The organism is Chryseobacterium sp. L12 (genome assembly GCF_056133985.1).
Window position 1 is genome coordinate 1 of record NZ_JBVYOF010000016.1, and the last position, 57,250, is coordinate 57,250.

Sequence of the window (57,250 nt, forward strand, 5' to 3'; positions counted from 1 at the left end):
CCGAACTCACGTTAAAATAAGACGTGTCATTTTATCGATTGACACGTCTCATTTTTAAAAGAAAGACTAATGACTTTTTTTATTCTTCTAAAATCCCTTTTTAAACCTCAGAAAATTGATGTTATCCGTTGGTTTTATTTTGATTTTAAAAGATTGATTTCTTCTTTCAGCAATCTGTTCTCTTCTTTAAGGGAAGCAATCGTGTCATAAAGATTTTCCAGCATTTTTTCTGAAATATTGTAATTATTTGTTTGATTTTGAATCATATTGTTGCTGGAATTTTCATTCGCTGAATTTTCTTTATTGATCTGTGTATATCCTTCCTCCGGCTTCAAAATATCGTCCAGATTTACCTCCAAAGAATGGCAGATATTTTCGATATGGTTGATCCAAGAGTTGGTTTCACCGTTTTCTATCCTTTGATACGTAGACCGTGAAATGTGCAGTTTTTCTGCCAGTTCTTCCTGTGAGAAGCCTTTGTCTTCCCTGAACGTTCGTATTCTTTTTCCAATGGTTGTATTCATGATCTCTGTTTAGCTAAGGCAAATATAATTTTTTTATTAAAATAATGATGCATCAAAAACAGGGCATTGTTTTTCAGATGTTTTTTTTCATTTTTGTTTTCAGAATTTTTATATATTTAAACCTTTAAAAAACTACAAAACATGAAGAAAAAATTATTTCTCAGGCTCTGCCTGATTCTTGTGGTCGGTGTCTCGGCGTTCTCCTGCCGCACCGAAGACTTTCACAACGAAGAAGAAATGCACGGCAACACGGGCTTGCGATTGACTTCTCAAAGAATTTCTCTTAGCCAAGCCAAGCACAGAACCCAGCTTCTTCCCGATCTTGAAAAAGCAGAAACAGCAATAGAGAAAAAAGCACTCAAAGTGCAGGGTAAATCGGTAAACATCGGAAACGGAATTACCATTGATACCGATGAAGTTATTTACATAGAAAACGGTCCCGATTTTCACACCTACACCTTCAGCGTCATCCGTGACAACGCATCTGCCAATGCACCGGTAGAAAATATTCTTCTCACTCCCAATACAGACGGTAGCTACAGGGTGTTTCATATTGTCCTGAATCTTACCGAAGCAGACAAAGCCAAGATTGCCAATAAAGAATATGTAGATTTTAAAAACAAAGAACAGGTGACTGAGTTGGCGAGCATCAGTAATCTCTCATCTCTTTCGCAAAGAACGTCTTGTACACCGCAGTACTATTCTTATCCTGTACCATGCATCGGTCCTGAAAAGCATTTGCCGGGACAGCCGGGCTGTCCTTATACAGGGGATAATCGTGCTCATTGGGTAACAGGCGTTTTTTGGGACTGCCAATATGTGGCTGAACCTGTAGATCATGTGATTGCCCCTCCCGAAGCAGGACCAGGAGGAAACGATAACAATACTAATCCTGGAACTCCGCCCGATGACTGCAGCACAAATGCTACAAACCCATCGCAGGTAGGCTTGGTAAGTTCAACCGGATGTAATATCGGAGTTCCAACGGAGACAATTATCAGACCTTCGCAAACACCGTGCGGCAAGGTAAAACAGAAATTTGTTGACACAAGAATTAAAGACCAATTTAATTCGCTTAACAAGCAGGAAAACTTCCAAAAAAATCATGAAGTAGGATTTTATGAAAAAGCAACCATTGTGAACGGATCTATTACCCAAAGTTTTATCTCTGCAAGTGGACCACCATGTTCTCATCATGTAGATTTGCCAAGTGTTTCAACAGGAATTACAGGATTTGGTCATACACATAATGATTATACCTGTAAAGGTGAAGGGAATATTTTAGTTCCTTCACCTAAAGATATAATGGTTTTTTTATTCAAAATGGTAAAACAGGCGGGTAATGTATATGGTGATTATTCAAAAGCTTATTATTTTACCGTAACTTCGGGAGGTAGTTATATGCTGCAATATACGGGAAGCACAGCACCACAAGATTTGTCTTTCGATATTAAGAAATTAAATAAGATCTATGATAATATTTTTAAACGTATAACACAAAGTGATGGAACTATTTCACAGAATGACGCTGAAAAAACATTTGCCAGGTTTTTAAAACAAAATGTAAATATAGACGGTTTGGAAGTGTACAAAGTAACCGCAGATACAGCGGAGAAGATGGAATATGATCCGAACACAAAAACTTTAGTTAAAATACCTTGTCCTTAAATTTTAAAATTAACAATTATGAGAAATATATTTTTAGTATTGATGATCATGATGTCTTGTAAATCATTTCCTCAAACCAATTGCAGTCAATACACCATACTCCCTTTACGTACTTATACAGATATTCCGGAAGACCAATGTTATTATCTTAAAGATACCAATAATGAGCTTCAGGCTTTTGTAGGAACCTGGAAAGGAGTCTGGAATGGTAAAACTATTTTTATTTCATTTAAAAAAGTGGCAAATAAATATAAAGAAGGACTTAATTTTAATACAGATATTATTATCGGTAAATTTAAAACCGTAGACAGCAATGGAAATATCCTGTTTAACAATTTGCAGATCGCTGATGATGATGCAAAAATGGAGGGATTAGGATTTATAAATATGACAGATAAATATATTGTTACTTATTATGATGAGGATGTATGTGACATGAGTGGAACAATTTATCTTACCTTTGCCAATGCTGCAAAAACACAGCTGCATTTTTCTTTTAATCAGCGTAATGAGGTTTTAACAAGTGATTGTTATTTTCACGGCTGGCCTCATGCAGACAGACCAGAACCATTGCCAAATCCTGATATAATATTGACAAAACAATAGAACACCTACTAAGCTACTCTTAAGATATCTTTGCTAATTACAAATGATGAGAAATATATTTTTAGTGTTGATGATCATGATATATTGTAAATCATTTCCACAATCCAATTGTACACAATATACAATAGTGCCGTTACGCACCTATAACATTCCAGAAGACCAGTGCTATTACCGTAAAGATACCAATAATGAGCTTCAGGCTTTTGTAGGAACTTGGAAAGGAGTCTGGAATGGCAAAACTATTTTTATTACTTTCAATAAAAAGATCAATCAATATGATACAACATTAAATTACAACGCAGATATCATAATCGGTAAATTTAAAACCGTAGACAGCAGCGGAAATATATTGTTTAATAATTTACAGATTGCTGATGATAATGCAAAAATGCAGGGATTAGGATTTCAGAATATAACAGATAAATATATTATTACTTATTATGATAAGGATGTATGTGGGATGAGTGGAACAATTTTTCTTACATTTGCCAATACTGCAAAAACCCAGCTGCATTTTTCTTTTAATCAGCGTAATGAGGTTTTAACAAGTGATTGTTATTTTCACGGCTGGCCTCAGGCAGACAGACCGGAACCATTGCCAAATCCTGATATAATATTGACAAAACAATAGAACACCTACTAAGCTACTCTTAAGATATCTTTGCTAATTACAAATGATGAGAAATATAATTTTAGTGTTGATGATCATGATGTCTTGTAAATCATTTCCACAATCCAATTGCAGTCAATACACCATACTCCCTTTACGTACTTACACAGATATTCCGGAAGACCAATGTTATTATAGAAAAGATACTCAAAATGAACTTAATGATTATGTAGGAACATGGAAAGCAAGTTGGAATAATAAATCCACATTTATATATATAAAAAAAATTACGAATAAATATGATAATGTTTTTAAGTTTAATAAAGACTTTCTTATAATTAAGTTTAAAACTATAGATAGTAATGGAGCCATTCTTTTTGATAATACATTATTATTAGATGAACAAGCAAAAATAGAAGGATTAAACTTTAGAAAAGCAGATGATCGTTATGGGTTTATATACCAAGATCCAGATTTATGCTTAACATCAGGTGAAGTAAGGATAAATTTCATTAATCCTGCAAAAACGCAACTTCAATGGAATTATTTTCAGGATAAATATGAAATTGATTCAGACTGTTTTTTTTATAATTACCCCGAAGATCAACTACCCAGACCTTTACCGGGAAGTGCTATATTTATAAAGCAGTAAAGAGTTGAAAAGATTTTTAGTTATGCTGTATTTAGTACTATGCACTTTTGTTTTTTCCCAACAAAAGTGCTCAACATTTATAGAAGTTCCTCTAAGATCTGTAACAACGAGTGTACCCAGAAATGAATGCTATTATCTGAGAGACACTCAAAATGAACTCAATAATTATATAGGAATATGGAAAGCAATCTGGAATGATAGAACAACTTATGTGTATATTGCTAAGCGAGTAAAATATTACGATTGGGTTAGTCAATATTATTTAGATAACTTAGTAATTCGTTTTAAAACAATAGCCAATAACGGAACTGTGCTTTTTGATAACACTTCTTTACCTGATGATAAGGTGAAAATTGAGGGTTTAAGCTTTAGAAAAGCAGATGACAGATATTCTTTGCTATATATGGATCCAGATTTATGCTACACGACTGGAAATATCGTAATAAATTTCATTAACCCTGCAAAAACCCAACTTCAATGGGATTATTTTCAGAATAAATATGAAATTGATTCAGACTGTTTTTTTTATAATTACCCCGAAGATCAACTGCCCAGACCTTTACCGGGAAGTGCTATATTTATAAAGCAGTAGAAACAGTTATGAAAAATGTATTGATCTTATTTTTTGTATTCATTTTCTTTAGTATTTATGGGCAAAATGCTATATTATGGCGAATTTCTCTAGAAACTTCGCAATCAATTACTCCAAACTCTACTATTGAAGTCGAAATAATTAATACTGATACCGAAAAGAAAGACGCAGAAATAATAATGAAAGTGAAAGAATATTCGCAAGAAAGTAGGAAATATGAGACAAAGCAATTTTTTATAAAAAGAGAGGAGTATAATAAAATCTGTAGTAATCTTTTAAACATCAGAACTAATGATATATTGAGTGATAATCGCTTGTTTATAGATGGTGATTCAATATGGTTAAAATTTATGTCTAATAATTTTCAACAAATAGAATATTCTTTACATGGCTTTAATTTTGACGAAAAAACGACACCTTCTAAAGAACTCCTATTTGCTGTAAAATCTATATTAAAACTTGCTAATGTAGAAATATACGGTATTAATAAGTTTAAAGAAAATACAAAAGAATAATATTTTAGATACCAGTTGTTATTAGCTCGCTATATTTGGAACTATTCTAAATCCTGATATTATATTGACAAAACAATAGATTAAACTCTTAAAAAATACCCGTTTATAAGACAAATCCTCCCTAAATTTCAGGAGGATTTGTTTTATAATTTATATTTTATTAGGATTACATTCTATTCACTACAAGATTTTTTAAAACAGCTTCTGATTTCAGTTCTGTTTCGTTCCATTCTTTTTCCGGACTGCTTTCTGCGGTGATTCCGCCGCCTACGAATAGATGAACAGCATTTTTATACAGCTTGGCACAACGCAGATTGACAAAAAACTGAATATGATGTTCTGTTTCAATTTTGATATATCCTGCATACAGTTCGCGAGGAAATTTTTCGGTTCTTTTGATCTGATCTACGCAAAAATCTTTTGGAATACCGCAAACCGCCGGAGTAGGATGCAGTTCGCTGATGATTATGTCAAGATTATCAGGATTAATTTTCAGCTTAAAATCTGTCTTTAAATGTTTAATATTCCCTGAAATATGATCATAGGTTTCAGATTCTGTTAATGTATTTTCAAAATCGTACTGTTGTAGAATATTCCGGATGTAATCTGAAACCGGCTTTTGTTCTTCAATTTCTTTTTGTGACCAGTTTTCATGCACAGGAATGGTGCCAGCAAGACTCATCGTTTCAAATTCTTCAGTAGTTTTATTGAATTTTCCCAAAACTTCTGAGAAAGCCCCCATCCAGGAATCTTTTCCGTCAAAAAACACGTATTTAAAGGCATTTGGATAATTCAGGCAAAGATTTGAAAAACTTTTGGTAAGATTTAAGGAATTAAAATCACGGATAATTTTTCTTCTTGACAGAACAAGTTTCGGTAGTTTATTTTCTTTGATAATTTCGATTACTTCTTCCAGCTTTTTCAGGTATTCCTCTTTGTTTTCAGCTTTATATTTTACTTCTTCATCATCATGGAGAGTGGCAGAATTTATATTTAGTATATTAAATTCTTCCTTACTGATTTCCACTATTTTTCCTTTGAAATTTTTAATTTCCGCATTGTCAAATGAATGAAATTCTATGGGATATATCTCATATTTTTCATCGGTAGAATAAAATTTTTCGTCAAAAGGAAACTGAAAGTAAATCATAAAGTAGCGCTTTTCTGAATTATCTGATCTGGTAAGAAATTCCGAGTAAGAATTTTCTTTCAGCAAAGGTATTATTCGGTTTAAATATGTCAAAGTCAAATGCGGAATTTTTTAGAGAAAGATTCTTAATTCTGAATTGCTGATATTCAAAATCAATAAAAAAACGACTGAAAACCCGATACTGAAGACCTGCAGAAAATCCGAAATTGATTTGATTGCTTTTAAAATCATCCAATTTGTTCAACACATAGTTTTCAGGAGTCAAAAATTGCATTTTATAAACATTCTGGCTGGCTAAAATTCCAGCAAAAGGACGAATTTTTTTCCATTCGTATACTGCTTTTAGCTGCAAGATATACTCGAAATGTTTATTATTAAATCTTTGGAAGAGCAGAGGCTGATCGTCTTCAGAAAAATAAAATCCGTCAAGGTATGTTTCTTGTTTATTGGCGTCCAGATCAAAAGTAGAATTCCATTGATGAATATTAACGGAAAACATCAGAGAAAAATTAGGATTGATGATGCTTTTAGAAATCCATATTCCAAAATTTTGTCCGAACTGTTGATTCTTTTCTGACAGCATTTCAGCCCAGCTTGCTTTTTTGAAACCAATTCCTGCCTGAATTCCGTATTGAAAGCTTTTCGTTTTAATTTTTTTTATTTGTTCTTCATCAATGCTTCGACTGATTTCTTTAATTTCTTGTTCCTTAATTTCGAAAGAAGAAAACATAAGATTTGCAGGTTTTAATTGGATGGCTTTTTCAAGATAAATGGTATCATATACGATTACTTTTTCATAAATATAAATAGTGTCGGTTTTTTTTCTCTGAGCCTGAAAGCAAGTGTAAAACAGTATAAATAAAAAGAATATTAGTTTTTTCAAAAGCAGAATAGTTTAGTGTTCTATAAATATGGTATCTCTCTGGATGATTTTCTTAACTATAACGACAGGAGCAGTATTTTCTTCAGTCGGTCGAGAGATTGTTTTTGTAAGCGGTTTTTTTTCAGAATTACTTTGTGTTAAAATTATTTGTGCGACTTCTGATTTTGGTAAAGTCACTTCTGAATTTTCTTTTAAATCAGTATTAATAGTTGAAATTTTTATTTTTTCCTGCTGTGATGTATGATTTGCTTCAATTTTTATGTTTTGCTCTAAATGATTTTCAGATAAGCTTATATTATTTTTTGTTGCAGAAAGTGAAGGTATTGGTCTGAAGAAAAATGCAGGTCCTGTCATCAGGATTAAAAAAGTTGCAGCAGTTACAAGATTTTTTTTGAAATATTGATTGAAACCAGAATAATTCTGCAAGTCAGTACTTCCCGAAAATTCGGGTAGTTTTTGCGGCTGAATTTCAAAATCTGAAAATTTATTTTGAAAAGTCTGTGCCCATAAAAGTCCGCCGAAGCCAAGAAAAACAAGAATCTGAGCAGTTTTGTTTTTGGCATTTTGCCTGTTTCCAAAATTTTTCATCAAATAATCCTGAACTGATTTTTTCGCCCTTAATAAATGCGACTTTGAAGTGTTTACAGGGATTTGAAGCAGGTTTGAAATTTCTGAATGGGTGTAGTTTTCAATAAAATAGAGATTGAAAACAGATTTGTGATGAGAGGGAAGGCTGTCGATAGACTTCAACAGCTCTTCTCTCGTGAAATCATATATTAGGATGTGCTTTTTTTCGTCCATTGCGGGATGGGTATCGGTTATTTCGGCAATTTCTGATATTTCTGTGGTTGCAAAATTTTCTGCACTTGTTTTTCGGATGTATTGCAAGGCGTTGTTGATAACAATTTTTCTGAGCCATCCAAAAACAGCCTTTTCATCTTTCAACTGTTGGTTTTTCTCAATGGCTGTCATAAAACTGTCCTGAACAATATCTTCAGCAGCCTGAAGATCTGCTACATAACGCCGGCAAATCCCCAAGAGTTTTGGGGAATAGTTGAGGTAAATTTTTTGCCAGTTGAGTTTTTGCATTTACAATTAATCTATAAATATTGATAAAAGACCTCCTACATTCGGATCTGCTGTTGATGTTAATGTCTGAGCCATATTTTGAAATTCAATATCATTAATAAATACTTTAGCATAATCTCCAATATTTATCCCATCTTTATATCTAATTGTATATACTTGTTGGTTTTTTACTTTAAATCCGCGAATAATATTATATCCATTTGGGTCATTTAGTTGGATTAAAGTATTGTTTTTGTAGTAAAAATTATTTCCAATATAATATTTATCGTTATCTATCCAAAGTATATCCAAGATTTCTCCAGGAGGATTTGAAGGTAATTGCAAAATAGCGTTTGTATTTATATTTTTTAAATATTTCTCACCATTCATTACATTTTTAATTAGAGCGTATGTTCCTGAATTATCAACATGTAAGCTTTTAACATCAGAGTTGGTAGCTAAAGAAAAATATATGTTATTTTTAAAAAAACCCGTTTCCCAGGTAGGAGGATTATATTGATAATTTTTTCTTATACTATAATAAATTTCATTATTTATTAAATCATAAGATGAATGAAAAGCAACATCAGTATCATTTGAAATTAAAGTTTTAATTCCGTTTTTCCAAGAATAATAGCTTGTAATTGGAGATGCTGAAGAAGCATTATAAATTGTGATATAACCAGACAAATAAATATTACCATTTTCAACAATCATTTTAGAATTTATTCCGAAATGACTATTTGGTCCTGGATTTGGAACATCTTCTAAATATTCATCCAAATTGTATCTGTTTCCGTTTTTCCATAAATAATGATGTTTTGAGGGTAAATCCAGCATGTACTCACTAGTTTTTGAGCCCAAAACATAGATGTTGTTATTTTCAACAATAATCTGGTGAGCATACAGTCCAGTTCCGTTTTGTAAAATAACCTTTTGCCCATTTTTCCAATAACAAGCTTGATTGTTTTCTGCACCAGCAACATAAAGGTCTACAGAATTAACATTTTTTTCCAGATCTTCAGTTTCATTCTCCCTGCAATAAAATACAAAAGTTAACAACAAAATAAAAGGTAAAATTAAATTTCTCATGGTTATTATTTTCTATTAAGATAAAGAATTATAAAAAGGTTGCAGTGAGTTTTAATAAAATGTTACAGGTTTTGCAATTTTAGGTATTTTTACAATATGATAAGGCTGGGTGACGATTGACGTTACATTGCCCTGCAATAATTTCTCTACATTTATTTCCAGATTTGATGCTGTTTCATCTACTGCAATAATATCAATTGAATGCCCACCATTTAAGTAAGTCTGATCAAAAACCGCAATTACCATGTACTGGTTAAAATCAATATTCGTTTCGGTAAATCCTCCTGATACATTATTGTTCGCATCCAGAGTACTGAGAAGGGTAGTCCATTGTGCAGAATTGGTGATGACAAGATTTTGCTGTGTCAGGCTGTTTCCAATGAGTTCTCCTTTTCCGATTAACTGGAAATTAATTTGTGTTTTACTTTCAATATTTTCATCCTTATCATTACAGGAATAATTGATAAATAAAACTGAGATTAACAAAAAGAGTAGAAGTTTTTTCATGATCTATAAATTTAAGGGTTTCTGTATATATGATGAAAAAAAATCAAAAGGTTGCAGCAAAACATAAAAAAAAGACTCAAATTTTTATTGAGTCCTTAATATTTTTTAATGTGAAGTTATCGGTTGATGATATTGTTGGTCATCGTGGTATGATTGATAAGCTGATTTTTCTCGTCCCTTATTTCAATTTCTGAAACATGCATGGTTTTTCCTTTTCGGATGAATCTGGCAACTGCCGTCACTGTACCGTCTTTTTTACTTCTGAGATGATTGGAGTTAATATTAGTTCCCACACCGTAATATTTGCTGCCGTCAATAAATAGATTAGACAGGCTTGATCCCAATGTTTCTGCCAAAACACAGCTTGCACCACCATGCAAAATTCCGAACGGCTGGTGTACTTTAGGCTGTACAGGCATGGTTGCGGTAAGCATTTCTTTTTCAAGATCAATATCTGTAAATTTTATTTCCAGGGTTTTGGCTAAAGTAATTTCGCCGCCCCAGTTATTTAAAAATTCCAGAATCTCTTCTTTAGATTTATTTTGTATATACATTTTTATGAATGATAATTAATGGATGATGAATAGAAAATGATAAAAAGTAAAAGAGTAAAAAGTAATTTTGCTTCTAACTTCTAACTTCTAACTTCTGTTTCATTTCCCATAATATTAGGATTCCAGTTGGCAGGAACTTTTGGGACAATATCATTTTTAATGTAATAATCCTCAATTTCTTTCATAATTTCAGCAAAACTTGCAGATTCTAATCTTTCATAAGAAATCTGATAGCCCAAATAGATGATATTTCTTTTAAAATCTCCGGCTGCCAAAACTATTGGTACTTTTGCCGCCAATGCCATATGGTAAAAACCTTTTCTCCACTTCGGAACCCAGCTTCTTGTTCCTTCCGGTGTAATTACAAGACTGAAATCTTCTTTGGCAAATTGTCCGGCAACAAAATTAACAAGATCATTTTTCTGGCTTCTGTCAATTCCTATTCCTCCCAAACCCTTTACAATAGATCCATACCACGATTTGGTATGAGCATCTTTGATGATTATTTTTAATTTTTTTCCTAAAGACCAATAAGCAAGATTTCCTAACAGGTATTCCATATTGTGGGTGTGGGGAGCTACGACAAGGATGCAGCGGTCAAGATTATCAACGTTTCCTTGAAGTACAACTTTCCAGCCAAGAATTTTCAGCATCAGTTTGCCAATCAGTTTTCTCATTTTTTTTCGGTTTAAAACAAAAAAGTATAACCAAAAAATGGTTATACTCTACAAATATATTGAAATATTGTTGCTCTTAAAATAAACTGCTGATAAAATCTGCGATTTTTACTGCGATTTCTAAAACTACTTGTACCATGGGTTAATTTTTTTTGCGTTTATAATTTGTGATATTTTAAAGTACGAATATAAGAATTATTTCTGTAATAAAACACTTTAGATTGAAAATTATTTTAATTTTTTGAGAGAAGAAGAGTGTGAATTTCAAACGATTGCCTTCCATTCACACCTTCCGCACTCTCTAAAGTTTAATTATTTAGTTTTAATAGATAGTTCTTTTTTGCCGTCTTTTATTTTGATGTCAACATTTTCTAGTTCACCGATTTTTTTCTTCATCGTATCCATCACCTGCTTTGCTTCGCCTTTAGGGTATTTTTTGCCATTGATGATTACACTGTCTTTATCATCAGAATTATACTCTATAGTAGAACCATTTATCTTGATCACATTTTCGCTTTCTCCTTCATATTCATTCTCATCATTGTCATTGATGCCATTTCCGTCTGCATCACCATTTAGGTTGATGTCGTTATCTTTCAGTGAAATTACTATTGAAGTTTCCGGGATAACCAGTTCGTAGTCAATATGATAATCTCTGAAACGGTGGTCGTAAGGATATTTTACATAATTTGGAAGAATTACTTTATTGTTCATAATTTCTACGGGAACATGCACATTCAGCGGAACATTGTATCCTTTTGCATCTTTTTTTATGATAAGATAAGGGGTTTTAATATCCGGTTTTCTGGTAATGTCTACATGGATCCAGTCTTTTTTATAAACATAGCTTTTATCAGAGTACAGATCATCATCATAGCCTACAAAATTCTGAGGAATGGTAATTTGCTTTACATCTACATAAATGGTATCAGACTGAGTATTGATGGCGATCTCTTCGGTATCTTCCTTATGACCTGTAAAAAGCATTTCTCTTTTTGCCATGCTTACTCCGAAGTAAGTTCCTAAGCCGATCAAAGTAAGAAATAAAGCACCTAAAACCCATCCGATGTTTCTCAATTTTGTTTTTGGAGAGAAAATTTTGATGCTCAACAGGCTAAAAAGTATAGCTGGAATCAAAGATCCGATGATGATTAATGCAGCCAGAACATTATACAAACCATTGTCGTCAAAATAAAATTTCATTTCATTGGCACCAGGAAAATTAGAATCAATTCCAAAAAGTCCGAAAACCACAAATACTCCGATAATACTGCTTATTGCCATCATGGCGAAGAAAATTCCGATAACATATTTCAGAACATTCCAGATTCCACTTCCTGCTTTGTTAACGTAAGGTTTGTTTTCAATATATATTTCTCCTGCTCTTGTTGTGGTTTCATTGGCAAATTGTACAATTTTGCTGGATTCTTCCTTCAAATTATCAAAATTGAGCGGTTTGCCTTTCATTTTCAAGAAATCTGATGCAGTTTCCGCTTTTGGTAATACTGCCCAAAGAATGATATAAAGAATGATCACTAAGAAAGATGATCCTGGTGCGATCCATAACAGGATAAATGCTCCTACCCAGATTAATCTCATCCAGCTGATTTCCAGACCAAAATAAGCAGCCAAACCAGCACATACACCTGCTATTTTTTGTTTTTCAGGATCTCTGAACAGTTGCTTTTTATCGGTATAATAAGTTCCTGAGGTTTTTGCTTTAGAATTCTTTTCTGAGTAATATGCTTCTTCCTGCTCTTCAATTTTTTCAGGTGAGCCGATCTGTGCAATTACTTTTTCTACATCAGCGTCATTAATCACCTCGCGTCTTCCTAAAGAATCTTTGAAGATTTCAACCATTCTTATTTCTATGTCATGCATTACCTCATCTGCTTCCGAAACATCCAGAGAGCTTCTCAGAGCGTTCAAGTAATCACTGAGCTTTATATATGCGTGTTCTTCTATGGTAAAAGAAAAACCTGCGAGTCCTATTGAGAGTGTCTTGTTCATAGCTTTTTGTTTTTAATTTTTTTGAGTGATTTGGTTTACAGAATCTGTCAGTTCTTTCCATGTATTCTGAAGTTCGGTAAGAAAAGTTTTGCCTTTTTCAGTAATCTGATAATATTTTCTTGGTGGTCCACCCGTTGATTCTTCCCATCTGTAAGAAAGAAATTCTCCATTTTTCAATCTTGTTAAAAGAGGGTAGAGTGTTCCTTCCACTACATCCAGTTTTCCTTTTTTGAGCTCATCAATCAGATCAGAAACATACATTTCGCGATAATTGATAAGGCTTAAAATACAGAATTCCAGAATCCCTTTTCGCATTTGCGCTTTGGTATTTTCGGTATTCATTGTTAATTGGTTTTATTAATTAGTTATCATCATTTCAGATTAAAGTTCCTAGCTAGATGAACTTATTCTGATTTTATATTACAAAGATATGTAATTAAAATGGTATTATGCAATACAAAGTAGTAAAATATTTTTATTATTTATCATAAAATATTGATTTTCAGTATAATAAAATTATTGTTGTAATTTGTAGATTTTAATTAAAGTTAAATTTTCGTCTAAATAATGTAATTTTGCAGCATGAAAATTCAAAAAGAAATAGATTTTATTATCGCTGTAGATGCATTGAAAAATGTTCAGCGAAGAAATTATAATGCAGATGATTCCCGCAGAGAAAATACAGCGGAACATTCGTGGCAGATCATTATTCTGGCTCAGATCCTTTTTCCTTATGCAAAAAACAGAGCAGATATTGATTTGCTGAGAGTAATCAGAATGCTTTCCATCCATGACTTGGTTGAAATTGAAGCCGGCGATACTTTTCTGTTTGACGAAGCAGCCATGGTTGGCAAATTTGAAAGGGAAAAAATTTCTGCTCAGAAAATTTTCGGAATTTTGGATGAGCCGCTTCGGTCAGAATTTTTTAATCTCTGGCTGGAATTTGAAGAAGAGCAGACTCCGGATGCTATCTTTGCATGTGCTATTGACAGAATTATGCCTTTTATATTAAATTCCCATACCTCAGGAAAAAGCTGGACAGAAGCTAAAGTTACAGAGCTTCAGATCCGAAATATGCTTGAAAATGCTATATGCAGAGCATCCGATGAAATGGGAGAGGCTTTTCATCAACTGCTGAATCTGAATCTGGAAACCGAAAAAGTATTAAGATAGTATATAAAAAAAATCGGCGGGCAAAGCCCGCCGATTTTTCACAATATCTGAATAGGTTTTTTAAACTCATCAATTGCCACAAAAGTAAAATCTCCTGTAATCGCTTTTTCTCTTTCATAGGAGTACATCTGTTCGGTGTAGATTTCTACGTTTACTTTCATGCTGGTTCTTCCGACATGAGAAACTTTTCCGATAAGTTCAATAATTGTTCCTGCGGGAATTGGCTTTTTAAAGTCAATTTTGTCGCTGCTTACAGTTACAACACGTTTTCTGGCAAATCTGGTGGCTGCAATAAAAGCTACTTCATCCATCAGCTGCATGGCAGTACCACCGAAAAGGGTGTCATAATGGTTGGTTGTATTCGGGAAAACGGCTTTAAAAATTCTGGTTTCGGAAGCTTCAATTCTTTCTTCTGTTGTCATTTCATTATAAATTTAAGGCAAAATGAAAGTTTAAGACAATAGAAAATAAGCAGAGATAAAAATCTCCGAAAATCTGCTAATCAAAAACTTCAAATCGCGAAAGTTTTATTCTAAAGAAAATTGGCAGGTCTCCTGGCTGATAACTATCTTTTATCTCCTTCCCATGACTTTGCACAGTGGTTTTGTGATAAAGATTAGCGTTACTTACAGTTGCGCGACAGCTCGTGATTTTCACACGATTCCCTTTTCATCTGCGGTTAAGCAAAACCATTTTTCCGAAAGCTTATGCGCTTTCTGAGGACAAAAATAAGAATTAAAATTCAGATTTTTATTCAGGATTATGATATACAATCTGGCTAATTACTTTTCCTTCCTTGATCGTCCAGAATGTAGTATATCTGTTTGCTCCCGAACCGTTGATCATGTACAAGAAAATATGATCTTTATCAATAGAAGAAACCCCGGCTTTATCAAAATCCATTGTAGGCTCAAACATATTCTTGATCGCTTCTCTTACAAAAACAGATCCTCTTCCCGGCTGCTGTACTCTGATAGATTTTACCTCAGTAAGTCCTTCCGGCAGTTCTTTGCCGATTCCCCATGGTTTCTGCTTATCAATCTTGATGATATTTCCTTCTGTATCTTTTTCCTGCTTTTTGAATTTTGCGCTGGAAGGATATACATCAATGATCACTTTTGTACGTTCATTAGTGGGGATTTTCTGGTTGGTATCATCCGTAAATATAAGTGACCTCCCGTTTTTTGATTTTGAAGGTGTAAATTTTGGGAGCTGGTCAATAAATGCAATTCTTTCTTTATTTACCATGCCTTCTTTTGTAAGACTGTCATATCTTACAAATGGTTTTGGGATTTCGTCTTTTTCAGGATATTTTATCCAGATCCAGTCGGTTTCTCCGGGAGCGGGTTTCACATATACGAAAACATCGCCCTTCTTCATTCTTATTTTGTCTACTATTTTTCGGTAATCTTCTTTGTGTACACGCACCATTGCATATCCTTCTGTGGCTTTTACAACACCAAAAGGAATTTTATTCTGTGCCTGAATCAAACAAATTGAAAAAATGCTGAATATAGATAAGTATATTAGTTTATTGATGAATTTCATTTTTATTGAGAATATTATAGTCCAAAGATATAAATTAAATATTTTTTGGAAGATAATTAAATTGTTTGAGATCAGATAAATCTTTTACTGGTCGTAAACAGCCTTCAGAAAGAAGATGCAGCTCATCTGCAATATCAATAACGTCTTGGTATTGATGATCAGAAATTATAAATCCTTTATTCTGAGTTTGCTGTCTGATAATTGTTTTTATTTCCGAAACTATTTTGGGAGATAAATTTTGAAATGGCTCATCAAGCAAGATAAACTCAGCATTTGAATACAGTAAGAGCAGGATTTCTATAATTCTGGCTTCTCCGCCAGAAAGATATTTTGGAGTTTCGTCAAGAAACGGTTTCATTAAGTCATTTTGAAATAGCTGTTCGGTATTTTGATGACTGCAGAAAAGGATGATGAGTTTTTTGATGTTTATATTTTTCGGAAGAAAGGTGCTTTGAGGTAAATAAGCAATGATATTTTTTCTGTCAGATTGCTTTTGCAGAATTTGATGATTCCACCTTATGTATTGACTTTTTCCTTTTACTGTTCCGAAGATAATTTGTAGCAAAGTAGATTTTCCGCAGCCGTTTCTTCCTAAGATCCCAATAGTTTTTCCTGTTTCGCAGCTCAAATAAATATCTCTCAGAATATCTTTTTTACCGTAAGACTTTGTGATGCTGTCGATGTGAAGCGTACTCATAATAAAAATGTTACGAATTGTAAAACAACAGAAATAATGACGGTAATTGTCCATAGAAAAATTCTGGAAAATCCGAAATTGGCATAAAAAACATATTCATTTCTAAACCGCAATTCATAAATAAAATAATGAAGAAGTGGGAAAAGCAACATAAAACTTAAGCTGAAAATTTTGATATTGAATCCAACCATCAATGATAGCAAAAAAGAAAATAAAACTCCCGGAATCAGGAGTTTCCTGAAAAAAAAACATAGGATCTTAAGTTCTTTTGACATTTCTCAAAAGTAATTAAAATTAAGCATGATTTAAAAATTATGATTACTTTAGTAGATAAATTTAGAAAAAACGTATTGATTTATAATCAAATCTAAATACTAATGTTCAATATGATAAATCTGCAGACTTATAAAAATGAACTTACTGACAACGGTTTTGCTGTAATCAATAATATCTTTTCTGAAGAAGAAGTCGAGAAAATAAGTGAAGCAATTCAAAATATAGATTCTTCAAAAGACACCTTCAGGAAATCGGAAGATCTTTTTGCGATCAGGCAGTTTTTAAAAGAAATTCCAGAGGTAAAAGATTTGATTTTTAATGAAAATTTAAAAACGATTATCAAAGAAATTTTTGGTGAAAATTATTTTACCGTAAAGAGTATTTATTTTGATAAGCCTGAAAAATCGAATTGGTATGTAGCTTATCATCAGGATTTAACAATTTCAGTTGATAAGAAATTAGAACTGGAAAATTTCGGACCATGGACAACCAAACAAAATCAGTTTGCAGTGCAGCCGCCTTTAGATATTCTTGAAAATATTTTTACCATAAGAATTCATCTGGATGATACAGACGAAAACAACGGAGCCTTAAAAGTTGTTCCAAAATCCCACGCAAAAGGAATTTACAGACCAGAAACCATCGATTGGAATGTAGAAACTGAGACCATCTGTACTGTTAAAAAAGGAGGAATTATGTTAATGAAACCTTTACTTCTCCACGGTTCAAACCGAACAACCAGCGGCAAGAAAAGAAGAGTGATTCATATTGAGTTTTCGGATAGAGAATTGCCGGAAGAACTGAATTGGTCGGAGAGGATGAATTAATAATTGCTCATGATTAATAAAATGTAAGTTTCACGGTATCTTTGTCATTCCGGAGGAATCTCAACAACTTTTATATTTAAATAACAACGTAGAAATTCCTGCAGAATGACAAACTCAGCGTTTTTAGATTCCAATTTTCAAGATCTAATTAAAAAAAAACAAAAACCTCTTCCAAATCGAAAGAGGTTTCATTATTTAAAATTGCAAATTTCTATTTCACAGAAATCTCATCCACAAAAATATAAGAATCTCCGCCTGCTCCCTGATGCCATTCAGGAAGTTTTCCGAAATGATAAGCTTTTACTTTAAGATAGCGGGCTTCAGTAGGAAGAACTTCGGTAGAGAAATCTTTCGTCTGAACTTTTTCATCTTTTGCATCGATGTTATTTTCTAAAGTTTTCAGAAGAATATACGTTTTCCCATCCATAGAAGCATAATATTCTACTTTTTTAGGCATCAAAATCCATGCTCTGCTGTCTTGTAAATAAGTAGAGGAAATATAGTTAATTTGCTGAGGTGATTTAAAATCAATAATGGCTTCCACAGTCTGTCCCTGATAACCCTGCCATTCTCCTTTTCGCCAGTTCACATCACCGTTGATTCCGTCAATCAAAGCAAATTTTCCTCCCGCTGTATATTGAGGATTTACGTTTGAATTGATGGTGATATCCCAATGATTAGGTCTTCTGTTAAAATCTGAAGTAGTAATTCCGCTTTTCTCACCGTTTCTCTCTGCATAGGCAGAAATCTGTGTGGTTTTTTTGATCGTAAAAGGTTCTTTATAGATTTTAAAAGTTTTTCTTACATTTTTATCATCTTCATCCAGTGTCATATAATACACCTTATCTTTTTCGTTGAGAGGTGTTATTTTTACCTGAGTTGTAAAATCAAAAATTCGATCTGCAGCAATTACCGGTGAGGCGGTCTGCTCAGAATATTTCAGATCTTTAGCAGCTTTTACATTTTCAAAACCTAAAGTTTTAAGCTCACTTTTTGGAGTGTTTTTGGTGATGGTTTTAGTCGTTCCGTCTTCCAGATGAAGTTTAATTTCGTCAAAATAAGGCGTTACGGTTTCCCATTCCGGTTTTCCCGGAGTTACGGAATAAATTCCCATCGAACTCAGAATAAACCATGCGCTCATTTGTCCGCAGTCTTCATTCCCGATTAAACCATCGGGAGCATTTTTATAGAAATTATCAAGAATGTATTTTATTTTTTCTTCGGTTTTTTGTGGTTTATCAACGAAATTATAGAGATAGGCTATGTGGTGACTTGGCTCGTTTCCTTGAGCATATTGTCCGATCAGTCCTGTAATATCAACCTGTTCTCTCCCTGTTGTTTTGTCTGATGCTGAAAAAATAGCATCAATAAACTGTTCAAATTTCTGTTTTCCGCCATGAGCCTGAATTAATCCTGAAATATCCTGCGGAACGAAATAAGAATAATGCCATGAATTTCCTTCTGTATAATTATTGTTAACTTCTCTCGGATCAAACGGTTCGTACCAGTTTCCGTTCTTTCTTGCCTGCATAAAACCGTTGTTCGGATTGTAAAGATTTTTCCAGTTCTGAGAACGTTTCATGAAGTATTCGTAATCATCTTTTTTGCCTAAAATCTTTGCCATTTGAGCAATACACCAGTCATCATAAGCGTATTCAAGTGTTTTTGAAACACTTTCATGCTCATCATCAATGCTGATGTAGTTTTTCTGTTTGTACGCATTTAATCCAAAAATATCCTGCATCGCCGAATTTTTTGAAGCTTCAAAAGCTTTTTCATAATCAAAACCTGTAATTCCTTTTGCCATTGCATCTGCAATTACAGAAACGCCGTGATAACCAATCATACATTCGGTTTCGTTGGAAGCAAGTTCCCAGACAGGAATTCTTCCGCCCTGTTCACGTTGTTTGATGAATGTATTAACGAAATCTGCCGTTCTTTTTCTGTCGATTAAAGTCATTAAAGGATGCGCTCCTCTAAATGTGTCCCACAACGAAAAAACGGTGTAATAATCAAAGTTTTTCGCCATGTAAAATTTATTGTCTCTGCCTCGGTATTTTCCGTCAACATCCATATTGATGTTGGGTTGTGTGAAAACATGGTACAGTGCGGTGTAGAAAATCGTCAGTTTATCTTTATTGTCAGATTTAACTTCAATTTTAGAAAGCTCTTTATTCCAGTCGGTTTCTGCCTGTTTTTTAATTAAATCAAAATCATTTGAACTTCCTTCAGCCAGCATATTTTTTGTCGCACCTTCGTAACCAGTTGGTGAAATTGCCACTTTTACAAGAATATTTTCACCTTTTTTAACAGCTGTGGTTAGAGCTAAAACTAATTTAGTCCCTTTTAAGATATTATTTTCAGAGCTTCCGTTGATTTCTTTTTTAGAAATTTTCATCGGTTTTGAAAACTCAATTCTTGCATAAATGTATTGGTTGGTTGCCCAAGCTTCACTTCTGCGGAAAACTTCAATTGTTTTATTGTCGATAATTTTTACTTCACCTTCCAAAAGTTTATCACGATGATTTAAATCTAAAATAATATTCGCATTTCCGGCTTTGTTAAATTTATATTCATGATAACCCACTCTTTTTGTTGTGGTTAACCGAACATCAATATTATCTTTATCTAATTTTACCGAATAAAATCCAGCGGTTGCTTTTTCGTTTTTATGAGAAAATTTCGAAGAATATTCTTTGGGTGTTAAACCCGCTTTTCCCATGGTCGGCATCAACATAATATCTCCGTAATCTGAAACTCCGGTTCCGTTTAAATGGGTGTGCGAAAAACCGTAAATCACCGAATCGGAATAATGATAACCGCTGCAGCCGTCCCAGCTTCCGTCAATTCTCGTATCTGGAGAAAGCTGAACCATACCGAAAGTGACGATTGCTCCCGGAAAAGTGTGACCGTGACCGCCTGTTCCGATAAAAGGGTTTACGTATTGTGAAAAGTTTTGTGAAAACAAATTATGAGCAATAAATCCTAAAAGAATGATTACTATTTTTTTCATGGATATCAATTTAAAAAAATCGTCCTAAAATACATAAATTTTAGGATGTGAAAGAATTTATCTATAGATAAGTTTATTGATTCTAAATAATTAAAAATTGCGTAAATTTGTAGTCAATTTATATTTTATGTTGACTAAAGAAAAGGTTCAGAATTTCCTTAAAGAAATAGAAGTAGATGATCTGGTAAATAATTTTCAGATTATGGGAAATGATGTTTATATTGATATGACTGCTCATTCTCCTGCAATGCATGAAAAGAAAAAGCTTGAGGCGGCAATGAAGCAGGCTTTTGCCAGTGAGTTTGGAGAAGAAATTAATTTAAAACTTAAAATTGTTTCACCTGAACCAAGTGAAATTCAGCAAAGTCAGATCAAAGGAAAACAAATTCCTGGAATCCAAAATATCATTGCTATTGCATCAGGAAAAGGCGGAGTTGGTAAATCTACAGTTGCAGCCAATCTTGCGGTAACTTTAGCCAAAATGGGTTTTAAAGTAGGTTTGTTAGATGCCGATATTTACGGACCTTCAGTTCCTACAATGTTTGATACAGAAGGACAAAAGCCAATTTCTGTAGAAATTGACGGAAAAAATTTAATGAAGCCTATTGAAAATTATGGGGTGAAAATGCTTTCGATAGGATATTTTTCAGGAGCAAATCAGGCAGTTGTCTGGAGAGGACCGATGGCTTCAAAAGCTTTGAACCAGATGATCAGAGATGCAGCTTGGGGAGAACTGGATTTCTTATTAATTGATCTTCCTCCGGGAACTGGTGATATTCATTTGTCTATTATTCAGGAAGTTCCGGTAACGGGAGCAGTGATCGTAAGTACACCTCAACATGTTGCTTTGGCAGACGTAAGAAAAGGAATTGCCATGTTCCAGATGGAAAGTATTAACATTCCTGTTCTTGGATTGATAGAAAATATGGCGTATTTTACGCCTGAAGAATTACCTGAGAATAAATATTATATCTTTGGAAATCAGGGAGCGCAGTATTTGGCAGATGATTTAAATATTCCTGTTTTAGGAGAAATTCCTTTGATTCAGAGCATCAGAGAAGCAGGAGATGTCGGAAGACCGGCTGCTTTGCAGGAAGGCTCTAAAATTGCTGACATCTATACCGAAACTGCACAAAAAATGGTAGAAAGTCTGGTAGAAAGAAATAAGTTTCTTCCTCCGACAGAAGCAGTGAAAATTACCACAATGGCTGGTTGTTCACCCAAAAAATAATATAATTTCAAATAAATTTTGAAAACCAAACCAAATATGGAAATAAAAACAACACACGAAGATACAGTAACCAAAGTGATGGAGGCTTTAGACAGCATTCGTCCGTTTCTTAATAAAGACGGTGGAGATATTGAGCTGATTGATGTAAAAGACGAAACAGTTTTTGTTAAGCTTTTAGGTAATTGCTCTGGTTGTTCTCTTAACTTTTCTACTCTTAAATTAGGCGTAGAAAACACCATCAAACAATACGCTCCCGAAATTGAAAAGGTAGTAAATGTAGAGTAAAAAATACGACAATATATTTTTAAGACAGATCTGTGAAGGTCTGTCTTTTTTTATATTATAATTTATAAATCTTGGTTTCAGTACAATTAACATTATTTTTTAAGAAAAAAAGCCGCAGTAAAAAAAACTGCGGCTTCACTTAATAAAAACTATAAACTGAAAAAACTAGGATAAGAATTTAGTAATTATTTGATTGAGTTCCTCTGCATGAGTAACATTCAGACCGTGCGGAGCACCCTCAATGGTTACAAAATGATTGTCCGGAATGCCTTGCGCTGCTTGTTGACCGGAAGTTTCAATAGGAACAATCTGGTCGCTGTCACCATGAACGATAAGTGTTTTTACGGTAACATTGGCGAGTTCAGACCTGAAATCTGTATCTGCCCAGCTTTCTGCACACTTGATGGTGGCAATAGGCGAGGCACATGATGCAATAGCCCAATCGAAATCCATTTGTTTTGGACTTACGGTAGGAGAAAGCATTCCATAGTTGTAAAAATTTTTGTGGAAAGTTTCCAAAAAGTTTATTCGGTCTAGCCTCAAATTTTTCATAATTTCAGCCAATTCTTCTGGTGGAACTCCGTGCGGATTGTCCTCTTTTTGTTTAACCAAAGGAATGATGGATGAAATTAATGCTGTTTTATCAATATTTTCAGAACCATAATTAGTAAGATAACGTACGACTTCTCCGCCACCCATAGAAAAGCCAAAAAGAATTACATTTTTTAGCTCAAGCTGAGAAATTAATTCATGAAGATCTGCTGCAAGAGAGTCATAATCATAACCGTCTAACGTAGGTGCAGATTTCCCGAAACCTTTTCTGTCATAGGTAATGACTCTGTAACCCAAATCAAGAAGTATAGGAACCTGGAGCTCCCAGGATTTTCCGCTCAACGGCCATCCGTGAATGAGAATAATAGGCTGTCCTGATCCGAAATCTTCATAATAAAGTTCAAAACTCTTGTCATTTTGTTTTGTAATGTAAGGCATATCTATATTTTTTGGTGTAACACATTCAAAACAAATTTTGAGCCAGCTGAGGTATTATTTTTAATCTTTATTGTCTTTATTTTTAATTTTATAATAATTTGTAACATTTTTATTCCAGAGATACTAACTCTATAGAGTGCAATCAAATGACTTTACAACAAAAGGAATTTTTACAAAAGATTGAAAAACATAAGGGAATCATTTATAAGATTTCCAAAATGTATATGGATAACCAGAGTGATCGGGAAGATCTTTTTCAGGAAATTACCTATCAGGTCTGGAAAGCGTATTCTACTTTCAGAGGGGATAGCGAGTTTTCTACCTGGCTTTACAGAATTGCTCTCAATACCGCCATTATGTTTCTGAGATCTGAGAAAAGAAGGAGTTTCATAACCACCAATGATGTTTTTTCTGATTATAGAATCAAAAACGAGGAATATGATGATGAAAAAGAAGAGAAACTTTCAAAAATGTATTCTGCGATCAATAAACTTAATCCCATTGATAAAGCATTTATTTTTTACTATCTGGAAAATTTTTCCGGAAAACAAATTGCCGAACAAATGGGAATTTCGGAGGGAAATGTACGGGTAAAAATGAACCGGGCAAAAAATAAACTTAAAGAACTTTTAAACTAAAAATTATAGTTAATCTTAATAACTTTTGCTATGAATATAGATGAACTGAAAAATATGTGGAATGACGATCAGTCTGAAAAGATTCCGGAAATTAATATGGAAGATAAAAACCGCATTCATCTTCCTTTGGAAAAGATAAGAAAAAATATGAGGATGGAATTTTGGTCTACTCTGGGTATTTTTATTTTTGCTTTTGCATTAATTGCTGTTTGTGAAGCTCCGTTCAAATTTAAATTTTATATTTCCATTCTTGTTGCTTCAATGATTTTTGTGACTATGTTTTTTTTCGATAAGTTTTTTAAACTTTACAGAAACATGACCGATATGAATCTTAATACGCTTGAGGGACTGAAAGATCTTTTGCATCAGCTTGAGCTTAACAAACAGTATTATCTGTCTTTTTATGTTGCATTTGCTCCTTTTTTAGTATGCGAACTGCTGATTGTTCTGGAGTTTATTCCGCGGCAGATACCATTATCCGATATGAAAATTGCTGTTATTTTGATTTCTACCTTAGTTGTAGGTATTGTTCTGCTTTTCGTGTTTGGGAAATGGTGGTTCAACAAATTTTATGGTCAATATATTAAAAAGATTGAATCTCTTTTTTTGCATCTTAAAAATAATTAAATAAAAAAAGCGACAGAAATTATCTATCTGCCGCTTTCATTTATTTTAGAATTGAGAGAAAATGAATTACAAAATCTTTGAAACTTCATTACAAAGCCACTCCAACAGTTCTAAATCTTCTTTTGTAAAAGGATCTAAAGTATGAGAATCAATATCTATCTGCCCGATATTTTCTCCATTCTTAAAAATCGGAACTACAATTTCCGCTTTTGTATCAATAGAGCAGCTTAAATAATTGTCCTGCAAATGTACATCAGGAACTACAAATGTTTCGTTGGAAACAGCTACCTGTCCGCAGATTCCTTTTCCGTACGGAATAATGGTATGATCGGTTTCGGCGCCTACATAAGGACCTAGTTTAAGCTCGTTTTTATCCCCGTTTTTGAAATAAAAACCCGTCCAGTTGAAATAGGAAATCTCCTGATCCAGTAAATGACAAACTTTCTGAAGTTTTTCTTCAGTATTATGCTTCGGACTTTCCAGAATAGACGAAAGTCTTTTTTTTAATTCAGACATTTTTATAATTTTTATGAAAACTGTTTAAGGGACAGTTCGTTTTTAAAGCCGAACATTCCTCTTTCTTTAATCATTTCTGCGACACCTTCCGGTACCTGATTTTCCCATCCGTTCATATTGCATGAGATTTTTCTGAGAATTTCCCGCGAATAAATTTCCAAAAACTGCGGATTGTAATTTTTAATATCTACAATACGGTTGTTGAGTTTGAAATATTTGTACAGCTCTTTCAGATTCTCTTCTACTTTCAGATTGGAAGAGTCCAGAAGCTCATGTGTTTCGGGATCTTTGTATGGATAGAGATATACTCTCATTCCGTTTCGGAAAAACTTTCCGAATGCTTCCAGAATTCCTCCTGAAAGATCTTTGTAGTATTTCTCATCAAATACCATTAGTAGATTATTTACTCCCATTGCAACTCCAATATCACCGTTGGTATAATGAGAAAAATAATCTATCAGTCTGTAATATTCAGAGAAATTGGAAATAATTACGGTATAGCCCAGTTTTCCCAAAACATCCACACGGTCAAGAAAATCTCTTTCATCAATGTCTCCGTCTGCTCTTAGATTGGAAATGGTAATTTCTATAAGAATTTCGGTTTCTTCATGAGTGCAGATAGCATCTTTTAGAAACATGTCCATTCCATTGCGCAGCATATCAATATTTACCTTTGTAACGGGTCTGAAGCTTCCTCTTACCGCAAAAATATTTTTTTTGTATAAAATATCTGCCGGAAGCATATTGTTTCCTTCAGAATTGAAAATTACAGCATCAGTCATGTTATTTTTTACGAGCTGTAAAGACATCAGCCTGTTGTCAACGTAGGCAAACGCCGGTCCGCTGAAGTCAATCATATCAATCTCCAGATTATCTGTTGCGATATCATCGTAAAGAGACTCAATGAGTCTTCTTGGATTGTCATAATAGGTAAAAGCCCCGAAAATAAGATTCACACCAAGATTTCCCAGAGTTTCCTGCTGTAAAGTGGCGTCATTTTCTTTAAATTTTACATGAATAACGATTTCGTTGTAATCCTCATTTTCTTTTACCTGAAAACGGATTCCTACCCAGCCATGACCTTTTACTGTTTTATCAAAATTGATGGTGGTAACGGTATTGGCGTAAGAGAAATATTTTCTTCCGGGATTGCTGTCTCTTGAGATTCTTTCTTCAATAAGCGATACTTCATAACGAAGCATTTTTCTGAGTCGGTTTTGGGTTACATATCTGTTTTTTACCTCTTTTCCGTAAATAGCGTCACTAAAATCTTTATCGTAAGCCGACATTGCTTTTGCAATTGTACCTGAAGCTCCTCCAGCTCTAAAAAAGTGTCGAACGGTTTCCTGTCCTGCTCCAATTTCTGCGAAAGTACCATAAATAGTAGGATCTAAGTTAATTGTTAATGCTTTTTGTTTAGGAGTTAGTTTCTGATACATTAGGACATTAAATTTTTCGTAAATTTACCAAAATTAAAACAACCTCAAAAGAAATGAAGTTGAAATTTTTAGGAACAGGCACTTCACAGGGTGTTCCGGTAATTGGCTGCACTTGCGAGGTCTGTACATCAGAAAACCCGAAGGACAGTCGTTTCCGGGCTTCAGTAATGGTAACTACCGAAGAAAATAGGAAGATTCTTATTGATTGCGGTCCAGATTTCAGACAGCAGATGCTTCTGAATCATGAAAATCATATTGATGCTGCTTTATTAACGCATGAGCACAACGATCACGTTATCGGATTGGATGATATGCGTCCGCTGATTTTCAAAAGTGGAGAAAATATGCCGCTGTATTGTATGAAAAGAGTAGGAGGTGAGGTTAAAAAACGATTTCCGTATGCTTTTGCGGATGAAAAATATCCCGGAGCTCCTGCATTTGATCTTCACATAATAGAAAATGAAAAGTTTACCGTAGCTAATACAGAAATACAGCCTGTTGAGGTTACTCATTACAAAATTCCTGTTTTTGGGTATAAATTTAAAAGTCTTGCATACATTACAGATGCAGGTTCTATTTCCGGAGCGGAAAAAGAGAAACTTAAAAATCTGGATGTTTTAATTTTGAACTGCATACGCAAATTTGATCCTCATCCTGCTCATTTTATTCTGCCGGATATTTTAGAGTTGTTTGAAGAGCTGAAGCCTAAGAAATTATTTCTAACGCACATCAGTCATCATTTTGGGCTGCATGATGTTGAAAATAAAGAGCTTCCTGATGGAATTTCCCTTGCTTACGATGGTTTGGAGATTATTTTTTAAAGAAAATTTGATAAAAAGTTTTTGAATAGTAAAAAAAGTTTCTATATTTGCACACCGATTTACAGCAGCCCAGGTGGCGGAATTGGTAGACGCGCTGGTCTCAAACACCAGTTCTTAGGAGTACCGGTTCGATCCCGGTCCTGGGTACAAAAGATCCTCTGAAACTATTGTTATCAGAGGATTTTTATTTATTTCAATTACATTATATTCTTTATCCTCTTCATTATTCATATAAATTCAAAAAATAAGTATCTTCGCTTTCTTAAAATACTTTAGAAATGAAAAGATTAATCTCCGGATTATTTGTTTTTTTTACTGTTCTTATATTGGCTCAGGAAGGAATTAAATTCGAAGAAATTCCGTTCAAAGATATGCTTGCTAAAGCAAAAAAGGAAAATAAGCTTGTTTTTGTTGACGCCTATGCTTCATGGTGTGGTCCGTGTAAAATGATGGAAAGAAATGTGTTTCCTCAAAAATCTGTTGGTGATTTTTACAATAAAAACTTTGTGAACGCCCGTATTGATATGGAAAAAGGTGAAGGAAGAGAAATTGCTGCCAAATACGGCGTAAGATCTTATCCTACTTATCTGTTTCTGAATGGCGATGGTGAACTGGTTTCTCAGAATTATGGATATATGGAGGAAAGTATGTTTCTGGCAATGGCTGAGAATATTGATTCTCCTTCGAATAAAAAAGGTTCATTGAAAGAAAGGTTTGCTAAGGGAGAAAAAGATCCCGCATTTTTGGTCAGTATTATGAAACTCAACTCCAATTCTGATTTTGATTTTGCCAAAAAAGCTTCTGAAAGATATTTCTCCAACAAATCCAAAAGCGAATCGCTTACAAAAGATGAAGTGGGATATTTACTTTTCTTCCTAAAATCTACCGAAGATCCTAATTATAAAATATTTTTAGACAGAAAATCAGATATTCTGCAGTTTTTCCCTGAGCAGAATTATAATGATTTTAAAAATCAGCTTGTTCTGGCTAAAGTAGTTCAGGAATCTATTGATGAAAAGAAGAAAAAAATCAATGATGATTATTTTCTGAAAACAGCAGAACCTCTTGTAGGAAGAGAAACAGCACAACTGAAGCTTAATCAGACAAAACTTGCGTATTATGAACAAAATGCCGATTTTCAGGAATATGAAAAAACAGCTTTAGAGTATTATAAAAATGCAGATGATTTTGATGCTGATGAATTATTAAAAGCAGCTTGGATTTTTTCTGATCATATTAAAAATGTATCATCTCTGAAAAAAGCAGCAGAATGGGCAGAAAAATCTGTTATGAGAGGAGAAACTTCCGAAAATACCTATATTCTGGCAAAAATTTATTTAAGTTTAGGTAATAAAGATCTGGCTAAAAACTTCGCCGAACTATCGAAAGATATTGCTTCAAGAACTGGAAAAGATTCAGGTCTAGCTCAAGGTATTCTTAACCAGATAAAGTGAATAGAAAATGAAGATTAACTTTTTTACCCTGCTTTTTGTACTGCTTTCTGTTTTTAGATTACAAGCGCAGGAAAATTCTGATTTTCAAAATGATAATTCGGAGAAAAAACTATATATAAAAGGTAATGCTTTATTTATTCCGATTGGAATTGTGAATGCAGGCTTGGAATATCAGCTGAATCAGAAATTTACGATGCAGGGTGATATTCTGGTTTCGCCGTGGAAATCTTTTGCAGGACATGAGCTTCAGTATTATTCATTGTCATTGGAAGGGCGTTATTATTTTAAAGAAGCTTTTCAGGGATGGTATGTTGGAGCTAATATTGCGGCATCATCTTTTGTGCTTCAAAAATGGAATTACTGGAGCGATGAGCTTTATCCGAGTAAAAACGAGGAAGGCGTAACTTTTATTAAATCAAATCTCTACCAAAAAGGCTATTCTGTTTTGTTTGGTGCTACATTAGGGTATCAGTTTAAGCTTTCCGAAAACTGGCGAATGGACGTTTACGGAACAGTTGGTTCGTCACAGGATTTTTACAAAGGTTACGACAGAATATCAGGTAAAAGATATGACGAAAAACCAGACGGATACAACAGAAGTGGAGAAATACTGCCTTATCGCGGCGGAATAATGATTTCTTACCGTCTGAAATAATTCTATATCACTAATTAAAATAAATTTACAATGAAATTATTTGGAAAAAATCATCTTATCATTTCTGCGATCACTTTTGTTATTCTTTTTTTGATGAATTACTTAGGGAATAATGAAGCCGATAAACTGGAAAGAGCGCTTATGATTGCCGGAGCAGGTGTTGTAGGATTGTCTTTAGGTTTAGTTATTATGAACAGAGGGAAAGACGATAAAACGCCGCCCCAAAATTTTGATTAGTAGTAGCCACATTTTTGTTACATATTTTCCTGAGACTCAATTTCTTTAAGTTGTTTCAGGTTTTTGTCCAATCTTCCCATAATGATTCCGTAGACCAGTCTGTAATAAATCCAGATCAGCATTACACACAAAACCGTACTTGCGATAATTCCAACGATAAATCCGGTAAATTCCGAGCCGCTCAGCTCAATGTGCTGTGTGTTGAGGATATAAAATACAAATCCCGTTAAAACCAAAATTAAGATAATCAGCAAGCCAATATTGGTGAGAATAAAAGCGTTAACTGTCTTTTTGAATGTGATAATCCTTATAATAAATTTCTTCAGATCTTCTTCAACTTTTATCTTTCGGTAATTCAGATAAAATATTACTACAAAAAATCCGGTTACCAGAAGACTTAGAATTTTGATTAATAAATAAATATTATCAAGCTTATTTTCGAGTTCCACATCTTTCTGAACGCCCATTTTTTCCAAAATTGAAAGAAAACTTTGCGAATCATTGCTTTTAACAATGTAAAATAATCCCAAAATACTAAAAAATAAAAACTCTGCCACGCTGATCCAGAAAATATATTTCATATAGTTGCGAGATTTTTTATTGAGCATCTTCAGGATCTCATTTTGATCATATTTGGACTGTACAGACTGTTCCTGCCAGGTTTTTTTAAAGCTGTCTAAATCAAATTCAGGCATGTTTTTCCATTTTTTCTTTAAGGACTTTTTTGAGTCGGTTCATTTTTACACGCGCATTGACTTCGGTAATTCCCAAATTTTCTGCAATATCTTTATATGGTAAATCATCCAGATACATCATCACGATGGCTCGTTCTACATTGGGTAAAGTTTTTATAACAGTGTAAAGAAGTGAAATCTGCTGTTGTTTTTCATCATCATCTTCTACAAAATCCCGATGATTGATGTCCAGCTCATTGGTCTGTATGCTTTTGGTTTTTTTTCTGAAAAGAGTAATTGCAGTATTGAGCGCTACACGGTACATCCACGTTGAAATTTTTGAATTTCCTTTAAAAGAGTCATAACTCCGCCAAAGCTGAAGTACGATTTCCTGAAACAAATCTTCTTCATCTTCCAGAGAGTTGGTATAGAGACGCGAAACTTTGATAATCAATCCCTGATTATCTTTTACAAGCTGCGCAAACTCTTTTTCTTTTGAAACCAAAACAAATTTTATAACTGCACGAAGATAATAATTATTAGTCAATTGTGAATTTTACTTCGTAACTGAATTGTAAATTTTATTTTTTAATTTAATTGAAAAGTTTCAAGAATTGACAACAAAGTGAATTGACTGTTCATCATTCACAAAATATGAATTACTATTCGCATTTTACATATCTTTGCATCCACGAGAAAATCGGCTTGTTGATTCTCATTCAATTGAGGGTAGGAAAGTCCGGACACCATAGAGCAGCAAAGCGGATAACATCCGTCATCCGTGAGGATAGGACAAGTGCAACAGAAAGCAGGTACAGTTCGGCTGTAGTGAAACCAGGTAAACTCTTTGCGGTGCAATGATAAGTATATCGGTTCTTTTCAGCAATGAAAATAGGGGCGGCTCGTCCTGAAAGCCGAGGGGTAATCAGCTCAAGTTTTGCAGCAATGTAAAACGCAGATAAATAACAGGCACTTTTTAGGAAGTACAAAATCCGGCTTATAGATTTTCTCGTGATTTTTGTTTAAGCTGGAAGGCAGAAGTTTGAAGCTGGAAGTTTTAATATAAAGTTTTTAACTCCTATCTTCCGTCCTAATTTATTCACTTTCCAATTGTTTTTTAGCATTATCTAATTCAGCCTTATCTTTTTCTGAAAGTTCCGGGAATTTTAAATCCATTTTCTCTAAAGTATCAATAATAATCTGTATAGCAGAAAGTCTTGCAAACCATTTGTTGTCGGCAGGAATTACATACCATGGTGCGTGATCTTTTGAGGTTTCGTTGATGGCTTCTTCATAACATTTCATATATTCATTAAATAAAGCCCTTTCAGGAAGATCAGAAGCAGAAAATTTCCAGTTTTTATCCTGTTCGTTGATGCGGTCAAGGAGTCTTTTCTTTTGTTCATCTTTTGAAACATGAAGAAAAATTTTAATAATGGTTGTTCCATTTTGAGCCAGATGCTTTTCGAAATTTCTGATGCTTTCGTAACGGTTTTCCCAGAATTTATCATCAAAATCATCTACAGAATCCCAGGTTTTTTCGCTCAAATTATATTCAGGATGTACTTTACAAACCAAAACACTTTCGTAATGCGAACGGTTAAAAATTCCTATCATTCCTTTTTGAGGTAAAGCCAGATAATGCCTCCACAAAAAATCATGCGAATATTCTTTTGAACTTGGGGTTTTAAAACTCGTCACGCTACATCCTTGTGGATTGACACCGCCGAAAACGTGTTCTATAAGACTGTCTTTTCCAGCTGCATCCATTGCCTGAAGTACAACCAGCAAAGATTTGCTTCCATCTGCATAGAGTTTTTCCTGAAGTTCTCTAAGTTTTTGTTTCTCTTCATTAAGAATGATAATACCATCATCTTTTGTAAGCGGACCTTCATATTGAGTGGGTGTTTTTTTAATCGAAAAATTTTCTGTCACTTTAAAATTATCTGAAAAATTCTTATCCATTGATATTTTTTTTACTAAAAAAGATTAATATAGCCCAAAGTGGCTAATAAAGAGTAGTTTACAAGAACCGAAAGTGCTATCGGTAACGATTTAGTAATGGTGCTTACTGCACTCGCTTTCATCTGATTACCTTGTAAATCATTACCGCAAATTTAATAAAAAAAAGGGTTAAGTCGTAGCGTACTTAACCCTTTTTTCTGCTTTTTCCAATATACATCATAAGGCGTTATAAAATAAATCTTCCCCAATATGGGGGCAACCTGTGATATTGGTTCCGATATTATTTCCAAGTTTTGACAAATAAACAAAAATGTAAATCCGAAACGTATGGTGTTAATCTCTAAAAATCTAAGCTATGGAAATCGTGTTGAACAAAATATTATCGGAAATTCAGCGTCAGGAAGATATGCTATCTTCTCAAATGATGCAAACTGCGGATGAGGCTTACCAAATGACCTTATTCTTAAAGGAAATGCTGTTTACTATAAAGATGAAAGTCTTGCAGACCGGATTTAAGGACGAACGGCAGGAAATCAATTTTTTCAAGAATATCAAACCGCAGATTTTAGGAAAACTTATTTATTACAATAAGGTATTCCGCATTGAAACTACCTGCCCCGTAAGTGCAGGGAGAATACACCAAAGTTATTTTGAAAACCAACTGAAAATTCTGAAATCCGAATACAAGGAAAGCATATCCAATGAGGATTTTTACAGGTACTATCGTGCAGGCAGAACTGACCGTGACCACAGTTATTTCAGGCTCGGAAAAATCAATTACCACGATGGTCTAAAAAGTAGTGTATTTGAAATTGACCTTAGCTTTTCTACTTATTACGATAACAAAGTTGCCCATATTATAGCCAATGAATTACTTTATACTTTCTTGCTTACCAAAATAAACCCTGAAAAAAATCCCGATACCATTTCAATAAACGGTGATGGAAACAAAGACATTTCGTGGACGAACTCGCAAAATGCACTGATAGAATTGATTTACGCCCTGTATGTTTCCAAATCTATTGCATACGGGAAAATAGGCATCAGGAAATTAGCATTGATTTTCCAAATCCTCTTCCGAACGCCCTTGAACGATATACATCATTCTTTCCACCGAATGAAAACAAGGGCAGGCTCCCGAACGGTGTTTTTAGACCAGCTCAAAATTTCCCTCGAAGAGTATATGGATAAAGACCTTTAGCAACATCAGCACGAGTGTTTGAAAGCAGTACACAAAATGTACTACTTTTTCTTTGCCCATATATGCCAATTGGCATATATGGGCAAAAGGCTACTACAAAATAACCGAAACACGCTAAAACCCTTATTAAACAAGGGTTTTTCTCATTGCAAAAAATTTGAAAAAAAGTGCCAAACCAATGGGTACGCATTGGCAGACAAACACTGCCACACTTCTGAATTTTGTACTGTGAATATTAAACAATAGTGCAATGAACATTATAACAGTTGACGAAGAAGTGTGGAAGCACCTCAACGAACGGTTGAAAGCCATTAGCGAATATATCCTCAAACTGGAAGATACAAGCTACGATAGCTTATGGCTCAACAACCACGAAGTCTGCCAGTATCTCCACATCAGCGAAAAAACGTTGTGGCGTATGCGCACCAACGGGCAGATAGCTTTTTCAAAAATGTACGGGCAGTATTACTATACGATTGGTGCTATCAAGGAAATGCTCAACGCTAACGCCGTGCAGACGACCGATGAATATGTGGAGCAGCTTATGGCGAAAGGCAAAAGCTATATCGAGAAAGGCAGAAAGCTGAAATCAGGTAATCATTAAAAGCGTACCCGTATGAATATCGACAAAATGGAATTTGTGGCGTGGATGGAACGCATAATGGACAGGCTGGACATTCTTGGCAACCACATAGACGATTTACAAAAGAAGCGCAACAGCATAGACGGCGAAGAGTTACTGGATAATCAGGATTTATTGCAAATGCTGAAAATCAGTAACCGTTCCCTGCAACGGTATCGCTCCATAGGTAAGCTCCCTTATTATACCATTAGCGGAAAACTGTATTACAAGCTATCCGATGTGCATCAGTTCATCAGGGAAAGTTTTAACCCTCCGTTACCTAAACTGGATGCCAATAAGTGACAAACGCTGCCTTTGAGTGCCACATAAAGCAAATCAGTGAAGGCTTCCTTTACATTCGATCGTGAAATTTTGAAATTTTCAGATTATGAGCGAAGAAACAACTAATAAACAGGAAATGCCCGAACAGCTTTCGGACATCTTACTCGTACTGGATAAAGAGAAAATGAAAATCCAGGCAGTAAAGAGTATAGACGAAAACGGGAAAATGGAAACCGTTGACCCCACGAAGAAAAATCAAAACCAGTTTATGCGTGTGGATAAAAGCGGTGATTTCTTTTCCAACTTCTTTTCCAATTTTTTCAGCCAGTTAAAGAACCCTACAAACTTTACTTTCTTCAAAGTGCCTGCCTCGGTTGCTGCTGAAAAAGCAGAGGAATTACAAAAGCACGTAGATAAGCCCACTCCACAGGGCGAAAAAGTGCTGAAAGAACACGAAGTGAAAGCAGAACCCCAACCCGATAAAAAACAAGAAAATCAAAATAATATGGCAACAGCACAAACAACAACGGAAACAAGCGAATATCGCTACAAGCCGGAGCAGATTGATTGGGACACAATGAAAAACCTCGGATTGAGCAAAGAGTATCTTGAAAAAAGGAACCTGCTCGACCCTTTGTTACGAGGTTATAAAACCAATGAGCTTTTACCGATAGGTATCAACCTCGGGGGCTCTATCCTCCGCACGGATGCCCGCCTGTCTTTACAGCAAGCGGAAGACGGCAATGTTATCGTGGCAATACACGGTATCAAAAGAGAACCTAACCTCCACTTTGAATTTTTCGGTCACAAGTTTACGGACGAAGACAAGAAAAACCTGCTCGAAACGGGTAATATGGGGCGTGTCGTCAATTTGGTAAACTCCAAAACAGGCGACCTGATGCCGTCCATTATAAGTATTGACAGGCTGACCAATGACTTGGTTGCACTGCGCACGGAGTTTATAAAAATTCCCGATGAAATTAAGGGCGTAAAGCTGAATGACGAACAAAAACAAACGCTGATGGAGGGCAAACCGCTCTATTTAGAGGGTATGATTTCCTCGAAAGGAACGGAGTTTTCGGCAACTGTACAATTCAATGCGGACAAACGGTATGTTGAGTTCCTGTTTGACAGAAGCAACAACAATCAGCAGGCGCAAACGAACCAACAGAATACCCAACAAAGCAATCAGCAAAGCCAACCGCAAGAAGCTCCAAGAACTTTCAGGGGCAAAGAACTGGATGATGAGCAGTACAACAAGTTCAAAGCCGGACAAACCATATACGTTGAACTGAAAGACAAAAAAGACCAACCGTATAAGGGTTATATCACGTTCGACAAAGATACCGGAAAGACCAATTTTGAGTTTACCGGTCAGTACAAAGCACGGGTAGAACCTGCCGAAACTCATAAAACACAAACTGCCGTCAATTCGGAGGGTAAAACCAACGAAGCGACCAAGAACGTCCAAGAGCCTTTGAAGTCCGGGCAGCAAAGACCGAAAAACGAGAAGCAGCAGGAGCAACAGGATAACAAGCCTGAAAAATCCAAAGGCAGAAAAATGTAATACAGTATGAAAACAATCATTGCAGAAAAACCAAGCGTAGCAAGGGAAATAGCCGGACTTGTGGGAGCATCCGATAAAAAGGATGGCTACCTGACAGGTAACGGCTATTTTGTTACGTGGGCATTCGGTCATTTAATAGGACTGGGAATGCCCGAAGATTACGGCATTTCGGGATTTGATAAAGCATCCCTGCCGATATTGCCCAACCCGTTTTTATTGACCGTCCGCAAGGTCAAAAAAGACAAAGGGTACACCGCCGATACTGGCGCATTAAAGCAACTGAAAGTCATTGAGCAGCTTTTTAAGCAAAGCAACAGCATCATCGTTGCTACCGATGCAGGTCGTGAGGGCGAACTCATTTTCAGGTACATTTATGAATACCTGAAATGCAACAAACCTTTTGAACGCCTTTGGATAAGTTCGCTTACCGAAAAGGCAATAAAGCAAGGCTTCAACAACCTAAAAGACGGGGCAGCATTTGACGGACTGTATCAGGCAGCGCAAGGCAGAAGCCGTGCCGACTGGCTTGTAGGCATCAATGCTACACAGGCATTGAGCATTGCCGCAGGCAATGGTATCTATTCGCTTGGAAGAGTGCAAACGCCCACACTGGCTTTGATATGCAAACGTTACCTCGACAATAAGAATTTCACGGTAAAGAAATACTGGCAGATACAATTAACGCACAACAAAGCCCAGGTTGATTTCAAAAGTATTTCCGCAACCAAATGGGACGAAAAGCAACTTGCTGATGATACCCTTAAAGCTATTCAGCGTGGCGCAACGGCAACCTTTACATCAGTAGAAACCAAAAGCGTTACAGAACAACCGCCCTTGCTTTTCGACCTGACAGGCTTACAAAAGGAAGCCAACAAAAGGCTGAAATTATCTGCTGAAGCAACGCTCAATATTGCGCAAAGCCTGTACGAAAAGAAGTTTATCACGTACCCACGTACCGGGAGCAAATACATCCCTGAAGATATGTGGGCAGAAATTCCAAACCTCGTGCGGGCATTGCAAAATCGTGAGGATTGCAAGCAAGCCCTTACCAAAATCAAATGGGGACGGTTCAACAAACGTATCGTGAATGACCTCCGTGTAACGGACCATCACGGTTTGTTGATTACGGACAAAGTGCCGTCCGTACTTAATGCAGACGAAAACAAGATTTACAATATGATTGCGCTTCGCTTGCTTGAAGCCATATCGCAAGCCTGTGTCAAAGAAATAACCGATGTATCATTACAGGTATTGCATTACGACTTTACGGCAAAAGGCTGTAAAATTCAGGAAGCGGGTTGGCGTTCCATAAAAGGAAGTTTTACCGATGACGGCGAAGAGCCAGTGCAGGAATTACCTGAACTGCATAAAGGCGACGAACTTGCCATAAAGGAAGCCGCAGTTTTGGAAAAGCAGACCAAACCACCAGTGCTTTACACCGAAGCCGGGCTTTTGTCGGCTATGGAAACCGCAGGGAAAGAAATTGAGAACGAAGAAGAACGCAAAGCCCTCAAAAATATCGGCATCGGTACTCCTGCAACAAGAGCCGCCATTATCGAAACCCTGTTTACCCGTAATTATATCCAACGGGATAAACGTTCTTTAATCCCTACGGAAAAAGGATTGCAGGTGTACGGGCTTGTAAAAGACCGGAAAATTGCAGACGTGGCAATGACTGCCGAATGGGAATTGGCGTTACAGAAAATAGAAAATAACGAAGCGGATGCCGGAACATTCCAAAAGGAAATGGAAACCTATGCCAAATCTATTACCGATGAATTGCTACAAACCTCTATTGCAAGCACCAACCAACCCAAACTAACCTGCCCGAAATGCAAAAGTCAGCAGCTTATTATCCGTGACAAGATTGTGAAATGCCCTGATGAGGCTTGTAACTGGGTACAGTTCCGCACCGTCTGCGGTGTACAAATCAGTATCGAAAATGTAACAAACCTTGTCAATAAAGGCAAAACCTCTCTTATCAAAGGAATGACAAGCAAAGCCGGAAAGAAATTCGATGCTTACATCATTCTGAAAGAAAACGCTGAAAGTTCCTTTGAGTTTGAAAAAAACAAAAGCAGTAAACGCAATGGAAAATAAACCGTCAATCGTACCCAAAGAAATCAGGAACCTGATTTATACTATCCGGGGCAAACAGGTAATGTTGGATAGCGACCTCGCTGCCTTATATCAGGTAGAAACAAAGAACCTGAACAAAGCTGTTAAAAGAAATATTAAGCGTTTTCCTGTATCATTCTGCTTTCAACTGACCGAAGAGGAAGTTGAAAACTTGAGGTTCCAAATTGGAACCTCAAGTTTAAATTACGGCGGCAGACGTTATTTGCCCTATGCTTTTACGGAACAAGGCGTTGCAATGGCATCTGCCATACTTCGTTCTGATATAGCCGTTAAAATGAGTGTGGAAATAATGGAAGCCTTTGTAGAAATGCGGCGTATGCTCATCAGCAACGCTTCTTTGTTTCATCGTTTGGACAATATCGAGTTAAAGCAACTGGAAGCCGACCAAAAATTTGAAGAGATTTTTAAGGCTTTGGAAAGCGACAAGCTGCACAGCGAAAAAGGCATTTTCTACAACGGGCAGATTTTTGATGCCTACGCCTTTGTTTCCGATATTATCCGTAGTGCCAAAAGCTCTGTTATCCTGCTTGATAATTATGTGGATGATACGGTGCTTACCTTGTTGGATAAGCGTAAGACTAATGTAACCGCTACAATCCTTACCAAAAGTATCAGCAATCAGTTACGGTTAGACTTACAACGCTACAATAGCCAATATCCTCCGATAGAAATTGAAGTGTTTTCCGACGCCCACGACCGTTTTTTGATTATTGACCATACAGAACTCTACCATATAGGGGCATCGCTCAAAGACCTGGGCAAAAAATGGTTTGCTTTTTCAAGAATGGATATTGAAGTCGGCAGGATGCTTCAAATATTGAACAAGCCGTAAAAAATGAACCTCCGAATTATCGGAGGTTCATTTTTAGTTTTTTTATGCTTCAAAATGCTCTAATACGTTCTTAAATAACCTTTAGTAATATTTCTTCTTTAGCCATAAACTTGCTTTTACCAACAGTATCAGTACAGGTACTTCTACCAACGGTCCTATAACGCCCACAAATGCCTGTGGAGAATGAATACCGAAAACCGCTATTGCTACGGCTATTGCCAATTCAAAATTGTTTCCTGTGGCTGTAAATGCGATGGATGCGTTTTTGTCGTAAGGAACGTTTAAAGATTTATTGATAAAGAAGCTGACAAAAAACATTAGTACAAAATAGATGATTAACGGTATGGCTACTTTTACTACATCCATTGGCAGTTCTAATATTTTATCGCCTTTCAGACTGAACATTAATACGATTGTAAACAGTAAAGCATATAATGTAATGGGCGATATTCGAGGTACAAATTTCCTGTTATACCATTCTATTCCTTTTGACTTTACCAATGCGTAACGGCTTATAAAACCTGCTAAGAAAGGAATGCCTAAGTATATTAATACGCTTTCGGTTACGTCTTTCATTGATACGCTTACATTGAAATTGGCTACTCCTAATTTGCTTGGTAATACATTAATGAATAACCAAACTAAGAAGCTATAAGAAATTATCTGAAAGATGCTGTTTAATGCAACTAACATAGCTGTGTATTCTCTGTTTGCTTTAGCTAAATCGCTCCATACGATTACCATTGCGATACATCTTGCCAAACCTATCAATATCAAGCCTGTCATATAATCGGGTTCATTACGTAAAAACAAAACGGCTAATCCGAACATCAATATTGTACCGATAACCCAATTGAGCAATAAGGATATGCCGATTACTTTTTTATCCTTAAATGCTTGGGGCAATAATGAATAATCCACTTTTGCCAATGGCGGGTACATCATCAGTATCAGACCTATTGCCAAAGGAACGTTTGTAGTGCCTACGGATAAAGCATTTGTAATTTTTGATATTCCCGGAAAGAAATACCCTAAACCTATACCTGCTGCCATTGCAAGGAATATCCATAAGGTAAGGTAACGGTCAAGAAATTTTAGTTTTGGTTGCATTGGTTATTGACTGACTTTTGAAAAAACATAAAACATTTCCGTTGCTATCTGTAAACTTCTTTCTGCATATACCTGTGATTGCTCCGGTGTATTGTCTGAAATTTTAGGGTCTTCAAATGTGATAGGTATCCTTTTTTCTGCACCTGCAATAAATGGACATCCACCGTCTGCCTGTGAACAGGTCATAATGGCTGTAAATGCTGATACTGGGTTGAAAGGACTATCGTACTTTTTTGAAAAGCCGATAACAGGCAAAGCATTATCGCTGTATTTTATGGCATATACAGGGTTATTAGTATCTGCGATTTTGAAAATGTTAAACCCCTGATTAGTCAATGTTTCTGCAACTTTCGGAAATAGTGACGTTTCTTCCGTACCGCCCGAATAACAATGTACATTTGGTATATTAAAATGTGCTGACGCTACCTGTGCCCAAACCTGTGATAAATGGCTTCTTCGGGAATTGTGGGTACAGATGAAATTGATATTTATATCCTGCCTGTCGTTTACTTTTTGCTGTATAAAATCAATCAGCGGTTGTAATACGGCTTTACGTTCTTCGCTGATGCTTTGTACATCAATTTTGTTGTTAATGATTTCGATTAGTTTTTGATACATCGCATTTTGTTTTTAGTGTTTAGCAACATCCCGAATTTGGTGTACAGCAAGCATTATTCAGCTCTGATAATTTTACCTTTTGCTTTTCGGCAGGAATACCGCAAGCATCACTTGCCAGGCAAGCGGTTTGCTTGTTTTTCAGTACAAAATGGTTTCCGTTAAAATTCAAATCGTATTTACCAACCGTTTCGCTTTGGTATTCTACTTCTATTTCGGCATCTTCAATACCCAACTTTTCTTCGGATAGCTTAATGATGTTTAATAGCTTTGTTGGCTTTAATCGGTGTTCAAAATCGTTGGCATTCCATAATTGGAAATTGACAACTTTTTCGTTTCTAATTGTTCCGCCACAATCAATGAAGTGTTTTGTAATAACACCTATCTCGGTAACGTGAAAGTGTTCGGGTACAAATGTTCCGTTCTCTAATTGAAATTCAACATTATCCAATGCTGGTAAGATTTCTTTGATGTTTGATAGTTTCATTATTTTTTTATTTAATTGTTATATTGCTTTATTGCGATTAATGTGCTTAAAAAAAATGCTTAACAGCATTTATCAACCTCTACATTATCTATAAAGAAAGCATTGAGTTCCTTTTTAATCTGCTGCCAAACATTTTCATCAATACAGTAGCACACACTTGTCCCTTCTATATTGCCTTTGATGATACCAATGTTTTTAAGCTCTTTTAAATGTTGTGAAATCGTAGCCTGCGCCAATCCTAATTCTTCCACTAAGTCATTACAAATGCAAGCATTCTGCTTGATGATGTATTGCAGGATAGCTATACGGGCAGGATGAGCCAGTGCCTTTAAAGTGGTTGCCAAGCTGTTTTGCTGTTCTGTAAATATTTCTGTTTTTGTTACGCCCATCTTATTTGTAATAATATATCGCAATATTACGATAAATATTTAAACCACAAAAGTAGTTTGTGAAAAAACATATAGCCAAGCACCAATTCTGTATAAATAATCAGTTCAATTTTCTATTGTAAATCGCCAAATCCTGCCTTTCAAAGCCAAACGCTGCAACATTATCAAAGGCATTTGCTCCTGCTTATAATTTTAGGATTTAAGTAAAATTCTAATCAAAATAAGTATGGATGTACAGCAAAAAGACCTGTCGTATTTCAGATTACGACTGCAAGAATTATTAAACAGCAGCTTTCCCGAAAAGGCACACGACCAAAAATTTATTGACCAACGGTCTTCGTGGGCTGCCAATGCTTATGAGGGTGCTTTCCGTTCGGGAAACGCCGTTGAGCAATGCGACGAAATAGCCAACTACATACTTTTTGAGGGCTTGCACTTCTCCAAGTTCGACACGGTTTTCAAAGTGGTATGCAATGAATTTGATACCATAATGGCAGACGAGGAACTGCGACCGTTCGCCCTTAAAATGTTTCCCGTTTGTGAGCCTGTTTTCGCAGGATATGAATTAACTGATGATTTCGCCAACGGAAATGAGTTTGATTTACTCTATACCGAACTGACCGGAACCATCTCAATATGGATTGAGGAAAATGGGCTTCAGTAAGCGGTTCCATCTCCAACAGAATATTGATGCCCTGCGAATTGTTTTTAAACTGGAAAAGGAGAAACGGCAAGCCACCGTAGGAGAAAGACTGCTAATGATGCGATACAGCGGATTTGGCGGTCTTAAGTTCGTTCTGAACGCCGTAGAAAACGAAATAGACATCAATCATTGGAGAAAAACAGAACACGACCTTTTTCCACTCACGCAGGAACTCCACCAACTCCTCAAAGACAATTCCCAAGACGATAAGCAATACCGCAGGTATGTGGACAGTATGAAAAGTTCCGTGCTGACGGCTTTTTATACCCCGCCAAAGGTTATAGATGCCATTTCATCTGCCTTGCGGGATAATGGTCTGCACATTGATAAATTCCTCGAACCCTCCGCAGGTATCGGTTCATTCATCCAATCCTTTTCGGAAAATCAGAAAACCAGTGTTACCGCTTATGAAAAAGACTTGCTTACAGGCAAGATTTTAAAGCAGCTTTACCCCGAAAGCAATATCCGTATCAACGGTTTTGAGGAAATTCCCGAAAGGGAACAAAACAACTATGATATAATCGCCAGTAATATACCGTTCGGCGATACTTCTGTATTTGACCTTTCTTATTCACGCAGCAGAAACAGCGCAAAGGAACAGGCTGCCCGAAGCATACACAATTACTTTTTTCTGAAAGGTGCTGATATGCTCCGTGAGGGTGGTTTGTTGGCTTACATCACTTCGCAGGGCATTCTGAATAGCCCTAAGAACGAACCCATACGCAGGGCGTTGATGCAGGATAATAATTTGGTTTCGGTTGTAAGACTGCCCAACAATCTGTTTACCGAATATGCAGGTACGGAAGTGGGCAGCGACCTGATTATCCTGCAAAAAAATACGGCAAAACAAAATCTGACCGACAGGGAAGATCTGTTTTGCCAAAGCAAGCCAACCGAATACAATACGCCGGGCAATGCGCTCTTTCAGGACGGTACAAGAATTATCCATACCGACCAAAAATTAGATACCGACCCATACGGTCAACCTGCCTTAATCTATACGCATAAAGACGGTGTTGAGGGTATTGCCAAAGATTTGAAACAAATGCTTTCCGAAGATTTTGGGAACCATCTGAATTTGAATTTATACAAAGGCGAACGCAATGATGAGCCTATGATACAAATTCCGATTGAACCAAAGGTTACACCTCCGGTCATAGACCCTGCAATCGTTCAGCAAAAACCGCAGCTTATAACCACTCCGGTAGTCCATCAGGAAAGCCCACAGGAACTAAAACAACTAAGCATTTTTGACCTGTTTGAAAGTGCGGGTGAGCCTGTAATGGTGCTTGCTCCACCTAAAAGAACTACCCAAAACAAAAGGCAAAGTAGTAATAAAAGAAGAGGCACAATAGGTCGTCAACCCGACCTGTTCAGCAGTGCCAGGCAGCAACCTTATACACCGCTAAAATCCAATGGTGCTACCAATGGAAAAAGCCAAGTAAACAGCAAAAAACAGGAAGTCATCGGCGACCTGTTTTCACAAATAAACGGCAATGGCCAGTCTGATAAGACTGCCATTCCCGTTACCGATATTAACACCGTTCCTGAACCTGCTCCGTATAGCGGCGAACTGCAATTATTCCACCGGAATGATTGCCTTGTGGTGGATAACGGTTGGGTCGGCTATTTGCAAGAGGTGGATAAGGAAGACAAAAAAGCTATCTTTCATCCATTGCAATTGCCGTCGGCACAGAAAGCAAGAGCCGAAGCCTACATAGCCGTAAGGGACAGTTATATCAACCTGTACCAAAAAGAAGCTGAAAAACAGACCGAACACAGGGAAGAACGGGAAACCCTGAACCTGCTGTACGATGCCTTTACCAAAAAATACGGCAATCTCAATACTGCCGACAATGCCAAGCTGATAAAAACAGACAGTGCAGGTAAAGAAATCCCCTATCTGGAGCGTGTCATTGGCGGCATAATCCATAAAGCGGATATTTTCAGCCGTCCGGTCAGTTTCTCTACTACCACGTTAGCAACCGACAATCCCGAAGAGGCTTTAGCTGCCTCCCTGAACAAATACGGAAATGTGGATTTGGACTTTATGTCCGAAATCAGCAGCCTGCCTGCCGATACCCTGAAAGAAGCCCTGCACGGGCGGTTGTTCTACAATCCGCTACAACAGGAATATGAAATAGCCGAACGTTGGATTGCAGGCAACGTGGTGGAGAAAGCAGATGAAGTAAGAGCCTATCTCGAAAACTATCCCGATGATACCGAAGCCAAAGAAAGCCTTACCGCTTTAGAGGAAGCCCGACCAAAACGTATCGAATTTGAGGAACTGGATTTTAACCTCGGCGAACGGTGGATACCTACCGGAATTTATGCCCGTTTCGCTTCGCATTTGTTCGATGCGGATGTACTGGTTCATTACTCCGAAAGCTCCGACGACTTTTCCGTAAAGTGTCATCAGGGCAATATGCACATTTGGGAAAAATATGCGGTCAAAGCGGAAAGCCGCACGTTTGACGGTATTGCCCTGCTTAAACACGCCCTTGTCAATACCACGCCTGATATTACCAAAAAAGTAATGGTTGGCGACCAAGAGGTTAAAGTACGGGATATGGAAGCCATACAAATGGCGAACACCAAGATTGACGAAATCCGTACCGCCTTTACCGACTGGCTACACGCACAGAACGATGAGTTTAAAAACAGGCTGACCGACCAGTACAACGATACCTTTAATTGTTTCGTTCGCCCAAACTATGACGGAAGCCATCAGGAATTTCCGGGATTAGACCGCAAGGGAGCAGGCATTGAAGACCTGTATTCAAGTCAAAAGGACACCGTTTGGATGATAAAGCTGAACAACGGTGCTATCTGCGACCACGAAGTAGGCGCAGGAAAAACGCTGATAATGTGTACCGCAGCGCAGGAAATGAAGCGTTTGGGATTAGCCCATAAGCCGATGATTATCGGGCTGAAAGCAAATATACCTGCCATTGCCGAAGACTACCGTAAAGCCTATCCACACGCCAAAATCCTTTATCCGGGTATTGATGATTTTACGCCGAAAAAACGCCTGCGGATTTTCGGGGATATTAAAAATAATGATTGGGATTGCGTGATACTTACGCACGACCAGTTCGGAATGATACCGCAATCGCCCGAAATACAAAAGGAAATCCTCGAAATAGAACTGGACAGCGTAGAGCGCAATCTCGATGCCCTGAAATCGCAGGGCAAGGAAGTGACAAGGGGAATGCTCGCCGGGGTAATCAAGCGGAAAGAAAATCTTGAAGTAAAGCTGAAAACGCTGCAACACGATATTGAAAACCGTAAGGATGATATTGTGGACTTTAAGATGATGGGCATAGACCATTTGTTTGTGGACGAAAGCCACCAGTTCAAAAACCTGATGTTCAACACCCGTCATACACGGGTTGCCGGACTGGGGAACGTGGACGGCAGCCAAAAGGCACTGAACCTGCTGTTTGCAATCCGCACCATTCAGGAGCGTACCAATGCGGATATGGGTGCAACCTTTCTTTCGGGTACAACCATCAGCAATTCATTAACGGAATTGTACCTGCTGTTTAAATACCTGCGCCCCCGTGCATTGGAAAAACAGGGTATTCATTCCTTTGATGCGTGGGCAGCTATCTATGCACGGAAAACGACCGATTATGAATTTTCGGTAGCTAACAATATTTTAGCAAAAGAGCGTTTCCGCTACTTTATCAAAGTGCCGGAACTGGCACAGTTCTATTCTGAAATCACGGATTACAGAACGGCTAAGGATATTGGTATTGACCGCCCCACTAAGAACGAGGTATTGTACAACATACCGCCAACGCCCGACCAAGAAGCCTTTATCCAAAGCCTGATGCAGTTTGCCAAAACGGGCGATGCTACTTTGCTCGGTAGAGAACCATTATCGCAAAGGGAAGAAAAAGCAAAGATGCTCATTGCGACGGACTATGCCCGTAAGATGTCGCTCGATATGCGTATGGTAAGTGGTATATACGACGACCATCCCGACAACAAGGCTTCGCATTGTGCGGTAAATATCGCCAAGTATTACAACCAGTTCAACGCACAGAAAGGAACGCAGTTCGTTTTCTCCGATTTGGGAACCTACAAGCCCGGCGAATGGAACGTGTACTCCGAAATAAAACGCAAACTCGTGGAGGACCACGGCATACCTGCGCACGAAGTAAGGTTTATTCAGGAAGCGAAAAATGATAAGCAACGTAAGGAACTTATCAACGGAATGAACGAGGGCAAAATCCGTGTACTGTTCGGTTCTACAAGTATGCTCGGAACTGGCGTAAACGCACAGAAAAGAGCTGTTGCCGTTCATCATTTAGATACACCGTGGCGACCGTCTGACCTTGCCCAAAGGGACGGGCGGGCAATCAGAAAAGGCAATGAGATTGCCAAATTCTTTGCCGATAATAAAGTTGCTGTGATTATCTATGCAGTTGAAAAATCGTTGGACAGTTACAAATTCAACCTGCTGTATAATAAGCAGCTTTTCATCGACCAGTTAAAGACTAACAACCTGACCAAAAGAACGATTGACGAGGGAAGTATGGACGAAAAATCGGGAATGAACTTTTCGGAATATGTGGCAATCCTGTCAGGAAATACAGACCTGTTGGATAAAGCCAAACTGGAAAAACAGATTGCCGGACTGGAAAGCGAAAAGCAGGCGTTCAACCGCTCTAAATCCAGTGCCAAATTTAAGGTACAGGATTATATGGAAATGTTGCAAAGCACTCAATCCCGTTTGAGCCGGATGAGTACCGACTGGGAAAACTTACAGCAACGCCTGCAAAAGCGTTCGGACGGTACAATCGAAAACCCTGTGCTGTTAGATGGCTTGCCGCCCAATGCAAATCCGAAACAAATAGGCGCAAAACTGAACGAGATTGCGAACAAAGCCCGCACGGCAGGCGACTATCGTGAAATAGGCAACCTCTACGGGTTTCAATTATTGGTTAAAACAGAACTTCCAAAGGATAATTCAACACTCGAAAGGGTCAATAGATTTTTTATAACTGGCGAGGGCAATATCAAGTACACCTACAATAACGGTCTGATGGCAAAAGACCCCGAAACCGCCGCAATGAATTTTTTAAGGGCTTTGGAAAAACTGCCGGGCTTTGTGAAGCAGGAGCAGGAGAAAATCGCTGAAATACAAAAAGACCTGCCGATACTTCAGGAAGTGGTTAACGGTACTTGGGCTAAGGAAAGTCGATTGAGTGAGCTTAAAACGGAACTGGCTGCCGTAGAAAGAAAGATACAGCTATCTATTACGCCGGAAACCAAACAAGATGCTTCGGAGCAGGCAGAAAAGCAGAATGAAGCCCCAAAGGTGCAGGAAAGCATTATACGGACAAAAGGCGTTCATTCACCTCGTGGCGTATTATAATAGTCGTTACTTTTCGTCCTTTTCGTCCATTTTTTTTATTAGGGCTTCACAGAGGCTGTCAAGGAATTTGGTTCGGTTTATCTTACGGGCTTTCAGTTCCATAAACGTGTGGTAAAAATCGCCTAACTCAATATTAAAGGCTTCTTCAAAAGTTTTAGCTATCAATTTTATGTCTGTATTCCCATTGTTAAATACACCGTGGGAGTACAGTGCATATATGAGTTCCGTCAGTGCCGTTTTACTTGCCGTCCATTTCAATGAATTGTCCGAACCCCTTTTCACATTGATGTTATTGAGCCTGTCTTCCAAATAAACTTGTATCAGGTCATTGGCAATAATCTTGGCAACCTTATAATCGTGTGTAGTAGAAAAACGATGGTCTGCTTCAAAATAAAATGTGTCTAACCACAGCCTTATATCGTGCTTGCCACGCACAAAGAATTTTTCGTCAACGAAAGAATTATTGCTGCGGTAATACTTGTAAAAATCAAGGTTGTTTTCAAAGAACCTTTTTAGCTTTTTCAGTTCTTTGGTAAAATATTTCTTGGTACGCTTGTTCCCGTAGGGTCTTCTTGTTTCGATTTTATAGATGGCATTGTAGTAGATGAGCTTTGAAACAATAACAGGTTTCTGATACTTGAAAAAATGGATTTCTTCTTCCATATTCTTAAAGTCATTTTTCAGTACAAAGTCCTTTAAGTCGGCAAGGCTTTGTATGATATGGTGTATAACGGCTTCAATTCTTTTTATGGGGCAGTCGGTTTCAATCTCCAGTTCCTGGATTGCAGTTTCCAATTTAAGATATGTTTCATTGTAAAATTTATCCATTCGCTTCATTTTGATGTAATATATTATTGGTTAATACAGAAAAGCTAACACTGTTCGTATTAGCTTATGATGCAATTACTGCTTAAAAAAATTCAACCTCTACCGTATTGATGATGGAACGATAGATAGATTTTTGTTGCATACTTTAAAGGGTTGTAGTATGATGCAGGTTAGTCTTTGCGAATTACACCTGCATCACCTCCTTTTTTTTACCGATATTTTTTTACGGTTATGCAGTTTACAACCCTTAGTTATTTAATTTTAATAAGTCAATGCCAGCCCCACACCAAAGCCCATATCGCTATCATAGTGGGTACGTATACCTATATTCTTATTAATGATATACCTAAGTTCTCCCATATACTCTAAGTCGGTATTCACCATAAAACCACCTCTTAGTCTTTTTGAAATTGGTATATCTTCACGCATTATCTGCAATCTCACAATTCCATCATGATATACTTCTGCCTGAAAATTGACCAGCATAGGTAACGTATACATAAACCCTAAACTGAACGCCCTGCGGGTGTCTTTCTTGTTGGTTTGTCCAAATATGTTCTTTTCGTGTTCATCTTCTCCCATTTTACGGTAGCGGTAATCAAAACCTACAAAGGGCATGAACCATTGCATCTTTCCAATGTATCTACCTAAATGGGTTTCTACTTCATAACCGTGCATACTATTATAGCCTAAACGCCATTCTGTTCCTAATTGGTAGCGTGCATTCATTAGCATAGCTTCTCCATCATTACCATTGGTTGCAAAATCGTTTTGTGCCATAAAATGAGGCATATTACTTTCTCTTTGCAATTCTTTATAGGCTTTTGCCTTGTCGGGTAGATAGGGGTTATTGTAGTCTCCAACTTCAAAGACCCTGTTCATTCCCGCCATCATGTGATATAATATATGGCAATGAAAGAACCAATCACCCTCCTCATTTGCTAAAAACTCAATGGTATCTGTTTCCATAGGCATGATATCCAACACATTTTTAAGCGGCGATTTTTCGCCTTTTCCGTTTATCACCCTGAAATCAAATCCGTGAAGATGCATTGGATGCCGCATCATTGAATTATTATAAATGGTAATCCGTAGAATTTCTCCTTTTTTTACAGGTATTTTGTCAGTTTCCGAAAGTATTTTATTATCCATGCTCCATACATAGCGGTTCATGTTGCCAGTAAGTGTGAATTTCAACTCTTTTACAGGCGCATCATTTGGAAGAGAGGTGTTATAAGGTGATTGCAACATAGCATAATTTAATGTTTTGATGTCTCCCAAGGCATTAGCGTTGTAACGGTTAGCGTCGTTATCCATATCCATACCCTCATGCTTACTGTGGTCTGCTTTTTTTGTTGCATCTCCGGTAATTTCGGGATACATCACTACATTCATGTCCATTTGGTTAAGGCTCATCTTCATGCCCATATCGTTCAAATCGCCATTCATTTTCATCATATCGTTCATCATCTTCATCCCCTCGAAATACTTCAATCGTGGGAGTGGAGAAATAAGCTGTTTGACCCCATCACCTATAAAGTAACTCGCAGATTGTGTCCTGTCTTCGGTTGTTGCTAAGAACTCGTAAGCCAAACCATCTTGAGGGATAGTCACTACAATATCGTAAGTTTCAGAAACGGCAATGATTAACCTGTCCACCTCTACAGGCTCAACATCATTCCCATCATTAGCTACTACTGTAATTTTCCCTCCAGCATATCTTAGCCAGAAATACGAAGACGCCCCGCCATTGGAAACGCGTAATCTGACTTTGTCACCTGCTTTTAGCTTTTTACCACCAATTGTTTTCAAATCGGTGCTATGGCTACCATTTATTAGGATTTTATCATAGTACACATCACTGACATCCATCGCCAGCATCCGTTTCCACTCATTTTTTACCTTTACGCCTAATTTTCCCTCCTTAATAGCTTCAACGTACGATTGCGTAGCACCTTTCTTAATGGCCGCCCAATCATTTGCATTGTGTAGCATACGGTTGATGTTATCCGGGTTAAGATTTGTCCACTCACTTAATATAATCGGGACGGTCGGCAAATCGTCAATTCCTTTTCTAAAGGTTTTATCGTCGCCTCTTTTTTTCATGATAAAACTACCGTACATGCCTATCTGCTCCTGCAAGCCTGAGTGCGAATGATACCAGTGCGTGCCATGCTGGATAATCGGAAAACGGTAGGTGTAGGTTGTACCCGGTGCGATGGGCTTTTGCGTAAGCCAGGGCACACCGTCTTCTTTATTGGGCAGGAACACACCATGCCAGTGCAGTGATGTGCTTTCTTTCAATTGGTTGTGCACCACTATTTCGGCAGTGTCGCCCTCGGTAAAGGTAAGGGTGGGCATGGGGATTTGCCCGTTTACGGCAATCGCCCTTTTTTGCTTACCTGCATAGTTGACAAGTGTATCTTTTACATACAGCTCGTAATGCACTACTCTCTGTGCAAACAGCGTTTGCGTGCAAAGCAGTATCAGCACTGTTTGCAATATTCTTATGGGTATTTTTTTATATCTGTTCATTCGTTGAAAAATTTTATTTAATGCTGTCTTCCATTGTGCCAAACCACGCTATCAAAACCTGCTTATCCTCCGGTGACAATACTGCATTGCGATGAATTAGCGTATATGACGACAATGGCATTTCCCCGTCCTTTATTTGTCCGGCCATCGACCTAAACTTATTTCGGCGTCTGCGGGCAGAATAGTCGCCAAACTCGCTAAAGTTAAGTTCGTCTTTTCCTTTTTTGATATGTTCTGCCATATACCATGCGCCGGGTTGGATACGGCTATACCACGGGTATCGGGTATTGTTGCTGTGGCAGTCGTAACAGGACTGGACAAGGATAGCCTTTACATTTTGGGGTACGGCGTACACCCTTTCAATATGGGTGGCTGGCACTTCAACCGCCTGGTTCCGTAAGGGCTGAAAGAACTGTATGGCAATCAGGACGACAGCCAGCCCCAATATGATTTTCTTCTTTATGGTCATAATTATTTTATTGTGGCTTCATCTTTTTGTGTCTACTGTTTTTTCACATACTTGGCATAATTCCCCTTGTTTTCAAAATAGGAAACTTCACCGTTATTCCCTGTCACAGCAATCACCGCAACAGCTTTGTCCACCTGCTTATGGGAATAGGGGTCTATCGCCATCCGCACGGTGGCATCTTTTGGAATACGCTCTTTGCACATTTCGCAGCACCCGTAATATATTTTACCGTCAAATTTTACGTCAAACTGCTTTTTGCCCATATAGGCATCGTTGACCATGCAGACTTCATCCGATGGAACCAATTCACCTATTTGGGTACTATGCCCGTGGCTTTCCGGAGTTGCCTGCGAATGATGCTGTGCCGCTTCATCCTTATTTGACCCTGCCTGCCCGCAAGCGGTGAATAGCAGGGCTGATAAGGAAATAAAGCCAATTATTATTTTGCTCATGTCGAAACTTGTTTTTTTAAATTTTATTATTTACTTTCTTCAAACTCTTTTAGCTTGCGCTTCATTAGTTCAATTTCTTCCGCTTGGGTTTTAAGTATATTTTTTTGCAGCTCTATCAGTTCCGGGTCGGTCAGGTGTGCCTTTTCGGACATCAATATGGCTGCTGCGTGATGGGGTATCATACCCTTTGCAAACTGCTTGTCCCCGACATTGATTTGTTCCCTGATACCAAACCATGAAAAGATGCCAACAGCAACCGAGATGATGGCTATCGCCCAATTCATCTTCCTGTTGGGGTACATTACTTTCATTATCGCTAATTCGATAAGCAGCATTGCCGAGGTCATCAGCAGGGTCATGTACAAATTGTTGATATTGGGTATCAGGTTCTGCCACCCGTCAATCATGGCGTACATGATAAAATACATCACTGCGAACATTGCGACAGCCATCACCGCAAAGCGTTTGTACATGGCCGAAGCATGTTTTGTATTGTGCGTGCCATGCTCCGAGGAATGACCCGCATGGTGACTGTTTTGCATATTTTCCATAACCCTGAATTTTATTTGCTGTTAATTGTTTTTTCCACCTTACCGCAGGTCAGCATTTTAGAGCCGTAGTAAGGGTTTTTGATTTCCTTGTTTTCGCTAAACCAAACAGCACCCTTACCGTCATTGAACATCGGGCAATGGTCTTGATACAATGTTTGCGATGTACCGAACAAATCAATCAGGTCTTTCAAATCTTCGCCAAGCGAGGCTAAATGTTCCCGCTGGTGGTGAATGTTGCCAACATTTTCCCCGATATGTTCTGCGTGTTCTTTAGCATCGTCCGCTATGTCCATGTACTTTTTGTGCTTATCAGCAGGAACGGCTTTCATGTCCACTTTATTCAGGGTAGCTAACAGCTTTTTCCCTGAACTGGCGGCAGCTTTGTCATCGTCCGAAACAAGGGCGTTCTTTAAGGACAGATAATCGGTAACTATGGGCGCAATAGAAAAGTTTTTTGCTTCTTCTTTTCCTGTTGCTTTTGCTTCCTGACCGCTCGGAGTTTCACTCACAACGGGCGCAGCTACCGTATCATCCTCTTTTGGTTGGGAAGCTGACTGTTCTTGTGATACAACAGCAGTATCACTTGAAGACTGCTCGTTTTTGTTGGATGCCTGATTGCATGATACTGTTACAAATGCCATGATAACAGCAATGATTGATAATGTTAGATTTTTCATTTTTATTTATTTTTTGATTTTTAAAAAACTTGCGTTAATAGCCACTACAATGGTGCTTACACTCATCAGCACAGCACCCATAGCGGGACTTAAAACAAAATTCGGATAGAGTACGCCTGCCGCAAGCGGTATTGCCACCACGTTGTAGCCAACCGCCCATATCAGGTTCTGTACCATCTTTTTGTAGGTAAGTTTGCCGAAGTCAATCAGTTTGACCACATCCCTCGGGTCGCTGTCTACCAATATGATATCCGCTGTTTCGGCAGCCACGTCCGTACCGGAACCCACGGCAATTCCAACATCTGCCTGTGCCAGTGCAGGTGCATCATTTACACCATCACCAGTCATTGCTACGATTTCGCCTTTTGCCTGAAACTCCTTTACTTTCTCCTGCTTGTTATGCGGAAGCACATTGGCCAAATACCCGTCCATACCCAATTTTCCGGCTACGGCAGCAGCAATCCTGTCGTTGTCCCCGGTGAGCAGAAAGGACTTGATGCCCATTTTTTTGAGTTCCTCAATCGCCTGTGCCGAACCTTCACGGATGCTGTCTGCCAAAGTAATGATGCCGATTACCCGGTCATCAATGAGGACAAAGTTGACCGTTTCGGCTTCCTGATTGATTTCGCTTGGTATTTCCGGCAGGGAAAGGTGGTTTTCGGTGAAATAATTCGGGCCGCCAGCTACGACATTTTTCCCGTTCACAACACCTTTAACACCTATGCCCTGCATATAGCTGAAGTTTTCAGACTTCCATAAGGCAAGGCTCTTTTCTTTCAATGTAGCCATAATGCCTTTGGCGATATGGTGTTCCGAATTTTGCTGTACTGCGGCAGCATACTGGATAACCTCATCGGCATTATATTCATCCGTTAACGGTATAACCTTTTCTACTGCATGGGAACCTTTGGTGAGCGTTCCGGTCTTATCAAAAATGACGGTGGAAAGTTTGCGGGTGGTTTCAAATGCCGTACGGTTGCGGATGAGCAGGCCATTGGTCGCCGAAAGCGTTGTGGAAATGGCGACCACCAACGGGATAGCCACGCCCAATGCGTGCGGGCAGGCCGTTACCATCACCGTCACCATTCTTTCAAGCGCAAAGGCAATATCTCCACTGCTTGCATACCAATAGGCAAATGTGCCTATGCCAACGGCAATGGCAATAAAGGTGAGCCATTTGGCAACTTTGTCCGCAAGGTTCTGTGTATTAGACTTGGTAGCCTGCGCTTCCTGCACAAGATTGATAACCCTGTTCAGGTAGCTGTCTTTTCCCACGGCTGTTACCTTGACTTTCAGCGCACCATCGCCATTGATAGAGCCTGCGATGACCTTTCCGTCTTTTTCCTTTTTTACGGGAACACTTTCTCCGGTAAGCATGCTCTCGTTGATATACGAAAGCCCCTCCAGTACCAATCCATCGGCTGGAATTTTTTCACCCGGTTTTATGATAGCCGTTTCACCGCTTTGCAGGTCTTCAAGCTTTATTTTTACCGCTTCTCCGTTTCGCTCCACCGTGACATCGTTAGGCAGCAAAGCAACCAATGATTGCAAAGCCCGTGAAGCAGCCATTTGGGAACGCATTTCCAGCCAATGCCCTAACAGCATGATGTCAATTAGGGTTGCCAGTTCCCAAAAGAAATCCATACCCTGCAAGCCAAATACAACGGCTACGGAATAGACATAGGCTACGGATATGGCGATAGCAACAAGTGTCATCATCCCTATGGCTTTGGCTTTCACCTCGCCAATCATTCCCTTTAGGAATGGTAAGCCTCCATAGCAATAAATCACCGTACCCAATGCCAGCAACACATATTTATCGCCATTGAAAGCAAGCGAGAAACCTAACCATTGCTGTATCATGTGCGACAGGAGCAGTATAGGGATTGTAATGACAAGGCTTATCCAAAAACGAGTGAGGAAATCACCTGTATGATGTCCCTCATGTTTGTTAAAGTTTTCGTCAGCATGGCCATGTTGAGAATGCCCGGAATGCCCATGTTCTGATGTGTGTTCATGAGAAACTGACGCACCGCCAACGGGAACCAATGCCATGCCACAGAGCGGGCATTTGCCCGGTTCGTCTTTTAGCACCTGTGGGTGCATAGGACAAGTATATTTTTTCATAACAAGGGGTTTTAAAAGTTATGTTGCACTTAATTTTTTTGCCATCTCATGGGTCATTTCTTCGGCATAAGTACCATAGGCATCAACAAGTACGCCTTTATTCTTACTATCATTAGACGATATGGCATAAATTACGGCATTGTTATCAGGACTGCTGTCGAGGCTTTCAAACCTATGAGTTTCCGTAACCGTAAAATCCTCCGGTTTTAGTTTCAGGCTCCTTGACGTACAGTACAGACAGTCCGGCAACAGACTAAAGTCCATACTGTATCCACGCTGTCTTAGGTCTTTAAGCGCCTGCACCATGTCATTGTACTGTACCATAGCTTTCAGACCTGTTATTTAATGGTTTCGACCGTACTGCCGCAGGTAAGCATCTGTGAGCCGTAATATGGGTTTTTAACAGCATTCTCTTTACTTAGCCAATTGGCTCCCTTACCTCCGTTGTACATAGGGCAGTGCTGGTAATAAACGGGAGTATCCTGTTTAGACACTTTGGCCAGTGTGTAGATGCTTCCCGAAAGTGCCGCAAAAGCACTTCTTTGTTTTGCAACATCTTTTGATTTTGAAATGCTTTCCGCATTGGCCGTCAAGTCCTGCATCACTTTCATCCAAGCCGTATGTTCCTCTGCCGATAGCTTATTCATATCGACTGCTTTAAGGGATACAGCCAATTCAGCGGCTTTGGCAGATGCGGTCGCCGCATCGGTTTTTATCAAAGCATCTTTCACTGAAAAGTAGTTGTCAAATACAGCCTTTAGCTGTGATTGGTTTTGGGCTGCATCTTTGTTAGCTGCCATTTGACTATGGTCGTGATTGCCATGTCCGGCATTCATGTCCATTCCCGCCTCCTTGTTTTTGGCAACCGTCTTCACGGGTCTATCATACTGGCAGCAACCAGCCAGTTTAGCATATACGTCATCCGGCGCACGGAACTTCTCACTGTCATAACCAGCCAAAGCAATACGTTTCAGGATTTCATCCTGATTTGTTTTGTCGCCGTCATAGGTGAGCGTAGCCATCTTGGTATCTTTGTTCCAGTCCACGCTGGCTACCTTTTTTACGTTACCTGCTTTTTCGATGGTGGTTTTGCACATACCACAATTGCCGTAAATCTTTACGGTTTCTGTTTTCGCATTCTTGATTTGTGCGAAGCCGTTTATTGATGATAGTAACACGGCGATTACCATCACTATTTTTGATAATGATTTCATAATAATTACATTTTGAGAAACGGGGGATTGATAAACCCGTTTCTGTTTTAAATTTTAAGTAAATGATACAAATAGGGGATTTGCAAAAGCCGGAATAGCTTTTGACAAGGCACACCTATGGCTATCAGGCCATAGTTTTAGCTTATTTTAGGAGGTAGCCAAATGAAGAAAAATCCCGAAGAATAGTAGGCTTCTTTGAAACCGAATTTTTGCTTTTTAGCTGCTGCTAAGTGATTTTTTGCCTTTAATTCGATTATGGTTGGGACATTTAGGGAAGTGGTTGAAGCACCGCACCTGCAAGAGCTGTGGGAACAACCGCCCCCGCATTTGTCACTTTTGCATTTTTTACAGGATTTGCTCTTGCAACCTTTTTTATGTTCTGATTTTTTGGATTTCTCCTTTGAGCTGAAAGACTGCTCGGTCTTTGTTGAATTTTTGGAACAGGCAAAACTCTGGCTTGGTATCATAAAGAAAACCAGACAGAAGAGTGTCAAAATACCTATATGTATTCTATAATTTTTCAACTCAACAAAGTTACAAATAAGATTGGTTTTTTATATTGTTTTTACAATTTTTTTTGCTATATAGGCAAAATTTCTCTATATAAACAAACAATGTTACGACCACAACAAGATATCCTCTTTCTTCAGGATTTGATGAAATGCCTTTTTCGGCAACCCAACCTTCAGAAAATTCGGTCGGAAAAAGGACATTTCAAAAGGTAGTTGGCTTAGGCATTCAAAGGTTCTATTTTGAAGCCTGCCTTTTGTACGGTCGATATTACTTCCTGCTCGGTAATGCCCTCGGACTTCACTGTAAGTACCTTGTCCTTGTTGGCCGTGTCCACTTCCCAATGGCATATGCCCTCTGCCTTGTCCAAGTGCGGTTTT

59 protein-coding genes, 1 tRNA gene, 1 other RNA gene and 1 riboswitch (1 of these 62 cut by a window edge) are annotated in these 57,250 nt (G+C 37.5%); of the genes, 26 read left to right on the plus strand and 35 right to left on the minus strand.

Features of this window, described 5'->3' with window-relative positions; translation table 11 throughout:
- Positions 1-134 precede the first annotated feature (134 nt).
- Complete coding sequence (locus AC0NBN_RS09620) at positions 135-524, minus strand: helix-turn-helix domain-containing protein (protein ID WP_474468262.1); 390 nt, start codon at positions 522-524, stop codon at positions 135-137.
- 141 nt (positions 525-665) lie between these two features.
- Here AC0NBN_RS09620 and AC0NBN_RS09625 point away from each other — a divergent pair, with 141 nt between their 5' ends.
- Genes AC0NBN_RS09625 through AC0NBN_RS09650 form a run of 6 tightly spaced genes read left to right on the plus strand, consistent with a single transcriptional unit; the run spans position 666 to position 5,167 of the window.
- Positions 666-2,192 (plus strand): hypothetical protein, encoded by a 1,527-nt coding sequence (locus AC0NBN_RS09625; RefSeq protein WP_474468265.1) that lies wholly within the window; start codon positions 666-668, stop codon positions 2,190-2,192.
- Positions 2,193-2,210: 18 nt separating this feature from the next.
- The gene (locus AC0NBN_RS09630) at positions 2,211-2,798 is read left to right on the plus strand and encodes a DUF6705 family protein (protein ID WP_160813195.1); all 588 of its coding nucleotides are present in this window, start codon (positions 2,211-2,213) and stop codon (positions 2,796-2,798) included.
- 46 nt (positions 2,799-2,844) lie between these two features.
- Entirely contained in the window at positions 2,845-3,429 is a 585-nt protein-coding gene (locus AC0NBN_RS09635) for a DUF6705 family protein (RefSeq protein WP_474468307.1), read from the plus strand.
- Positions 3,430-3,472: 43 nt separating this feature from the next.
- On the plus strand, positions 3,473-4,060 hold the full coding sequence (locus tag AC0NBN_RS09640) for a DUF6705 family protein (RefSeq protein ID WP_160813197.1): 588 nt from the start codon (positions 3,473-3,475) through the stop codon (positions 4,058-4,060).
- Between the two features lie 4 nt (positions 4,061-4,064).
- Positions 4,065-4,652, plus strand: a complete 588-nt coding sequence (locus AC0NBN_RS09645; RefSeq protein WP_474468268.1) for a DUF6705 family protein — start codon at positions 4,065-4,067, stop codon at positions 4,650-4,652.
- 8 nt (positions 4,653-4,660) lie between these two features.
- On the plus strand, positions 4,661-5,167 hold the full coding sequence (locus tag AC0NBN_RS09650) for a hypothetical protein (RefSeq protein WP_160813199.1): 507 nt from the start codon (positions 4,661-4,663) through the stop codon (positions 5,165-5,167).
- Between the two features lie 166 nt (positions 5,168-5,333).
- Here the strand turns inward: AC0NBN_RS09650 and AC0NBN_RS09655 are convergent, their stop codons facing one another.
- The 9 genes from AC0NBN_RS09655 to AC0NBN_RS09695 all read right to left on the minus strand — a co-directional run bounded on the left by AC0NBN_RS09655 (position 5,334) and on the right by AC0NBN_RS09695 (position 13,450).
- Entirely contained in the window at positions 5,334-6,317 is a 984-nt protein-coding gene (locus tag AC0NBN_RS09655) for a chorismate-binding protein (RefSeq protein WP_160813200.1), read from the minus strand.
- A gap of 19 nt (positions 6,318-6,336) precedes the next feature.
- On the minus strand, positions 6,337-7,200 hold the full coding sequence (locus AC0NBN_RS09660) for an outer membrane beta-barrel protein (protein WP_160813201.1): 864 nt from the start codon (positions 7,198-7,200) through the stop codon (positions 6,337-6,339).
- A gap of 12 nt (positions 7,201-7,212) precedes the next feature.
- Complete coding sequence (locus tag AC0NBN_RS09665; protein WP_160813202.1) at positions 7,213-8,289, minus strand: RNA polymerase sigma factor; 1,077 nt, start codon at positions 8,287-8,289, stop codon at positions 7,213-7,215.
- 6 nt (positions 8,290-8,295) lie between these two features.
- Positions 8,296-9,360, minus strand: a complete 1,065-nt coding sequence (locus AC0NBN_RS09670) for a hypothetical protein (RefSeq protein ID WP_160813203.1) — start codon at positions 9,358-9,360, stop codon at positions 8,296-8,298.
- 51 nt (positions 9,361-9,411) lie between these two features.
- A complete protein-coding gene (locus AC0NBN_RS09675; RefSeq protein WP_160813204.1) occupies positions 9,412-9,867 on the minus strand; it encodes a hypothetical protein in 456 nt (151 codons plus the stop codon).
- 116 nt (positions 9,868-9,983) lie between these two features.
- A complete protein-coding gene (locus AC0NBN_RS09680; protein WP_143885649.1) occupies positions 9,984-10,415 on the minus strand; it encodes a PaaI family thioesterase in 432 nt (143 codons plus the stop codon).
- A gap of 86 nt (positions 10,416-10,501) precedes the next feature.
- Positions 10,502-11,098 carry a 1-acyl-sn-glycerol-3-phosphate acyltransferase gene (locus AC0NBN_RS09685; RefSeq protein ID WP_160813205.1) on the minus strand — a complete coding sequence of 199 codons (597 nt, stop codon included), beginning with the start codon at positions 11,096-11,098 and terminating at the stop codon, positions 10,502-10,504.
- Positions 11,099-11,410: 312 nt separating this feature from the next.
- On the minus strand, positions 11,411-13,108 hold the full coding sequence (locus AC0NBN_RS09690; protein ID WP_160813206.1) for a PspC domain-containing protein: 1,698 nt from the start codon (positions 13,106-13,108) through the stop codon (positions 11,411-11,413).
- Positions 13,109-13,120: 12 nt separating this feature from the next.
- Positions 13,121-13,450, minus strand: a complete 330-nt coding sequence (locus AC0NBN_RS09695) for a PadR family transcriptional regulator (protein ID WP_089742584.1) — start codon at positions 13,448-13,450, stop codon at positions 13,121-13,123.
- 240 nt (positions 13,451-13,690) lie between these two features.
- Here AC0NBN_RS09695 and AC0NBN_RS09700 point away from each other — a divergent pair, with 240 nt between their 5' ends.
- Entirely contained in the window at positions 13,691-14,281 is a 591-nt protein-coding gene (locus AC0NBN_RS09700; protein ID WP_160813207.1) for an HD domain-containing protein, read from the plus strand.
- A 38-nt stretch (positions 14,282-14,319) separates the two neighbouring features.
- Here AC0NBN_RS09700 and AC0NBN_RS09705 read toward each other — a convergent pair whose 3' ends face one another.
- The 3 genes from AC0NBN_RS09705 to AC0NBN_RS09715 all read right to left on the minus strand — a co-directional run bounded on the left by AC0NBN_RS09705 (position 14,320) and on the right by AC0NBN_RS09715 (position 16,526).
- Complete coding sequence (locus AC0NBN_RS09705; RefSeq protein WP_143885627.1) at positions 14,320-14,703, minus strand: acyl-CoA thioesterase; 384 nt, start codon at positions 14,701-14,703, stop codon at positions 14,320-14,322.
- Positions 14,704-14,808: 105 nt separating this feature from the next.
- Positions 14,809-14,990: riboswitch (cobalamin riboswitch) on the minus strand.
- Positions 14,991-15,031: 41 nt separating this feature from the next.
- Entirely contained in the window at positions 15,032-15,772 is a 741-nt protein-coding gene (locus tag AC0NBN_RS09710; RefSeq protein WP_474468275.1) for a hypothetical protein, read from the minus strand.
- Between the two features lie 91 nt (positions 15,773-15,863).
- Positions 15,864-16,526, minus strand: a complete 663-nt coding sequence (locus tag AC0NBN_RS09715) for an ATP-binding cassette domain-containing protein (RefSeq protein WP_160813209.1) — start codon at positions 16,524-16,526, stop codon at positions 15,864-15,866.
- 386 nt (positions 16,527-16,912) lie between these two features.
- On the opposite strand from AC0NBN_RS09715, the gene AC0NBN_RS09720 reads away from it, so the two are divergent.
- Positions 16,913-17,629 carry a phytanoyl-CoA dioxygenase family protein gene (locus AC0NBN_RS09720; protein WP_160813210.1) on the plus strand — a complete coding sequence of 239 codons (717 nt, stop codon included), beginning with the start codon at positions 16,913-16,915 and terminating at the stop codon, positions 17,627-17,629.
- Positions 17,630-17,840: 211 nt separating this feature from the next.
- Here AC0NBN_RS09720 and AC0NBN_RS09725 read toward each other — a convergent pair whose 3' ends face one another.
- On the minus strand, positions 17,841-20,642 hold the full coding sequence (locus tag AC0NBN_RS09725) for a GH92 family glycosyl hydrolase (RefSeq protein ID WP_160813211.1): 2,802 nt from the start codon (positions 20,640-20,642) through the stop codon (positions 17,841-17,843).
- Positions 20,643-20,769: 127 nt separating this feature from the next.
- On the opposite strand from AC0NBN_RS09725, the gene AC0NBN_RS09730 reads away from it, so the two are divergent.
- Together AC0NBN_RS09730 and AC0NBN_RS09735 are read left to right on the plus strand one after the other, a co-directional pair.
- Positions 20,770-21,873 (plus strand): Mrp/NBP35 family ATP-binding protein, encoded by a 1,104-nt coding sequence (locus tag AC0NBN_RS09730; protein ID WP_160813212.1) that lies wholly within the window; start codon positions 20,770-20,772, stop codon positions 21,871-21,873.
- A gap of 36 nt (positions 21,874-21,909) precedes the next feature.
- Positions 21,910-22,158 (plus strand): NifU family protein, encoded by a 249-nt coding sequence (locus tag AC0NBN_RS09735; RefSeq protein WP_160813213.1) that lies wholly within the window; start codon positions 21,910-21,912, stop codon positions 22,156-22,158.
- Positions 22,159-22,323: 165 nt separating this feature from the next.
- On the opposite strand, the gene AC0NBN_RS09740 is transcribed toward AC0NBN_RS09735, so the two are convergent.
- Positions 22,324-23,148 (minus strand): alpha/beta fold hydrolase, encoded by an 825-nt coding sequence (locus AC0NBN_RS09740; protein ID WP_160813214.1) that lies wholly within the window; start codon positions 23,146-23,148, stop codon positions 22,324-22,326.
- 146 nt (positions 23,149-23,294) lie between these two features.
- Between AC0NBN_RS09740 and AC0NBN_RS09745 the strand changes: the two genes are divergently transcribed.
- The gene (locus tag AC0NBN_RS09745; RefSeq protein ID WP_160813215.1) at positions 23,295-23,786 is read left to right on the plus strand and encodes a sigma-70 family RNA polymerase sigma factor; all 492 of its coding nucleotides are present in this window, start codon (positions 23,295-23,297) and stop codon (positions 23,784-23,786) included.
- 30 nt (positions 23,787-23,816) lie between these two features.
- Positions 23,817-24,413, plus strand: a complete 597-nt coding sequence (locus tag AC0NBN_RS09750; RefSeq protein ID WP_160813216.1) for a hypothetical protein — start codon at positions 23,817-23,819, stop codon at positions 24,411-24,413.
- A gap of 66 nt (positions 24,414-24,479) precedes the next feature.
- Here the strand turns inward: AC0NBN_RS09750 and AC0NBN_RS09755 are convergent, their stop codons facing one another.
- Together AC0NBN_RS09755 and AC0NBN_RS09760 are read right to left on the minus strand one after the other, a co-directional pair.
- Positions 24,480-24,929 carry a GAF domain-containing protein gene (locus AC0NBN_RS09755; RefSeq protein ID WP_143885619.1) on the minus strand — a complete coding sequence of 150 codons (450 nt, stop codon included), beginning with the start codon at positions 24,927-24,929 and terminating at the stop codon, positions 24,480-24,482.
- An 11-nt stretch (positions 24,930-24,940) separates the two neighbouring features.
- On the minus strand, positions 24,941-26,368 hold the full coding sequence (locus tag AC0NBN_RS09760; protein WP_143885618.1) for a TonB-dependent receptor: 1,428 nt from the start codon (positions 26,366-26,368) through the stop codon (positions 24,941-24,943).
- 53 nt (positions 26,369-26,421) lie between these two features.
- Here AC0NBN_RS09760 and AC0NBN_RS09765 point away from each other — a divergent pair, with 53 nt between their 5' ends.
- The 5 genes from AC0NBN_RS09765 to AC0NBN_RS09785 all read left to right on the plus strand — a co-directional run bounded on the left by AC0NBN_RS09765 (position 26,422) and on the right by AC0NBN_RS09785 (position 29,535).
- Positions 26,422-27,189 (plus strand): MBL fold metallo-hydrolase, encoded by a 768-nt coding sequence (locus AC0NBN_RS09765; protein ID WP_160813217.1) that lies wholly within the window; start codon positions 26,422-26,424, stop codon positions 27,187-27,189.
- 67 nt (positions 27,190-27,256) lie between these two features.
- A tRNA-Leu gene (locus AC0NBN_RS09770) sits at positions 27,257-27,336 on the plus strand.
- Between the two features lie 131 nt (positions 27,337-27,467).
- Positions 27,468-28,643: a thioredoxin fold domain-containing protein gene (locus AC0NBN_RS09775; RefSeq protein ID WP_160813218.1), complete on the plus strand. Its 1,176-nt coding sequence runs from the start codon at positions 27,468-27,470 to the stop codon at positions 28,641-28,643.
- Between the two features lie 7 nt (positions 28,644-28,650).
- Entirely contained in the window at positions 28,651-29,298 is a 648-nt protein-coding gene (locus AC0NBN_RS09780; protein WP_160813219.1) for a DUF3575 domain-containing protein, read from the plus strand.
- 30 nt (positions 29,299-29,328) lie between these two features.
- On the plus strand, positions 29,329-29,535 hold the full coding sequence (locus tag AC0NBN_RS09785; protein ID WP_160813220.1) for a hypothetical protein: 207 nt from the start codon (positions 29,329-29,331) through the stop codon (positions 29,533-29,535).
- 17 nt (positions 29,536-29,552) lie between these two features.
- Here AC0NBN_RS09785 and AC0NBN_RS09790 read toward each other — a convergent pair whose 3' ends face one another.
- Both AC0NBN_RS09790 and AC0NBN_RS09795 read right to left on the minus strand, forming a co-directional pair.
- Positions 29,553-30,230, minus strand: a complete 678-nt coding sequence (locus AC0NBN_RS09790) for a beta-carotene 15,15'-monooxygenase (RefSeq protein ID WP_143885613.1) — start codon at positions 30,228-30,230, stop codon at positions 29,553-29,555.
- Entirely contained in the window at positions 30,223-30,714 is a 492-nt protein-coding gene (locus AC0NBN_RS09795) for an RNA polymerase sigma factor (protein ID WP_130915286.1), read from the minus strand. The genes AC0NBN_RS09790 and AC0NBN_RS09795 overlap by 8 nt, the downstream gene beginning before the upstream one ends.
- A 187-nt stretch (positions 30,715-30,901) precedes the next feature.
- On the opposite strand from AC0NBN_RS09795, the gene rnpB reads away from it, so the two are divergent.
- Positions 30,902-31,225, plus strand: an RNA gene (rnpB, locus tag AC0NBN_RS09800) — RNase P RNA component class A.
- A gap of 79 nt (positions 31,226-31,304) precedes the next feature.
- Here rnpB and AC0NBN_RS09805 read toward each other — a convergent pair.
- The gene (locus AC0NBN_RS09805) at positions 31,305-32,174 is read right to left on the minus strand and encodes a polyphosphate kinase 2 family protein (protein WP_143885612.1); all 870 of its coding nucleotides are present in this window, start codon (positions 32,172-32,174) and stop codon (positions 31,305-31,307) included.
- Positions 32,175-32,529: 355 nt separating this feature from the next.
- On the opposite strand from AC0NBN_RS09805, the gene AC0NBN_RS09810 reads away from it, so the two are divergent.
- From AC0NBN_RS09810 to AC0NBN_RS09835, 6 genes are all read left to right on the plus strand, one after another.
- Positions 32,530-33,375 carry an RteC domain-containing protein gene (locus tag AC0NBN_RS09810; RefSeq protein ID WP_034735056.1) on the plus strand — a complete coding sequence of 282 codons (846 nt, stop codon included), beginning with the start codon at positions 32,530-32,532 and terminating at the stop codon, positions 33,373-33,375.
- 250 nt (positions 33,376-33,625) lie between these two features.
- Positions 33,626-33,979, plus strand: a complete 354-nt coding sequence (locus AC0NBN_RS09815; protein ID WP_013632656.1) for a helix-turn-helix domain-containing protein — start codon at positions 33,626-33,628, stop codon at positions 33,977-33,979.
- A gap of 12 nt (positions 33,980-33,991) precedes the next feature.
- On the plus strand, positions 33,992-34,300 hold the full coding sequence (locus AC0NBN_RS09820; protein ID WP_002978404.1) for a helix-turn-helix domain-containing protein: 309 nt from the start codon (positions 33,992-33,994) through the stop codon (positions 34,298-34,300).
- A gap of 85 nt (positions 34,301-34,385) precedes the next feature.
- On the plus strand, positions 34,386-35,846 hold the full coding sequence (locus AC0NBN_RS09825; RefSeq protein WP_160813221.1) for a DUF3945 domain-containing protein: 1,461 nt from the start codon (positions 34,386-34,388) through the stop codon (positions 35,844-35,846).
- Between the two features lie 6 nt (positions 35,847-35,852).
- On the plus strand, positions 35,853-37,946 hold the full coding sequence (locus tag AC0NBN_RS09830) for a type IA DNA topoisomerase (RefSeq protein WP_013632654.1): 2,094 nt from the start codon (positions 35,853-35,855) through the stop codon (positions 37,944-37,946).
- Positions 37,936-38,817 carry an ORF6N domain-containing protein gene (locus tag AC0NBN_RS09835; protein WP_160812521.1) on the plus strand — a complete coding sequence of 294 codons (882 nt, stop codon included), beginning with the start codon at positions 37,936-37,938 and terminating at the stop codon, positions 38,815-38,817. Before AC0NBN_RS09830 ends, AC0NBN_RS09835 begins: the two co-directional genes overlap by 11 nt.
- Before the next feature lie 81 nt (positions 38,818-38,898).
- On the opposite strand, the gene arsB is transcribed toward AC0NBN_RS09835, so the two are convergent.
- Genes arsB through AC0NBN_RS09855 form a run of 4 tightly spaced genes read right to left on the minus strand, consistent with a single transcriptional unit; the run spans position 38,899 to position 41,418 of the window.
- Positions 38,899-39,927 carry an ACR3 family arsenite efflux transporter gene (arsB, locus tag AC0NBN_RS09840; protein ID WP_091098876.1) on the minus strand — a complete coding sequence of 343 codons (1,029 nt, stop codon included), beginning with the start codon at positions 39,925-39,927 and terminating at the stop codon, positions 38,899-38,901.
- A gap of 3 nt (positions 39,928-39,930) precedes the next feature.
- Positions 39,931-40,545: a low molecular weight phosphatase family protein gene (locus AC0NBN_RS09845; RefSeq protein WP_072885949.1), complete on the minus strand. Its 615-nt coding sequence runs from the start codon at positions 40,543-40,545 to the stop codon at positions 39,931-39,933.
- A 19-nt stretch (positions 40,546-40,564) separates the two neighbouring features.
- On the minus strand, positions 40,565-41,029 hold the full coding sequence (locus AC0NBN_RS09850; RefSeq protein WP_003002385.1) for a DUF6428 family protein: 465 nt from the start codon (positions 41,027-41,029) through the stop codon (positions 40,565-40,567).
- A 59-nt stretch (positions 41,030-41,088) separates the two neighbouring features.
- Positions 41,089-41,418 (minus strand): ArsR/SmtB family transcription factor, encoded by a 330-nt coding sequence (locus tag AC0NBN_RS09855; protein ID WP_047094742.1) that lies wholly within the window; start codon positions 41,416-41,418, stop codon positions 41,089-41,091.
- 226 nt (positions 41,419-41,644) lie between these two features.
- Here AC0NBN_RS09855 and AC0NBN_RS09860 point away from each other — a divergent pair, with 226 nt between their 5' ends.
- Positions 41,645-42,082 carry a DUF1896 domain-containing protein gene (locus AC0NBN_RS09860; RefSeq protein ID WP_047094741.1) on the plus strand — a complete coding sequence of 146 codons (438 nt, stop codon included), beginning with the start codon at positions 41,645-41,647 and terminating at the stop codon, positions 42,080-42,082.
- Positions 42,069-47,507, plus strand: a complete 5,439-nt coding sequence (locus tag AC0NBN_RS09865; protein ID WP_160812520.1) for an N-6 DNA methylase — start codon at positions 42,069-42,071, stop codon at positions 47,505-47,507. Before AC0NBN_RS09860 ends, AC0NBN_RS09865 begins: the two co-directional genes overlap by 14 nt.
- Positions 47,508-47,513: 6 nt before the next feature.
- Here the strand turns inward: AC0NBN_RS09865 and AC0NBN_RS09870 are convergent, their stop codons facing one another.
- The 11 genes from AC0NBN_RS09870 to AC0NBN_RS09920 form a co-directional block, all read right to left on the minus strand.
- A complete protein-coding gene (locus AC0NBN_RS09870; RefSeq protein ID WP_160812519.1) occupies positions 47,514-48,335 on the minus strand; it encodes an RteC domain-containing protein in 822 nt (273 codons plus the stop codon).
- Positions 48,336-48,596: 261 nt separating this feature from the next.
- Entirely contained in the window at positions 48,597-50,870 is a 2,274-nt protein-coding gene (locus tag AC0NBN_RS09875; protein WP_160812518.1) for a multicopper oxidase domain-containing protein, read from the minus strand.
- Positions 50,871-50,883: 13 nt separating this feature from the next.
- Entirely contained in the window at positions 50,884-51,339 is a 456-nt protein-coding gene (locus AC0NBN_RS09880) for a heme-binding domain-containing protein (RefSeq protein ID WP_047094738.1), read from the minus strand.
- 32 nt (positions 51,340-51,371) lie between these two features.
- Positions 51,372-51,791: a hypothetical protein gene (locus AC0NBN_RS09885; RefSeq protein WP_047094737.1), complete on the minus strand. Its 420-nt coding sequence runs from the start codon at positions 51,789-51,791 to the stop codon at positions 51,372-51,374.
- Positions 51,792-51,817: 26 nt separating this feature from the next.
- Positions 51,818-52,342 carry a DUF305 domain-containing protein gene (locus AC0NBN_RS09890; RefSeq protein WP_002993268.1) on the minus strand — a complete coding sequence of 175 codons (525 nt, stop codon included), beginning with the start codon at positions 52,340-52,342 and terminating at the stop codon, positions 51,818-51,820.
- 11 nt (positions 52,343-52,353) lie between these two features.
- Positions 52,354-53,019: a DUF3347 domain-containing protein gene (locus AC0NBN_RS09895; protein ID WP_002993266.1), complete on the minus strand. Its 666-nt coding sequence runs from the start codon at positions 53,017-53,019 to the stop codon at positions 52,354-52,356.
- A 6-nt stretch (positions 53,020-53,025) separates the two neighbouring features.
- Positions 53,026-55,146, minus strand: a complete 2,121-nt coding sequence (locus AC0NBN_RS09900) for a heavy metal translocating P-type ATPase (RefSeq protein WP_047094736.1) — start codon at positions 55,144-55,146, stop codon at positions 53,026-53,028.
- Between the two features lie 18 nt (positions 55,147-55,164).
- A complete protein-coding gene (locus AC0NBN_RS09905) occupies positions 55,165-55,452 on the minus strand; it encodes a phosphoribosylpyrophosphate synthetase (protein ID WP_228463925.1) in 288 nt (95 codons plus the stop codon).
- Between the two features lie 32 nt (positions 55,453-55,484).
- Complete coding sequence (locus AC0NBN_RS09910; protein WP_047094735.1) at positions 55,485-56,360, minus strand: DUF3347 domain-containing protein; 876 nt, start codon at positions 56,358-56,360, stop codon at positions 55,485-55,487.
- A 268-nt stretch (positions 56,361-56,628) separates the two neighbouring features.
- The gene (locus AC0NBN_RS09915; protein WP_034735070.1) at positions 56,629-56,808 is read right to left on the minus strand and encodes a hypothetical protein; all 180 of its coding nucleotides are present in this window, start codon (positions 56,806-56,808) and stop codon (positions 56,629-56,631) included.
- Between the two features lie 282 nt (positions 56,809-57,090).
- Positions 57,091-57,250 carry the 3' portion of a heavy-metal-associated domain-containing protein gene (locus AC0NBN_RS09920; RefSeq protein ID WP_024566625.1) on the minus strand. It continues 62 nt past the right edge of the window, so 160 of the gene's 222 nt are visible here — the last part of the coding sequence; its start codon lies off the right edge, out of view — the gene reads right to left on this strand; it ends in the stop codon at positions 57,091-57,093.

What these genes read in the sequence shown, in the direction of transcription:
- AC0NBN_RS09620 (WP_474468262.1), bottom strand. Translation starts at nt 524, where the DNA reads ATGAATACAACCATTGGAAAAAGAATACGAACGTTCAGGGAAGACAAA.
- AC0NBN_RS09625 (WP_474468265.1), top strand. Translation starts at nt 666, where the DNA reads ATGAAGAAAAAATTATTTCTCAGGCTCTGCCTGATTCTTGTGGTCGGT.
- AC0NBN_RS09630 (WP_160813195.1), top strand. Translation starts at nt 2,211, where the DNA reads ATGAGAAATATATTTTTAGTATTGATGATCATGATGTCTTGTAAATCA.
- AC0NBN_RS09635 (WP_474468307.1), top strand. Translation starts at nt 2,845, where the DNA reads ATGAGAAATATATTTTTAGTGTTGATGATCATGATATATTGTAAATCA.
- AC0NBN_RS09640 (WP_160813197.1), top strand. Translation starts at nt 3,473, where the DNA reads ATGATGAGAAATATAATTTTAGTGTTGATGATCATGATGTCTTGTAAA.
- AC0NBN_RS09650 (WP_160813199.1), top strand. Translation starts at nt 4,661, where the DNA reads ATGAAAAATGTATTGATCTTATTTTTTGTATTCATTTTCTTTAGTATT.
- AC0NBN_RS09655 (WP_160813200.1), bottom strand. Translation starts at nt 6,317, where the DNA reads ATGATTTACTTTCAGTTTCCTTTTGACGAAAAATTTTATTCTACCGAT.
- AC0NBN_RS09665 (WP_160813202.1), bottom strand. Translation starts at nt 8,289, where the DNA reads ATGCAAAAACTCAACTGGCAAAAAATTTACCTCAACTATTCCCCAAAA.
- AC0NBN_RS09670 (WP_160813203.1), bottom strand. Translation starts at nt 9,360, where the DNA reads ATGAGAAATTTAATTTTACCTTTTATTTTGTTGTTAACTTTTGTATTT.
- AC0NBN_RS09675 (WP_160813204.1), bottom strand. Translation starts at nt 9,867, where the DNA reads ATGAAAAAACTTCTACTCTTTTTGTTAATCTCAGTTTTATTTATCAAT.
- AC0NBN_RS09685 (WP_160813205.1), bottom strand. Translation starts at nt 11,098, where the DNA reads ATGAGAAAACTGATTGGCAAACTGATGCTGAAAATTCTTGGCTGGAAA.
- AC0NBN_RS09690 (WP_160813206.1), bottom strand. Translation starts at nt 13,108, where the DNA reads ATGAACAAGACACTCTCAATAGGACTCGCAGGTTTTTCTTTTACCATA.
- AC0NBN_RS09695 (WP_089742584.1), bottom strand. Translation starts at nt 13,450, where the DNA reads ATGAATACCGAAAATACCAAAGCGCAAATGCGAAAAGGGATTCTGGAA.
- AC0NBN_RS09700 (WP_160813207.1), top strand. Translation starts at nt 13,691, where the DNA reads ATGAAAATTCAAAAAGAAATAGATTTTATTATCGCTGTAGATGCATTG.
- AC0NBN_RS09705 (WP_143885627.1), bottom strand. Translation starts at nt 14,703, where the DNA reads ATGACAACAGAAGAAAGAATTGAAGCTTCCGAAACCAGAATTTTTAAA.
- AC0NBN_RS09715 (WP_160813209.1), bottom strand. Translation starts at nt 16,526, where the DNA reads ATGAGTACGCTTCACATCGACAGCATCACAAAGTCTTACGGTAAAAAA.
- AC0NBN_RS09720 (WP_160813210.1), top strand. Translation starts at nt 16,913, where the DNA reads ATGATAAATCTGCAGACTTATAAAAATGAACTTACTGACAACGGTTTT.
- AC0NBN_RS09725 (WP_160813211.1), bottom strand. Translation starts at nt 20,642, where the DNA reads ATGAAAAAAATAGTAATCATTCTTTTAGGATTTATTGCTCATAATTTG.
- AC0NBN_RS09730 (WP_160813212.1), top strand. Translation starts at nt 20,770, where the DNA reads ATGTTGACTAAAGAAAAGGTTCAGAATTTCCTTAAAGAAATAGAAGTA.
- AC0NBN_RS09735 (WP_160813213.1), top strand. Translation starts at nt 21,910, where the DNA reads ATGGAAATAAAAACAACACACGAAGATACAGTAACCAAAGTGATGGAG.
- AC0NBN_RS09740 (WP_160813214.1), bottom strand. Translation starts at nt 23,148, where the DNA reads ATGCCTTACATTACAAAACAAAATGACAAGAGTTTTGAACTTTATTAT.
- AC0NBN_RS09745 (WP_160813215.1), top strand. Translation starts at nt 23,295, where the DNA reads ATGACTTTACAACAAAAGGAATTTTTACAAAAGATTGAAAAACATAAG.
- AC0NBN_RS09750 (WP_160813216.1), top strand. Translation starts at nt 23,817, where the DNA reads ATGAATATAGATGAACTGAAAAATATGTGGAATGACGATCAGTCTGAA.
- AC0NBN_RS09755 (WP_143885619.1), bottom strand. Translation starts at nt 24,929, where the DNA reads ATGTCTGAATTAAAAAAAAGACTTTCGTCTATTCTGGAAAGTCCGAAG.
- AC0NBN_RS09760 (WP_143885618.1), bottom strand. Translation starts at nt 26,368, where the DNA reads ATGTATCAGAAACTAACTCCTAAACAAAAAGCATTAACAATTAACTTA.
- AC0NBN_RS09765 (WP_160813217.1), top strand. Translation starts at nt 26,422, where the DNA reads ATGAAGTTGAAATTTTTAGGAACAGGCACTTCACAGGGTGTTCCGGTA.
- AC0NBN_RS09775 (WP_160813218.1), top strand. Translation starts at nt 27,468, where the DNA reads ATGAAAAGATTAATCTCCGGATTATTTGTTTTTTTTACTGTTCTTATA.
- AC0NBN_RS09780 (WP_160813219.1), top strand. Translation starts at nt 28,651, where the DNA reads ATGAAGATTAACTTTTTTACCCTGCTTTTTGTACTGCTTTCTGTTTTT.
- AC0NBN_RS09785 (WP_160813220.1), top strand. Translation starts at nt 29,329, where the DNA reads ATGAAATTATTTGGAAAAAATCATCTTATCATTTCTGCGATCACTTTT.
- AC0NBN_RS09790 (WP_143885613.1), bottom strand. Translation starts at nt 30,230, where the DNA reads ATGCCTGAATTTGATTTAGACAGCTTTAAAAAAACCTGGCAGGAACAG.
- AC0NBN_RS09805 (WP_143885612.1), bottom strand. Translation starts at nt 32,174, where the DNA reads ATGGATAAGAATTTTTCAGATAATTTTAAAGTGACAGAAAATTTTTCG.
- AC0NBN_RS09810 (WP_034735056.1), top strand. Translation starts at nt 32,530, where the DNA reads ATGGAAATCGTGTTGAACAAAATATTATCGGAAATTCAGCGTCAGGAA.
- AC0NBN_RS09815 (WP_013632656.1), top strand. Translation starts at nt 33,626, where the DNA reads ATGAACATTATAACAGTTGACGAAGAAGTGTGGAAGCACCTCAACGAA.
- AC0NBN_RS09820 (WP_002978404.1), top strand. Translation starts at nt 33,992, where the DNA reads ATGAATATCGACAAAATGGAATTTGTGGCGTGGATGGAACGCATAATG.
- AC0NBN_RS09825 (WP_160813221.1), top strand. Translation starts at nt 34,386, where the DNA reads ATGAGCGAAGAAACAACTAATAAACAGGAAATGCCCGAACAGCTTTCG.
- AC0NBN_RS09830 (WP_013632654.1), top strand. Translation starts at nt 35,853, where the DNA reads ATGAAAACAATCATTGCAGAAAAACCAAGCGTAGCAAGGGAAATAGCC.
- AC0NBN_RS09835 (WP_160812521.1), top strand. Translation starts at nt 37,936, where the DNA reads ATGGAAAATAAACCGTCAATCGTACCCAAAGAAATCAGGAACCTGATT.
- arsB (WP_091098876.1), bottom strand. Translation starts at nt 39,927, where the DNA reads ATGCAACCAAAACTAAAATTTCTTGACCGTTACCTTACCTTATGGATA.
- AC0NBN_RS09845 (WP_072885949.1), bottom strand. Translation starts at nt 40,545, where the DNA reads ATGTATCAAAAACTAATCGAAATCATTAACAACAAAATTGATGTACAA.
- AC0NBN_RS09850 (WP_003002385.1), bottom strand. Translation starts at nt 41,029, where the DNA reads ATGAAACTATCAAACATCAAAGAAATCTTACCAGCATTGGATAATGTT.
- AC0NBN_RS09855 (WP_047094742.1), bottom strand. Translation starts at nt 41,418, where the DNA reads ATGGGCGTAACAAAAACAGAAATATTTACAGAACAGCAAAACAGCTTG.
- AC0NBN_RS09860 (WP_047094741.1), top strand. Translation starts at nt 41,645, where the DNA reads ATGGATGTACAGCAAAAAGACCTGTCGTATTTCAGATTACGACTGCAA.
- AC0NBN_RS09865 (WP_160812520.1), top strand. Translation starts at nt 42,069, where the DNA reads ATGGGCTTCAGTAAGCGGTTCCATCTCCAACAGAATATTGATGCCCTG.
- AC0NBN_RS09870 (WP_160812519.1), bottom strand. Translation starts at nt 48,335, where the DNA reads ATGGATAAATTTTACAATGAAACATATCTTAAATTGGAAACTGCAATC.
- AC0NBN_RS09875 (WP_160812518.1), bottom strand. Translation starts at nt 50,870, where the DNA reads ATGAACAGATATAAAAAAATACCCATAAGAATATTGCAAACAGTGCTG.
- AC0NBN_RS09880 (WP_047094738.1), bottom strand. Translation starts at nt 51,339, where the DNA reads ATGACCATAAAGAAGAAAATCATATTGGGGCTGGCTGTCGTCCTGATT.
- AC0NBN_RS09885 (WP_047094737.1), bottom strand. Translation starts at nt 51,791, where the DNA reads ATGAGCAAAATAATAATTGGCTTTATTTCCTTATCAGCCCTGCTATTC.
- AC0NBN_RS09890 (WP_002993268.1), bottom strand. Translation starts at nt 52,342, where the DNA reads ATGGAAAATATGCAAAACAGTCACCATGCGGGTCATTCCTCGGAGCAT.
- AC0NBN_RS09895 (WP_002993266.1), bottom strand. Translation starts at nt 53,019, where the DNA reads ATGAAAAATCTAACATTATCAATCATTGCTGTTATCATGGCATTTGTA.
- AC0NBN_RS09900 (WP_047094736.1), bottom strand. Translation starts at nt 55,146, where the DNA reads ATGAAAAAATATACTTGTCCTATGCACCCACAGGTGCTAAAAGACGAA.
- AC0NBN_RS09905 (WP_228463925.1), bottom strand. Translation starts at nt 55,452, where the DNA reads ATGGTGCAGGCGCTTAAAGACCTAAGACAGCGTGGATACAGTATGGAC.
- AC0NBN_RS09910 (WP_047094735.1), bottom strand. Translation starts at nt 56,360, where the DNA reads ATGAAATCATTATCAAAAATAGTGATGGTAATCGCCGTGTTACTATCA.